Source organism: Peribacillus sp. Bi134 (genome assembly GCF_918698065.1).
GTDB lineage: Bacteria > Bacillota > Bacilli > Bacillales > DSM-1321 > Peribacillus.
The window spans coordinates 1-57,671 of the sequence record NZ_CAKKLN010000008.1 but is presented as its reverse complement, the minus strand read 5'-3'; the positions used below and the strand labels follow the sequence as shown (position 1 = coordinate 57,671).

Here is a 57,671-nt window from a genome sequence, read left to right as displayed (position 1 = left end):
CGATGGGGTGGTCACCACGGGTCTTGGTTATTGGGGAGGAAAGGGTTTTTATATCCAGGATGAAACGGCTGGGCTATATGTTTATGGTTCTTCGTGGCCTGCGGATGTAAAGCTAGGGGATAAGGTTACTTTAATCGGACAAGTATCCGCTTATAATAATGAATTACAAATTCAACCAACCTCCCTTAAAGTGGTTTCCTCCGGGAATGAACTTCCTGATATCCAAAAAATTGATGCTTCTGGCGTAAATGAGGAAACACAAGGTGAGCTGGTTACCATTGAGAAAGCAACCATTACAGAATTGGCAGCATCGGGAACATACGGAACATTCGAATTCAAGGCGGAAGATACTGAAGGGAAATCTGTTGTCGTTCGCCATGATAACCGGACCGGTTCAAGTTATGAAGATTTCGTGAAGAGCTTTAAAGCAGGGGATGTCATTTCCGTAACCGGAATCGGATCGAGGTTCAATGACACGTATCAGTTGAAGCCGCGTGGTATTGAAGATTATGAACTGGTGAACAAACCAGCCGTTTACACGGATATTTTCCCTGGTACGGTTAGTGAAAATACAAAAGTATCACTTGAATCTGGTTGGGAAGCAGCGAAAATCCATTATACGCTGGATGGATCCGCACCGACGTCTTCAAGTGCTGTGTACACAGAACCCATCATTTTAACGAAAGATACGGTCATCAAGGCAATCGCTGTCAATGACAAGACATCGGAAGTTTTCACATTTGCCTATACCGTTACCAAAACCAATGAAGTGAAGATTCGTGACATTCAAGGGATGAATCATTTTTCATCATATGAAACTCAACTCGTCTCAGGTGTGGAAGGTGTCGTCACGTATGTAAAAGATGCGAATAACTTTTACATGCAAGATCCCAACCCGGATAAGGACCTGAAGACATCCGAGGGAATACTTGTGTACAACAAAGCACATGGCCTGAAAGCGGGAGATCATGTCAAAGTGGCAGGTAAAGTTGCCGAATGGTATATCGAAGGATACGCTGAAATGAAAACGACGGATCTGCCAACAACTGAATTGACCAATACGATGATTGAAAAGCTTGGCACTGCAGCTATGCCAGAACCGATCATCATTGGAAAAGATGTCATTCCACCGTCTGAGAACATCGATGATGATAGATTGACAGACTTTAACCCAAGTGAAGACGGCATTGATTTCTACGAGAGTTTGGAAGGCATGCTCGTAGAAGTATATAACCCGAAAATGGTAGCTCCTCAAGACTATGGTGAATTGGTCGTGATTCCGGGGAATATGGAAACGACGACTGCAGTTGGAGGCGTCAAAATAACGGAAACGGATTTCAATCCTGAAAGAATTACCTTGGATATAAATGATGAGTCATTTACAGCTAAAACCGGTGATTACTTTGAAGGCTCGGTTAAGGGTGTCATCAGCTATGGATATAGCAACTATAGGGTACTGACGGATAAAGCTCAGCTGCCGGCATTAAAGGATGGCGGTACGGCTCGGGAAGTGACATCCTTAGAGAAGGATGCTGATAAGCTATCGATCGCTTCCTATAATATCGAGAATTTCTCGACTCAAACCGCTAATTCGAAAGTTGAAACGATCGCAACATCCATCATTACCAATCTAAAACAACCCGATATCATCGGCGTAACGGAAATGCAAGATAATGATGGGGCAACAGATAGCGGGACAACGGATTCTGCTCAAAGTGCCAAGAAGTTAACTGACAAAATAAAAGAGCTGGGCGGACCTCAATATCAATACATCGATATCGCTCCAGAAGATAAACTTGATGGCGGGGCACCCGGCGGAAATATCCGGGTAGGCTTTTTATATAATGTCGACCGTGTCAAACTAACTGAAGGAACGAAAGGAACGGCAATACAGTCCGTGGCCTTCAAAGATGGAAAACTTACCTTGAACCCTGGACGAATCGAACCTGCCGATCCCGCCTTCACTTCAAGCAGGAAGCCTTTGGCTGCTCAATTCGAATTTAAAGGTGAAAGCGTAGTGGTGGTAGCCAATCATTTTAATTCCAAGGGTGGTGACCAGCCGTTATTCGGCAAAAACCAGCCTCCTGTCCTTTCAAGTGAAACGCAAAGGCTTCAAATTGCCTCCATCGTCAATCGGTTTGTCAGTGATATCAAGTCACAGGATGCCAAAGCGAATATTGTCCTGCTTGGAGACTTTAATGATTTTGAATTTTCGGCTCCGCTTAAAACATTAAAGGGCAAAGACCTAACCAATATGATCGAAAAAGTTCCATTTGAAAAACGTTATTCTTACACATATCAAGGCAATTCACAAGTACTGGACCATATCCTTGTTTCGAATAATATGGCCGCGGCAACGAAAGTTGATATTGTCCATATTAACTCATCCTTCATGGAAGTTCATGGAAGGGCTAGCGATCATGACCCTGTATTGATTTCAACCTCTTTATCTGAATCTGGTGGAGTCGAAACTCCTGCACCAGAAAAAACGTATAATTTAACAAACGTTAAAACAAAAAGACTTACGATCGCTTCACCTAGTGTTTTGATCGATCTTGACGAAACATCGAACATTGAAGAAGGTATCTGGTTAAAAGGTTCATATGCTGTACTCAAAGGCCTTGGGCTGAAGAATGCTGCTGTGACGATAAAACCGGATAAGGAAGGCGCAATCATTGATTTTGGAGGCATGGCGGTGAAGGAAGTCATCATTGATAACGCTAATGTAAAAGAAATCAGGGGCGCTGAAAATGTTCAGAAATGGTCGGTAACAGATGGCGTAGACACATCGAATATCAAGTTTGTCGATTCGAAGGGGGAAGCGATTGCTTCCCCTTTTGACCCTAAAGAAAATCATGCGCCCGTCGTGACGAAAAACCTGGAAAATCTTGAAGTGAAAGCAGGCTCCAAGGTCACCATCGATTTGAGTGAGCACTTCTCAGATCCAGATGGAGATGAACTTACCTATTCATCGACTATCGGTACGGTCACCGGTCAAACATTAATCCTTCCTGCAAATGAAGCTGGAACATACCTTGTCGCAGTCAAGGCCGAGGACCAGCAATCGGAAGTTGTTGCACGTTTCACGTTGACCATATCGAATGATAAGCCGCTTGAAGTTTATTACGAAACGGCTGCAGGAAAAACGGGAACGGAATTGAAATCGGTTTTGCACTCGATTATTAAGGGTCACACGATGTTATCTTATGATCAAGTGTGGAATGCCCTTAAGGAAACGGATGAAGACCCTGTGAACAAACAGAATGTCATCTTGCTTTACTCTGGAAAATCCATCTCTGAGAACGCGAATGGGGGCAATGCCGGACAATGGAACCGTGAACATGTTTGGGCAAAGTCCCACGGTGATTTTGGGACAAGCAAAGGTCCCGGAACAGACCTTCATCACCTCCGTCCCGCTGATGTGACAGTGAATGGGAAAAGGGGCCACCTTGATTTCGACGAGGGCGGTCAAACATATAGTGGATGTGAATGTAAGTTTGATTCAGATTCATGGGAGCCGCCAGATCATGTTAAAGGCGATATAGCAAGGATGTTATTTTACATGGCCGTCCGATATGAAGGAGACGGCGAGTTGGATCTTGAATTATCCGATACAGTCAATACGTATCCGAAGCCGCTTCATGGAAAGCTATCGACACTATTGAAATGGAATGAACTCGATCCAGTAGACGATTTCGAGAGCCATCGCAATGATGTAATTCAGGACTGGCAAAATAACCGCAATCCATTCATCGATCATCCTGAATGGGCATCCGAAATTTGGGGTGCCGCTAAATCCATCGATGAGAAAAAGGCAAGTTAAAATCGGAGATAGAAGGGAAAGCAGCCTGATGGCTGCTTTTTTAGTTTGCTGACACAAGGGGGACGAAAGTGCAACCATGATGTTAAGCGGAGACTTGGTTTAACTGGCTAGCGGAGACCCTGTTAAATGAGTGCGTCGCTTGGCATTTAATGCGTGGACCGCAAAATAATGAAAAAAATTGTTAAAGGTCGAATAAAGTGGGTTTAGGTCGAATCGAGAGGGTGAAAGGTCGAATAAAGTAGGTGAACGGTCGAATCGAGAGGGTGGAAGGTCGAATAAAGTGGGTGAACGGTTGAATCGAGAGGGTGGAAGGTCGAATAAAGTGCGTGAACGGTCGAGGAAATGACCTTCTTATTCAATAAAGGGGCCCTTTAATGGATGAATTGAGTCGCTACTATTAGCTGGTTTACTTAAAAGGAAAAAGTCGTGACTATGCAAGTGCTCACGATTTTTTGTATACAAACTGAAAGTGGCCACAAGGCTGCTTTTTTCATGCTTTTATATAAAGTTAATCATTGATAGTTAATTATCTTAAAATACTGAAAAATCAAACGTTTATTTTGCATTAAATAATAAATATTTTGGTAGGTATGTTATGTAATATATGTTAATATGGGATATGCAATGAAAGGGTTTTCATTGCAGGAATGACAAAAATATTTTAATATAGTAATTATGCCGCTTTTTAATCTTCATTCATCCTTAAAAGTCGGTTAAAAAATATATTGCCAGAAATGGGGCATTTCACGATGAAATACAGATCTGCATTCGATATAATCGGTCCCGTCATGATTGGACCTTCAAGCTCACATACAGCAGGAGCTGCCAGAATTGGCAGAGTAGCAAGGACATTATTCGGAAAGCAACCGAAGAAAGCGATTATTTCTTTATATGGTTCTTTTGCAAAAACATATAGGGGACACGGTACGGATGTTGCTGTCGTAGGCGGGATCTTGGATTTCGATACGGATGATGAGCGAATTCCTGCCTCTTTAACGATAGCGGAAGAAGCCGGTATGGACGTTTCCTTTACAATCGAGGATACGGTGATGGATCATCCTAATACAGTCAAGATCAGACTGTTCGACGAAGATAAAGAATTGGAACTAGTTGGGATCTCAATTGGCGGCGGAACGATAGAAATAACGGAATTGAATACGTTCAAGCTTAAATTGTCGGGTGAAAACCCAGCCATTTTAGTCGTGCATAACGATGTATTTGGAATCATATCTTCCGTTTCGACAGTATTGGCGAATCATGAAATTAACATTGGCCATATGGAAGTTTCACGGAAAGAAAAAGGTCAAATGGCTCTCATGGTGATTGAAGTCGATCAGAAAATCAAGGGCGATGTGATGAAGGAAATTGAACGATTGGAAAACGTGTCGCAAGTCATAAGGATGGTTGAATGATAAGTGCTGGCATAGATATGGAGGTAAAAACATGTTCCGAAATGTAGCAGAGTTAGTAGAACTTGCTGAAAGTAAACAGGTAAAAATCGCGGAAATCATGATTTTACAAGAAATGGAGTTCTCAGGCCTGTCGAGAGAACAGATCATCGAAAAGATGGACAGGAATTTGACAGTGATGGAACAAGCGGTGGAAAGAGGTCTGAAAGGTGTGCAATCCGTGACAGGCCTAACGGGCGGAGACGCTGTTCTTTTGCAAAATTATATCAAGTCGGGCAAGGCACTGGCAGGTAATTTATTATTGGATGCCGTCAGTAAAGCTGTTGCGACGAACGAAGTGAACGCAGCAATGGGAATGATTTGTGCCACTCCGACTGCAGGTTCTGCGGGCGTTGTGCCCGGTACATTATTTGCCGTGAAAGAAAAATTAAACCCGACCCGGGCAGAGATGATTGAGTTTCTTTTCACTTCCGCTGCCTTCGGATTCGTGGTTGCAAACAACGCTTCCATTTCTGGAGCGGCTGGTGGCTGCCAAGCAGAAGTGGGTTCGGCAAGTGGAATGGCCGCAGCTGCGATAGTAGAACTGGCCGGCGGTACACCAAGCCAAGCTGCAGAAGCGATGGCGATCACATTGAAAAATATGCTTGGATTGGTTTGTGATCCAGTGGCAGGATTGGTTGAAGTTCCTTGCGTGAAACGTAACGCAATGGGTGCATCCAACGCGATAACGGCAGCTGATATGGCACTTGCAGGCATTACGAGCCGCATTCCATGTGACGAAGTTATCGATGCCATGTATAAAATAGGCTTGACCATGCCAGTTGCACTTCGTGAAACGGCAGAGGGCGGCCTGGCTGCGACTCCTACTGGGCGTAGATTGGCAAAGGAAATTTTCGGTTCATATAAATAAACATTTAGTCCCATTAACAACAGGTTTGTTAATGGGATTTTTAATTTGTCTTAAAAAAACAACTCCAATCCCTTAATCTGCTCAATAATAAGATTATCTTTTTGTGAATGAAAAAAGGAAATTAGAGGAAGATGGAGGAATTTGGCGTTTATGGACACGGAGATGGAAAGAATCGTTAAAAAATCTGAATTATCAGTGAATATGGAGCCGTAGCAACTTTGTTAGTTATCAATTTCAATGATAAGATGAGTACGAAATTCACTATGGGAAGGATTGATTCTTCATTAATTTTCTCGAATTAACGTACACGTCGGCAATGGAAAAAGCGATGTTTCAGGCTCATGGAATCGGCTATGCACTATATGCTCAAAAACTGGAGCAGCGCATGATGGTTGAACAAGAACGGGAACAGGATTATCTAAAAAGCAGGCGTATATCAGACGAGATGAGAGCCAATCTTTTTTTGGGTAGTTAATTTCGAAGATATCGAATAACATAAAACGAAAAAACATGAACAAGCGAAAGAGCAATCTTAAAGATTGCTCTTTTTGTCCTGCCCTAAAGGGGTATTTTCTATTAAAAAGGAGGTGACACCAATTTTAAATAGAATGTATGTTGATGAAGAGGAGGATTGATCTTAGTGGAGAGAAGAGCATTACTGGTATCAGCATTACCGGGATATGAAGAAGAAATTGGGCGGTGGCTATGGTGTTTAGAAGATGTTCGCCGTACGTTGATAACGAAATTGACTGGAATCAGCCAAAATATACTTGATACGAAAATCGATGAAAGGCAAACGATTGGCTCGATGTTGTATCACATAGCACTGATAGAGGCAGATTGGTTATACGAGGAGGTCCTTGTTTCGGAATGGGATTCGGAAATACGCGCGTTGTTTCCATTAGGATGTCGTGCCGAAGATGGCTCCCTAAACCACATTGAAGGACAAACATTAGAAGAACATTTCTACCGCCTCAATAATGTACGTGAAGTATTTCTTTCAAACTTTCGCACAATGGACCTAACGGATTGGCGTAAACCGAGGGTACTTGAACAATATGACGTCACGCCTGAATGGGTCGTTTACCATTTGGTTGAACATGAATCACATCATCGAGGACAGATTTTTCAGTTGCTGAAGAAATTACGGAATGAATAAGAAATTAAAGAATGTGTTTTTTTAATGGCCTGCTATCCATATCAGTTTGTCGACAAATCTGCCGAATAACTGCTTGGCAGACGATCGCTGAAACGTTTGTCAAAGAAAAAAACTGTAGGCAAACTCGCTTTTCTTCGAATTTGTCTACAGTCAATATTCCTGGTCTAATTTATATCATTAATCTATTTGGTGATTGAATTTCGACTTTAAGACGCTGCTGGCATACCCAATGAATCCTCCAACAATGGCAGGAATGACCCATCCTAGTCCTGCCTCATACATAGGAAGTATTGCAGTGAAGAAATCATTGATGAATGAAATGTGTACACCTGCTCCATTTAATCCATCAAATAAACTGACGATGAATGTTAAAAGTAAGCTGCCTTGATAAACTTCAGGTCTTCCTTTAAATAAAGAATGAAGAAATGTTAGGAAAATCAAAACAATGGCCAATGGATAAATGGCTGTCATAACAGGTACGGAAATGGCAATTAACTCGGTAAGTCCAATATTGGCAATAATTGCACTGAATATGGATAAACTTATGGCAATCGTTTTGTAAGGCAGATTTGGAAATAGCTTATGGAAGTATGTCGAGCAAGATGTAATGAGTCCTACGCTTGTCGTTATGCAAGCCACTGTGATCATTAATCCTAATAATAGCCCACCATATGCTCCAAAGTAATAATCCGAGACTTTCGCCAAGACAATGCCTCCATTATCCAAGCGTCCAAGTTCCCCAACGCTTGAAGCACCCATATAAGAAAGAGCTGTATAAATGGTGGCAAGAATAACAGCCGCAATGGCAGTCGCTTTCCCACAAACGATCATTATTTGTTTTTTTGTTTTAGCCCCTTTTTCTTTGATGGCATTAATGATGATGATTCCAAAAACAAAAGATGCAAGGGTATCCATGGTTAAATAACCTTCTCTGAACCCATTGAAAAATGGTTGAACCATATAGTGCTCTGCAGGTGCTTGAAAATCTCCAATTGGATTAACGAAAGCGACTACCACCAGGATTCCAATGAATGTCAACTTGATCGGTGTTAAAACTTTCCCCACAATTTCGACAATTTTCGCAGGATTGAGAGAAAGAAGGCACGAAACTGTAAAAAAGATGATGGTGAAAATAAGTAAAGGCAATGGACCTGAATCTTCAGGTAAAAAAGGTTTTACACCGATCTCAAAAGAAACGTTTCCTGTTCTAGGCATTGCGAATAATGGACCAATGGCTAAGTAAAGAACGGTTGTGAATACAATACCAAAGACTGGATGGACACGGCTCGCTAATGATTGTAAGTCATCTTTTCCAGAAAAACCGAGTGCCAGCACACCAAGTAACGGTAATCCTACTCCTGTGACCAAAAATCCTGCATTAGCTGACCAGATATTCATACCTGCTGATTGACCAAGCATTGGCGGGAAAATTAAATTCCCTGCCCCAAAGAAAAGGGCAAATAACATGAACCCAATCACTACTATAAATGAAGATGGTACCTTATTAGACAAAATAAACCCTCCGAAAAACCAAAATTTGCTATTTCAGAAAATTATTAAATTTTCTAAAAATTATATAAACAGTAATACTAAGACCGTACAGTATTATAACTAAATTAAATTGATATTTCAATATATTTTTTGTTTTTTATTAATTACCTTGATGTTAAGTGATCCGCCCTTATCTTATTTTGAACATCTAAAGGCTGCTCATACTCATGAAATTTGAAATGTTAAAGAAATGAGGGTGCGGAAAAAATGCTTAGCGTCGCGAACCTGCTTGAGCTCACGTAAAGATTGACGGTTTAGACGGCGGACTTTATTTTAATTTAGAGTGGAAAAATTAAGGGGTGTTTTAAATGGGAGTATTTTTTGAAAAAATACTGGGGTTGTTTTTTGAAAAACGGAAACAAAGCAAAAAAGATGTTTTATTACTAATTTTCATATTCGCGCTTCCTATAGCTAATATGGTTGGGTATATCACGGATATGGACTTATTTTGGTTAACTGACATTGTATTAATTGCAATCATTGTTCTTTCGGCATTCATATATTTTGAAGGAAAACGAAACAGGGAAAATGAACATTAAAATTTGTTTTTTTGGTGAGGGACGATAGGTTAAATGTTGTAGTAAAGTAAAATAGTGGTGTTAAAATAACACACATGTCCACTCATTGTGTTAAATAAGGAACAATTTTAGTTGTTAAAAGTGAGGTTATAATATCGTTCTGGTATTAATAACAAAGATTGCTAAAAATTTTAGTGGCCTTCGCTGTATAGTTTGCGCAGAAAATATTCCTGGCTAATAAAATTGGCACGTTAAATGCAAGGATAATTAATATGAATTGTCTTAATTAAACGGGGAGAGCGAACAAAAAACTGAGAAAAACTTAATTTTCAAAGAGTTTGTCTACAGTCTGGGCTAATTATGCAGCTCTTTTTTTATGGGGCCATAGGGGCAGCTATATTGCGCAGTATGCCGGAACCATAAAAAGTGAATCGAAGCTCTAAGTTATCTCCTAACAAGGGGAGTCAGGATTTATAAAACACATTATTTCTAATTTTTCAAACTGCCTGCGGCTTGAAGTGGCAAAAAAATAACTTGTATTCAGCAGGGTTTGTATATTCTTCTTCTGTCAATAATGGTTATGGAATCAGAATTTCTGCCTTTTGTATATAACTTTACCGTTTTGTCGTGAAAGGAACTTATGAAAATGCTCGAGAAGGGTAAAATCGGAAGCCGTCAACTGACGATATTAGTGATTTTATATACGCTTGGAGATTCTATATTAGTCATTCCCTCCATTGTCGCTTCTGAAGCTAAACAAGATGGTTGGATTTCGGGTATTATAAGCGTGGTGATAGCACCGTTATTGGTTGTTTTTATATATGACGCTTTAAGGAAATGCTATCCTGATTTAACATTAGTGGAATACAGCCAAAAAATTCTGGGTAAGTGGCTGGGAATAGCAATTTCTATTTTATTTATAAGCTACTTTTTTATAACCACAGCGACTTATCTGAGTGAAATTGGGGATTTTATGATAAGTCATATTATGCCTGATACTCCAAATCAAGTGATCATGATTCTATTTATGAGTGTCGTCCTCATGGCCGCACGTCTTGGTTTGGAACCTTTGGCCCGAAGCGCAGAAATATTTTTCCCATTTGTTGTATTACTTGTATCAACATTGATAATTCTTCTACTTCCTGAGATTAAATTTCAAAACCTGCAACCCATATGGGAGGGGGGATTGAAACCGGTTATACGGGGATCTATACCATTTATTGTTTTTCCGTTTATTGAACCGGTTGCGATTCTAATGATTCTCCCGTTCGTAAGTCAAAAAGACAGAATAAGAAAAAGCCTTTTTGTCGGTCAAGTGTTGGCTGGAAGTGTTTTGATCATTATAACCATGTTAGCACTTCTTGTACTTGGTCCAGAGTCAACAGCAAGACAAAATTATCCAATCTATATGTTGGCTAAGAAAATAAATATCGGTGATTTCATGATGCGGCTGGAAGCAATACTAGCCATAATATGGTTCATCACCATTTTTATTAGATTTAGTTTGTTTTTTTATGTGACCGTTTTAGGCTTGGCACAAACGTTTAAATTGCAAGATTATCGTCCTCTGATTTTTCCGTTTGGTATCCTTTTGATTGCCTTTACATTGATTATGACACCCAATATAGTCCATTATAGTAAATTCATTTCAGAAATCTGGCCGTTTTATGCAATGACATTCGGGTTTCTGCTTCCGGTGATATTACTAATAATCTCCAAAGTTCAGAAAAATGATGGACCAAACTAAGGGGTCTTATTTGTTAAGAAACTTGTGTAAATTTCTAGAAGGTTTTTATAGTTATATAGAAGCTCAGGTGTTATTCCATAAAAGTGCGCAATTCTTTACTTTATCTCAGTTTTTATGAGGGTTTATAAAACCCCTCGACGCGCTTTTCCCGCAGGAGTCTCGCACACCCGATCCAATCAACTGTACTAGATTATCCTTCATGTTTTTTTACAGTTATCCTTAATGGATGGAAGAAATTCGCGACACTCCTGCCGAATAACTGGCTAGCCGAGACCCCACAGACGCTTGCGTCGAGGAGGCTTGGCAGACAGTCGGCGGAAAGGGAGCGGATTTCTGAAATCAACTGTAGACAAATTCAAAGAAAATAACTGTAGGCAAACTGCTTTCTTCGAATCTGTCTACAGTCTGGGAGTTGCTTTTGCAGCTCTTTTTCTTATGGAGCTAAAGGGGCAGCTAGTATAACAAGAATAGGTGGATTTAATTTAATAGAGGAGGATTGAAAGAAAAGGCTAATTTGATCAAAAAGAGGATTTAATAGACAATAAAAAATAGTTTGACTTTTTTTACAACTATGTTTATATTTGGTTTAATACTAACTACCGTTAGTTAATAAAATTCTAAAAGTAGGTGTTAGAAATAAAAAGTAATCTAATGAATCATAGGTTGTAAGCGATTACACCTTGTGTCTGTAAATTTATATGAAAAGATTTTTATTTAAAACCAGGAGATGATACTTATGAAATATCCACTTACACCAGATGTAAAGCCAGAGTTTTGTACAACAGGAACCTTTATGCGTTTACCTTCTCAAAAGCATGATGCAAAGCTGGCAATTGTGGGTATGCCTTTTGATACAGCAGCTTCTTTTAGGGTGGGAGCCAGGTTTGCTCCTCAAGCCATTCGCCAAGCATCCATGACCCTGTTTCCTTATCATCCTATTCATAAGGTATATCCTTTTGAACAATTGAATGCCATTGATATAGGGGATATCCCTGTTATTCCCCATAATATTCATCGAAGTTATGATCTAATGAAGGAATCCATGTTTGAATTGATGTCCAAAGGGGTCATACCTATTGGATTAGGGGGAGATCATTCTGTCACTTTAGCTAGTTTACGAGCTGCGGCAAAGGTATATGGCCCGGTAGCCATGATTCATTTTGATTCCCATACAGATACTTGGGATACATATTATGAGGAAAAATATTGGCATGGATCTCCATTTATACGTGCACACGAAGAAGGTTTGCTGCAGGCAGATAAAGTATTTCAAGTAGGAATCCGAGGTACGCTAAACCACTCTGGAGATTTACAGGCAAGTCTTGATTTAGGTTATCATTTGATTACAACTGGTGAACTTTCCAATCGTGGATTTGAAGATGTTTTGAAAGAGATTAGAAAAACCATTGGTAACACACCTTGTTTCTTGACATTTGATATAGATTTCGTTGATCCTTCTTTTGCTCCAGGTACAGGTACACCTGAAGCAGGCGGTTTTAGCAGCTTTGAAACACTTAAAATGATTCGTGCCCTAACTGACTTTAACTTTATAGGATATGATGTGGTTGAAGTGCTGCCATCATATGATCCAAGTCAAATCACTTCACTTTTAGCAGCAACACTTGTACATGAGTTTGCTAGCCTAGCAGCATTAGGTACGAAAGAAGTCAATCAATAAAAAGCAGTCATTACATTAGATAAAGGGGGCAGCTCTTTGCGATGAAAGGATTACCCGAGCTTAAGCGTTCACTAAATACAAGATATGTTATTGTATTTGGACTTTCCTTTATGGCGCCTGTGACAGTCTTTAGCACATATGGTATCGCCATTGATCGTACCCAGGGAATGATTCCGACAGCATATATAATTGCTTTAATTGTCATGCTGTTCACTTCATATAGTTACGCAAAAATGGTTCAGGTGTATCCGACTACAGGTTCAGCTTATACCTTTGTGCAGAAAGGAATTAATTCACATCTTGGTTTTCTGGTAGGATGGGTAATTTTATTGGATTATCTTTTCAGTCCTATGATCAGTGCTTTACTTTTTGGGATTATGGTGAATGCTTACTTCCCTGGTATTCCTATCATTGCAGTTATTATTTCTTTTATTATAGGTGTGACTACCATTAATATTTTTGGGATTAAGGTTGCTGCAAATGTGAATACCTTTTTGGTGTTATTTCAATTTCTTTTTATCATTATCTTCAGCCTGCTTTGTATAAATGGACTTTTAGCAGGAAAAGGTACCGGAGAGTTGTTTTCGAAGGATCCGTTTTTTAGTCCTGACGTAAATTTTAATAATCTGCTCTCGATTGTACCTCTATTATGTTTTAGTTTTCTTGGGTTTGATGCGGTTACAACATTAGCTGAAGAAACCAAAAATCCGAAAAAAACACTTCCTAAAGCTATTTATGCTACGACATTGATCGGGGGGGTATTATTTGTTGCATCTACCTATTTTGCACAATCCATTTTCCCGAACTTCAATGCTTTTAAGAACCCTGATACAGCTATAGTGGATATCATGATTTATACCGGGGGTAATTTTCTGAATAGTTTGTTTATTTCCGTGGTAGTGACATCTGCTACTGCTTCTGCAATAGCTTCAGGAGGCAGCGGAGCTAGGATCTTATATGCAATGGGGAGAGATAATGTTCTGCCTAAGAGGGTTTTCGGATATGTTTCTCCAAAATTCCAAACGCCCATTTTCAATATCCTAATCATTGCTTGTGTTGCAATGAGTGCTGTATTTTTGGATATCGCAACAGCTACTTCTTTCATTAACTTTGGAGCCCTGTTTGCTTTTACATTCGTTAATCTTTCAGTGCTTATCCATTATTTTGTGAGGCAGAAGCAGAGATCGCCTAAAAGTATCGTTTTATATTTACTTCTTCCCTTAATAGGCACCGGTATAACTATATTGTTTATGACAAAGTTAGATATCCATTCTTTAGTATTAGGGATTACTTGGATGGCAGTAGGGTTCATATATTTATTGTACTTAACTAAAATGTTTAAGGAACGTCCTCCTGAACTGAATTTTGCAGAGCAAAAAGAAGAATTTGATGTAAAACTAGTGCAATGATCAGTTACTGTTTATTATTTTGAATGAAAAGAGGTAAACTCCATGGCTATTAAAAACGCGGATATTGTTCTTTCCAGTGATGCTATTTTTACAGGGCTTGCACAAGAGCCGACGTCTGGTGCAATTGCTATCTTAGGTGACAAAATTATGAGTGTAGGATCAAAAGCGGAGATTGAACCTTTTATAGGTAGTGAGACAAAAGTATTTAACTATGGAAATCAATTAATTATGCCTGGTTTTCATGATTTTCATCTCCACATCATGTTTAGTGCCCTAAGTTTAAATAGTGTAAATTTATTTGAAGCCAGGTCAGCTCATGAAGTAGCTGCAAAAGTACGGGAATTTTCTAAAGACTGTCCTGAGGAAGAATGGATTATTGGTATGCAATGGGACGCAGGTTATTGGCATGATAAACAAGAGCCCCATTATAAAATACTTGATGCTGTTATTCCAGATCGTCCTGTTGTTCTTTTTCATGCTGAGGGTCATTATACATGGGTGAACAGTAAGGCCATGGATTTAGCAGGAGTTACTGAGGATATACGTGATCCGGATTTTGGTCGCTATGAAAGAGATAAGAATGGTTTACTTACTGGGATTTTATATGAAGAAGCCCAGCAAATCGTTTTAAAAGAGGCATTACGGTTAACACAAGATAAAAAAGAAACGATACTAAAAAAGTATTTAAGATTGTTATCGCAATATGGGATTACTTCTGTAAACGATTTGTTTGCTCCAATAGATGACTTCCTTCAAGACTATGACCTTTTCGAGAAATTAGATAAGCAAGGAGGATTAACGACTAGATTTCATATCACTCCTGAATTAGATGGCAATTTGGATAAAGCCCAAAAGCTGAGAAATAAATATGAATCAAAGAAACTTCAATTTTCAGGATTAAAGCAATTTGTTGATGGAACAGTCACGGGTCATACCGCTTACTTCCTGAAACCTTACTCCGATCAAGTGGATATCTGTGGTCATCCAGCTCTAAATCCAGAAGTATTGATTGATCGAGTTGTTAAAGCAGATGAACTTGGATTTAGAATCCGGTTTCACGCTATTGGAGATGCGGCAATTCGTTTAGCTTTAGACGCTTTTGAAGAAGCAGTACGTAAGAATGGAAAAAGAGACTCAAGGCATACAATAGAACATATTGAAGTAATCGATTCGGATGATATTGAACGTTTTTCCAAACTAGGGGTCATTGCCTCGATGCAGCCTGATCACATGGCTGCTTCATCAAGAGAGGTATATTCTTCAATTATAGGTCCTGAAAGGGAAAAAAATGTTTTCCTGACGAAGTCGCTTTTAAATTCAGGTGCATCTTTAGCATTAGGAACAGACTTTCCGGTTTCCATCTCATTAAATCCAATGCGGCAAATATATACTGCCATTACAAGAGTTGATAGCAGTGGAGATCCAAAAAATACATGGCATCCTGAACAAAAGCTCACTTTGGCAGAGGCATTGCAAGCATATACATATGGCTCAGCCTATGGGAGTTTCAGGGAGGATGAGCTAGGTACAATAGAAGAGGGAAAACTTGCTGATCTTGTGGTTTTAGACAGAAATCTTTTCGATATTCCAGAAAGTGAAGTGCTCAAAGCTAAAGTGGAACTTACAATAAACGATGGGGAAATTGTGTATAAAAGTGAAGAAACATATTTATCCAGCATATTCTAATTCTCTAATCATTTAGAGAAACAGAGGTATCAAATATTTAGTTTAAAAAGGGAAATGAGTTTATAATGATATTAACTAACGTTAGATAGTTTGGGGGATCATTATGACAAAAAATGAAATTAAAAACATTTCCTTAACGCTTTTTACCAAGTATGGATACGAGGGAACCGCTTTATCGGAAATTGCCAAGAGGGTAGGAATACAAAAACCCTCAATCTATAACCATTTCAAAAATAAGGATGACCTTTTCTTGTGTCTGTTTGAAGAAATACTAGAAGAGCATATAAACCAGGTCGAACAATTTGTCGAAGAAATAAATACACTCTCTTCTGAAGAAAAGTTAAAGCATATCCTTCTTGATACTTGTAACTATTATAAAAACCATGAAGATAAAGCAACTTTTTTAAAGAGGGCAATGATTTTCCCGCCGGAGCATTTGAAGCACATATTAAATGATAAATTCCTTAGATCTGAAGAATCATTTTCCGCTATCTTACATGATATCTTTGTCGAAGGAATTGACAAAAAAGAAATACGCCAAGGGACAATCGAGAACTTAATCATGTCCTATCTCTGTTTGATTGATGGGATATTCATGGAATTTTCTTATTATGGAAAAGAGAATATGGAACCTAGAATTCAGAATATATGGGAAAATTTTTGGTATGGACTAAGTGGATGATACGTTCAAACAGTTCATGCTCTAAAAGCTATCTAATAGGAATACATTATTTGCTCATATAGAGTAAGTGAGTTTGTCGACAAAAGGGATTCCATCTAAACAAAGTTGATTGGATCGGGTGTTCGAGACCCCGCAGGCGCATAGGCGCCGGGGAGGCTCCCGGAACGCCCGCGGAAAGCGAGTGCCTGGAGTGGAAATCAACGTTCATATTCTAACACTCCCTCAAAAAAATGTAGGCAATCCTAATTAATATCAAATTTGTCTACAGTCTGCCTTGCTCATACCGAGTATGTTTTTTAAATATAATAAAAGCTATGTGAATATAAGGTTTCACATAGCTTTATTATTATTTTTGGTTATGTGATTAGCATGGTCGCCATCTACACGTAAATCTTATTTTTAATCTGAAGCTAGGAATACCTGCCAAAAATCCTGCTTTAAAGTAAACTTACAATTCCTTTGACTTAATCCTTTTAATTAACTCTTCAAACCAATATATTGTGTGATCAGTCCTGGTCGAAAAATAGCTACCCAAAAATTCACGAATATTCTCGTTGCCATTAGGTTCTGACTCGAAATTCCCTAGCTGCTCCCAAATAGCCTTGATGGACTTTACTTTTTTTTCTAGTATTTCCACTACTTTGTCCCGATCTACATACTTGATGTTGGCTAAACCTACAATCATATCCTTAATTTCATCCGCACTTTCAAATAATTTATAGATTTTCTTTGGTAGTTCTTCGCGACCCTTAGCTGTAATCGCAAATACTTGTTTATCAGGCCGATGTTCTTCTTTTATGACTTCAACTGGTTCGACTAAACCTTGTTTTACTAATGATTCAAAATGGTAGTACAGTTTACTTTCAGTTAACCCGCCCAGGCGATCCAACGGAATGGGTTCTGAAAGCTGTTTTTTTAATTTATAAGGATAGTTTTTATCCTCCATCAGCTTGCTCAATATAAAAATTTGAATAGACATTTACTACGCTCCTTTAAGAAGTATTATCTCCTTATTGTAGCAAAAACTAAGCTGAGATTTCTGCCGCTTTCTTTTCAACTTCTGTTTCAGAAACCTGTACTGGCATTGGTTTTTGTAAAAACGCGACAATAGCCATATTAATTAACATTGCAACGGCACCTACCGCAGCCATTGACCAAATATATGGACTTGGACTGATGCTGCCAAATAGGTTTGCAAAGTATGCTTGCACCGAGTAATACATCGGTGAAATGTGGCTCATCCATTCATACGGTAAATGCATCATATCACGTGTGATAGTGGCACCATTAGCTATTGTTTGCATTAATAAAATCGGTAAGTTTAAAATCATGCCGCCTTCACCAAATAAGAAGATTAAAATCGCGGTGAAATTAAAACATACCATATAGTTTAGTATTTGTTGACCTACTATACCGAAGAATAGGTCACCGCTCGGCTTGTCAATTAAATATGCTACACCTACAGCGATGATTGATGAAACCACTGCAATCAATAATGCAGCCATTTGCACATAAGTGAATAACCGTGTTTTGCTTGCTTTTCCCCGGCTGGCTCTAAATGCACCCACTAATTGCATCGCCCCGATCATCGCCCCTACATAACCGGCCATTGTTAAGAACATAGGCAGCATATTATGATTCATGCCATCCGGTATTTCGTTGATTGTAACGACATTTCCTACATAGGATTTCTCAATCTTTTCGGCTAATTCAGCGGCTTGCTTTTCTGGTACATTAAAGTTCATCAATACGCCCTGAGCTGTTTGTTGCGAGAATTGTGTGCTTAACTGACTGTTAATTTCAGTTACGATCGCATTCATGGTAGAAGAAACGACCGTTGCCCCTGCCTCATTGATTGTAAAATCGATGCTTGATGACGCTTCACCTTTTTGTATATTCTCAGAGAAGGTTTTTGGGATGTGAACGACTAATGCTAAATCATTGTGCTCCAAATCCTTTAAGGCTTGTTTATTGGTTATATCCGTCTCGATTTCTTTAAAGGGTAAATTTTCTTGTAAATTTTCGGCGATCATCGCTCCATTTTTACCAGCATCATCATTGATGATGGCGATCGGTAATTTATCGACATTTCCTGGAATGGCTGTATACCCAGGCAAGAAGATGCCTAGCATGGCAACTGCATAGAAAATCCCCATAAAGATTGCCGCTGTTGCACCTCTTGTTTTTAAGAATGCAGTAAATTTCATATGTTGAATCCATCCTTTTAATTTCAGTATTTTACTCAATTTTGAGTACTCTAATTAGAGTAGTTTAAATTGAAGTACTTTGAATTTTATTTTATTTTATATAAAAAGTCAATTGAAAAATTTTATGTATATGAAAAAACTCGCAACAAAGCAGAACGTCAAAACTTCTGCTTTGTTGCGAGTAACTATTAGGGAGGGAGGCATTTTGATTCCTTCGGCACTTCTCTGACTAGCATATATGACATCGTTTTAGATACTCATTTTCTCAGTGTCATTAAACCTGTTTAATACAACTTCAACAAATGCCTCTACTGCTGGAGACAGCCATTTCTTCTTTTTTATCAGCATATAGGAATAAATGGGATCGAGATTTTCTGAATGATTAAGTATTTTCAGCTTGCCGCTCTCCACTTCATCTTTCACTGTAATATAAGGCAATACCGAAAATCCAAGTCCGCTCATGACAATCTGTTTGATTGCTTCAATACTCCATAACTCCATGGTTTGAAAGATATCCATTTCATGCTTTATTAAATATTTTTCAAACATGGTCCGATAACTGCAGCCTTCTTCATTTGTGATGAAGAAATGGTTGGTATTTGTGCCGATATTTTTATATGCATCAAAATGATCAGGACCGTCAGGACTGCTCACAAGAACGATTCTCTCCTCAATTAAAGAATAATGAATGCATTTTTCCAGTTTAATTTCCGGATAGACCATTAAAGCGACATCAACCCGCCCACTTATTAAATCGATTTGGTTTTGGCCACATGGACCGTTGGTTAATATGATTTTGACATTGGGATGTTTCAAGGAAAAATCCCTTATGATTGGACCTAACCTGGAGATTGTTAAAGACTCTGGTGCTGCCACTTTTAAAACACCTTTAACTTCATTGGTGCAACGCATGTTCTTGATCTGTTCGTGAGTGGAAAGTAAATCTTCCGCTAACGGTATTAAGTCTCTGCCTAGAGTAGTAAGCTGCAAATTTCTATTTGTATAAGTGAAAATTTCCCCGCCAATCTCATGCTCGAGCGCCTGAATATGTGAAGTTATCGTGGATTGAGTGTAACCCAACTTAGAAGCTGCCCTTGTATAACTTCCTATTTCAACAATAGTCTGAAACGTTTTAAGGTGTCTAATTTCCATATCTTTCTCCTTAAGTTGGATCATGTATCGAAAAAAATGATAATGAATTTTTTAATTTCAATTTTATTTATAGTTATAGTCATCTTACAATAAAGACTGTTCGTTAGGAAATAATGAATGAAGGTGAGATTATGAGTATAGTAGCGTTTCTTTCATATGTGATGATTACTTCGATTACGCCGGGTCCAAGTAACATCTTATTGATGAATGAAGCAAGGAGGTTTGGCTTCTTTGGGTCTTGGAGGTTCACTAGCGGCATCATGGCAGGATTTGCAGTATTAGGGATCATGAGCGGAGTATTTACAACAAGCCTCTACAATTGGATACCTATCGTGGAGCCATATTTTAAAATGGCCGGTGCCGCATATCTTCTTTACTTAGCTTGGCAGATTAGTTTGCCCAAAGGTTCAAAGAAGGAATCCAGAGATGTGCAGTCTTCTTTTATATCAGGCTTCATTCTTCAAATCATCAATGTTAAAAGCATTTTGTTCTATTTAACCGTGTTGAGTGTGTTTATTTTACCGTTTAATGAGTCGCTTAAATTCGTTGCTATATATTTAGCTTTAACGATTTTTCTGGGATGGATGGCATTGCTTCTGTGGTCTGGATTCGGCTCGCTTTTTAAAGATTTTTTTGCTAAACATGATAAGTCCTTTCGGTTAATTATGTGTCTATTATTGATTTACTCTGCCGGTACAATTTATCTGTGATTAATCAAAAAGTAGCTGTCTTTAAGTTCTTAGCTTGCTTAAAAACGATAAGCTTTAAAAAAAATAAGCAATCTTAATTTATGAACAATGACATTAATGCGGTCTTTTTTTCATACGATATTTTTGGGGTGAAAAAATGGCAAGAGTAAGTTACCGGAGCTCAGATGTCGACTTAATGGCAAGGATGATGAGAGCAGAAGCCGAAGGTGAAGGAAAACAAGGGATGTTATATGTTGGAAATGTAATTGTTAATCGTCTTAAAGCGAATTGTATAGACTTTATAGATTTAAGAACAATTCCACAGGTCATTTATCAAGTACAAGGAGGAAATTATTCTTTTGAAGCAGTTCAAAAAGGTAATGTATTTTATCAAAGAGCAAGATCTGCTGAAAAAAGATTAGCAAAACAGAATTTGGATTATTGGAGGGAACACCCAGGGAAATATGCCCTTTGGTATTTTAATCCATATGCCCCGTGTCCTCCAACATGGTACGATCAACCTTTTGCTGGTCAATTTAAAAATCATTGTTATTATGAACCAAAACCTGGAACATGTGAAAGTGTTTATACCGGAGGTTGACTGGGAGCTATTATTTCATTTCAAGGAGCTGATCAGCAGCTCCTTTTTTTTATTCAACAATCGGGCATTTCAAAAAGGTAATATGGATTATATGGTAAAATATAGTAAAAAAACGGATTATTGTTTGGGGGACTTTTAGTGGAGGCTATAATATTTTTTGTTTATTATACTGTTGGGTTATTCATTCTCTATATAGTTATTGAAACAGCAGTAAGAAAAGGAATTAACAATTCAATTATCGGTCAATTTCTTGAAAAAAAATATGGGGTTAAAGAAGATAAAAAGTCTTTTCTTGATGATGATTTAGATAATGAAAATAAAACGGATCATTAAAATAAGGGAGGTTGCTACGGTAACCTTTTTTTAGTGGGAATCTTTTAAAAATAAATTCAAAAAGACAACAATGATCTTACTCAAAACAGACGCCAGTTTGTGGAAAAGCACACCTATTCAGTGTCTTTCCGAGGGCGACTAAATTCTCCGTAGTAGACCTTCCGCTTTTCTCGTTCGGATTCAATATTTTCGATGAAAGCCGTTTTTACTTCCTCCAGTAACAACCCCTTTAATTTCCGAAGCTTTATTGGTCCCACTCCTGGTAACTTATCAGGTATAAGAACTTCGAAATTCCCCTGCCGTTTATAAAAACGAATGCTGCCAAGCCCCGTCCTTTCGACTTTCCCCAAAGTATATGCGAATTCAAATCGTTGCTGAATGAATGAAGATAACTCAGGCAGCCCTAAACCTTCATAGAGGGGAGGGAATTCATGATAAACTGGAGGTTCTTTGAATGATATTGAAGAGATCTTCAAATTGATACCCCTCCTTTGGTGGAATAAAGACAGACATACGTTGCCTATATTATTGTGCTATGGGCCGTTTTTTTAAACATCCTTACAGTGATGGTGCTTTCCTGTAGCCAGGAAAAATGCAGATTTTTATTAATGAAAATATATTATAAGCTAGAAGAATTTCACAGGAATCTAGATAGTTATAAATCTTTTAAATTAATTGGGGCTAAAGTTCAATATGTAATGACAATAAATCTTCAGCAAACGTGAGCGATTCTTTAATAGGATCGCTTTTTTCATTGAACTAACGGGACACCTCAATAAGAAGTCTACGGTATTAAAAATAGATAAAACGATAAAACTTTAAATGGAAGGTTATTAGATGGTACATAAGTTGAAGGGGGCTAAATGATGACCGAATTAAACGGGAAAGTAATTATAGTAACAGGTGGGGGCAGCGGAATCGGAAAGGAGACTGCATTGCAGCTATCAACAAAAGGTGCATCCGTAGTAATTGCAGATTATAATGAAAATTCTGCCAATGAAGTGGTTGCTGAGATAGAAGCCGCATCTGGTATGGCAGCTTCCTATAAAGTTGATGTATCAAAAGGTGATGAAGTTAGTGCTCTTATTGATTGGACAGTAGAAAGATACAGTACTTTAAACGGGATCTTTAACAATGCTGGAATTGGTCTGGTAAAGCCTTTCTTGGAGATGGATCCAGAATCATATCATCGGGTCATTGATGTTGACCAACACAGTGTATATTATGGGATGTATTATGGAGCTAAAAAGATGGTTGAATTAAATGTAAAAGGAACTATCGTTAATACAGCATCAATTTATGGAACAATGGCAGCAGTTGGCAGCTTTAATTATAACGCAGCTAAGGCAGCTGTGGTCATGATGTCTAAATCCGGGGCATTAGAGTTAGCTGAACATGGTATCCGAGTCGTAGGAGTTGCTCCAGGATTCATCGATACGCCAATACTTGGTGACAATGAAGAAGTGAAAAATGCTCTAGCTGCACAGCATATGCGGGAAAAGCTCATCCAACCGAAGCAAGTAGCTAGCGTAGTTACGTTCTTGTTTAGTGAAGGGGCCAGTGCAATTAATGGTCAAACAATCCCTGTTGACGATGGTTTCCTAAGCTTCAAATCTAAATAAGAATTCTTAAAAAAAGACTTAACGGTGTAAATTTTTTACGCCGTATTTTTATGTGAATTAGCTTTTAACCTTCAATTGAGAAGCATACCTAAGATTTTTTAGATCTTAGAAGAGAAGGTTAAAGGAATGTAACCTTCCTTTAAGTTGTTGTTGAAATCCGAATAATTCTAGAGCAGTCGCGAGATTGTGATTCGGTACTTAACGTTTGTATCCTTTGAATAAATTACTCCTGTAAAAGCCAGATTATTAACATAGGAAATATAAGTGATATAAATGAGGGTCCTGTATGAACCAAGCTGGTGTGAATGAAAAGTATAAGGTATCGCCATTTTATGTGTTTTTTTTACTGCATTCCATGCAAACTGGGTTAGGTGTGTTAAATTTTCAAAGAGATTTAGCCAAGACGACGGGAACCGATGGCTGGATCTCCATACTCCTAGCCGGACTGATTGTTCATATATTAATTTGGCTTATATATAAGATTTTCAGTATTGTTCCCGGTGATATCATTTCTGCTAATAATCATGCATTTGGTAAATGGATCGGAAATATCTTTAGTCTCTTATTCATTCTGTACTTTTTCGCCCTTGGAATGACGGTCATAATCGGCTATATAAATGTAATTCATGTTTGGATGTTTGAAGAGATACCTTCTTGGGCATTTGCTTTGGTTTTCCTGATCCTGATTTATTATATATGTACGGGAGGTTTCCGAACCATTACGGGTATAGCCTTTTTAACCGTAATCGTTTCATACTGGCTATTATTTGTACCATTATATGGTTTTAAATACGCAGATTTCAATGGTTTTCTTCCTATTTTCGATCATACTTTAATGGAAATAATGAAAGGAACTAGAAGTACTTCATTATCAATGCTTGGTTTTGAAATGATCCTGATGTTTTATCCATTCATCAAAAATCCTGAAACATCACAAAAATATGCTCATGGAGGAGCCTTGGCCACTACGTTATTGATCCTATTACTTTATTTTGTTTCGACAGTCTTCTATTCACAGAAACAGTTGGTCCTTACCCTATGGCCAACACTCTCATTGACCAGTGTCATTGAATTCCCCTTTATTCAACGTTTCGAATACATAACTGTTTCTTGGTGGGCCATCGTCATCATTCCCAACATGGTCATTCCTTTGTGGGCTGCCAGCAGGGGTGTCAAGCGCTTATTCAACGTCCAGCAAATGTATCCCTTATGGGTAATGTCCATAATCATATTGCTTGTCAGTATATTTTTTTTCGATGTCGATTCCTTATATGTATTAAATAAAATAATCAATCCATACAGCGTGGGCTTCCTTGTTTTATACTTGCCGCTTCTTTTTGTTTTAATAAGCATAAAAAAATCGAGAAAACGTTTATGACAAATTATCATTTATATAAATATATTACTCGGACTGTAGACAAACTTGAAAAAAAGAGAGTTTGCCCGCAGTTTTTTATTTTAAAAACCGTTCCAGGTGATTTCAGAAATCCGCTCCCTTTCCGCCGACTGTCTGCCAAGCCGCATCAAAGCAAGCGTCTATTTTTAAATGAGCTATTACAGAACTTCTATCAGCTTAGTTTGGGGTTAAATTCACAATATCTTATGGAGTTAACGGCAGGTTAGTAACCCAGTATCTTCACATTTACATCCAATATTTATGGCACTATTCTGATCTTTTCAGAAAAAAGCAATTACTCATTTTTGTATATTAATTTGAAAGTATTTAATAAAAAAAGCCAGGAAACCCTGCCTATATATTTATCTTTTTATGAAATACTTCATATAGGAGAAGGCAGCATAAAAGGGTCATCTTTTTTAATTCGTTAATGATATCCCTTCTAAAACCTGATCCCAAATGGCATTATTACTGGGATCATTACGAGGAACTCGTACAAAGCATATCCCATCATGTGGCCAGTTCATGTCTGTAACTCCTTTTAAACCATCTACCGGCTGCATAAACAATAGGTTAAACTTACCCGTTGTAAGTTGAGATAAAATAGATTGTAATTCAATAATATCTTCATAGTTCGCCGTTGACCACTCATATCTGATGAATAAAGTATTTTTACTTTGTTCGATTTTTGTAAGGAAGTTTTGGATGCGATGATTCAGCTTATTTTTAAATGCTGGATATTGAACAATCCAATCTTGGTTTGGTTTCTTCGGAAAATCATGAACGGAATCAATCTTATATTGGCTATCATGAATAAAATGGGCTTTTGATGGTTGAGTACCCCCTGGTTCAAGAACAACATTTCCTTCATCAACAAAATGAGCGAGTATATTTTTCTCATGCATATTTTCTAACTCCATATATCCCTCGAATTTATTCTTTAATAATCTATTTACTTCAGGGAGAAAACCAGACTGAACCCAATCCAAGGGAAATGAATTCCTTCTTAAATCATGCCTCTTTGTATGGAGGGCAGGACCACACCAGCTGCCCAAACCAGCGATCAATTCATATGATCCTTTTATGTCCAATAAATTCAAATAATCACTCCTCTGCTTTTTAATATTCTATATCAGAGCAATTCTATTTGATTGGACAATTAAAAAATGTGTGTAAAAAAGATGTCAACATAAGAAAAGTTTATAACTTTAAATCTCTCTGTTTAAAAGGTTTCCACGGAAGCCTTTATTCATTGTTGAACCAGAGGAGTAAGATACCAAACTTTTCTTTTATCGAAAGCAAGTTCGTAAATTCTTGTACTTAAAGCATAGGGTGCGTTACTGAAGATCGGTGCTGTCTTTAAGGCAGCTTTTTCTTATGGCTCTAACGGGGCAGGATAGTTGAAGAGTGCTCTTTGACCTTTCTTCAACTATTGGGCCAGTTTGTTAAAGAAGGATATTTTCTGTTTTTAGAGAATTAAAATTTAAGAATACAGGATATTGCAAAATAACAGGAACATAGGAGGTATGAAATATGAAGATCCACAGAATAGATCATGTAGGTGTAATCGTAAATGATCTCTCTGCTGCTAAAGAGTTTTTTCTCGATTTTGGACTTGAAGTGCAAGGGGACTGGGAGATGGAAGGAGAATTGATGGATAAGATGAGTGGGCTTAATGACGTTAAAGTAGCATGTGTAGGATTGGGGAAGCCAGACGGTCAGGCATGGATAGAGCTAATTAAATTTCATACGCCGTCAGATGAAAAAGATATTCAGCAACCTTTTGCAAATACCCTGGGTATCCGGCATATTGCATTTGCTGTTGAAGATATTGAAGCACTTGTTGCCAAATTGAAAAAGAAAGGTACGGAAATCTTTAGTGAGATACAACAATATGAAGAAAGTTATAAGTTATGCTACTGTCGTGGACCAGAGGGAATTATTTTAGAGTTGGCGGAGCAAATCAAATGAATTAAGGGTTATTAATAGTTGTTGGGTCAATTGTGGATTTAGAATAAAGTCACGATGCTTTGCCCCTTTAGATGTTATCAAAAGGATTATTTTTATAGTGAAAGGAAAAGTACATCTGAATTAAAAGTGGATAGGTAATTGTTGAGTGACAATAGAGTTGTTCCGCAATCGGGCAATTATATTGAATAAGAGGTTAGATAAAACTCCACATTTTTATGCAGCAACCAGGCTTTTTCAGAAGCCAAAAACGTTGATGTGAAAAAATGTATAAAATCATGCATGAATGATAAAAAACGAACAGGTGCCAAACCCTTTAACTGTATGGGATTTACATTACTTTGTTTACTGGATATAAAAAAAGCCACCTTCAAAATGGTGGCTTGTGATATTTGTCATTCTTGTTTTATAAATAAAGAACCTGCTGTATCAAAGTCATTGATGGTATACCCTCTGTTAATTTTCATGAACAGCAATTCTTCCAATTACTTAGGAAACTTTATAAATAATAACACCACTAATCCTGAGATATATTAATAACAGCAATAATGCAACAATGCATATCGTTCCGATCAAAGCTAAAACATTAAGGATTTTATTTGCTTTTGTACTAAACAGCTTACAAAATACAATATAAACTCCAACTCCAATAATTCCACCTAATGTATTTCCCATAAAGTCAGTTATATCGCTAGCTCCTATAGCAAAGCTGAATTGCAATACTTCAAATAACAAACTAACTCCTGCTATTACTGCAATCTTATTCAAGAAAGACCAATTTGGTTTTAGCATACTGATATAAATTCCAAATGGGATAAATGCAAGTACATTATAGATTATTTCATTAAAATCTATTTGATTATTAACATTAGCTGACCCAGCAAAAGGGATTAAGTTGATTTCCCTAAAATCCGGCAAGCCTTGAAATGAAAATTGCATTTTAAAGACTATAATCCATGTTAATGCAAATAAATATACGGCCAACAAGCCAGCAGTTATTTTTTTGATTCTCCATTTGGAATTTAATGCATACGATTGGAACCAATGCCCATTTCAAACGTAAGTAATGTAAAAGACTTAAGGTTGGGAGGCATAAGTATGAGGCAGCTTTATATAAAGCAGAAGGTATTCAGTCTTAGCGGGAAATTTACAGTAAAGGATCAGCAGGAGAAGGATATATATTACGTGGAGGGAAGTTTTATGCAAGTTCCAAAGACTTTCTCCATTATGAATACAGCAAGGGATGAAGTAGCTCTCATTACGAAAAAGGTGTTCAGCTTTTTACCAAAGTTTTTGGTTGAGGTGAATGGTCGAGAGGTATTAACAATAAAGAAGGAATTTTCCTTCTTTAAAGCACGTTATACAATTGATGCGGCAGGCATTGAAGTACATGGTAATTGGTGGGGTATGGATTTTCAAATTTTACAGAATGGTAAAATCGTAGGCAAAGTGGGCAAGGAGTGGTTCACTTGGGGCGATAGCTACAAGGTTCAAATAATAGATGAAAAGATGGAAACCATTATTATCGCACTCGTTGTTGCTATTGATTGTGTGAGGGCTGATCAAGCAGCTGCTTCCTCAGCAGCGTCGATTTAAAGTGGGAAAATTATGGCTTGAATAGATTCGGTGAACCGTATCATAAATAAATGACAAGGCCATTTGGTACCAAGGTTTTATATTCGTTATTCAGTAATCGAGCGCGATTCTTGAATAAGGTTCGCTTTTCTTATAGAACTAACAGGCTGAAGATCGGAGCTGTCTTTAAGGCAGCTTTTTCTTTATGGAACTATTGGGGCAGGTTAGTGAAATAAGATATACTTGTAAAACTTAAGAATTCTTAAGATTTTTGTCGAGTTTTTCTTCAGGTTTGTTTTTTATGATTTGATTATGAATCACAAACCTAGAGGAGTAAGTACATGAAAAATGATTTTTCTTTTATATATCAATATATTGTCAATCCTAAAACTGTCGGAGCAATCCTGCCTAGTTCAAGATACCTTAGCAATAAAATGATAAAAGAAATTAACTTTAAGGATGCAAAATACATTGTGGAATATGGCCCAGGTACTGGAGTGTTTACAGAAAAGATCCTTGCACTAAGAAACCAAAGTACAATTGTTGTTTTAATTGAAAACAATAGGGAATTCTATTATTTACTTAAAAAAAAATTCTGGAATGAAAAGAACTTTATTGTTATACATGGTTCAGCTGAACATGTTCAACACTATTTAAATGAATATAAAATTCCTTATGCAGACTATATTATTTCTGGTTTGCCGTTTGCGAGTTTACCTCAGAATGTATCAAACAAGATATTATCAAGCACTTTGAACGTATTAAAAACAGGTGGGGAGTTTGTAACATTCCAATACACCAAGGTTAAAATACCATTATTGAAAAAGTACTTTTCAAAAATCACTTTAAAAAGAGAATATAGAAATATCCCTCCAGCTTATATTCTTAGGTGTGAACCACGAGAAAAAAACAAGGAGACATTAGATGCAATCTAACATACTTATAATTGATGATGATAAAGAGATAAGGAACCTTATTGGAATTTATTTAGAAAATGAAGGTATGGTAACGGAAAAGTTTGAAGACGCTATTGAAGCCATGAAATTTCTGCAAAAAAATGAAGTCGATTTGATCATTTTAGACATTATGCTGCCTAAAATGGATGGAATACAAGCTTGTATGAAAATTAGAGAAGAAAGAAACATGCCTATTATTATGCTTTCGGCAAAGTCTGAAGATATGGATAAAATACAAGGTCTTATGTCAGGAGCTGATGATTATTTATCAAAACCCTTTAATCCTTTGGAATTAATTGCTAGAGTAAAGTCTCAACTAAGAAGAACGAATAAATATAATACTGATTTAAGCGCTAGTAAAAATGTTATTGAAATAGCAGAACTAAAAATAAATGTGGATACGAGACAAGTTTATGTGCAAAACCAAGAGGTTAGGCTGACTCCTAAGGAATTTGACATTTTAGAGTTGCTTGCACGAAACAAAGGGATTGTACTTAGCGTACAAAAGATATATGAAGTGGTCTGGAAAGAGGAATTTCTAAAATCGGATAATAATGTGATGGTCCATATTACAAAAATAAGGGATAAAATTGAACAGGACCCTAAACGACCCATATATGTCAAAACAGTTTGGGGGGTAGGCTATAAAATATGAAGATTGTTAAGTTTCCAAATAAATTATCCTTTCAATTACTTGGTGCAATTACACTCAGTCTACTTGTATCTATACTCGTTTTAATTCCTGTTGCGCGTTTTATTGGCTACTTTTTGGAAAATAAGGCCCCTAATAATCTTAGTATATCTGTATATTACTCATTAGCCATCTTCATTTTTTTATTTTCAATTTTAACGTTTATAGGAACCTTTATAATTTTAATAAGAAAAAAATTAGGTTATCTTAAATTGATCTCACTAAGTATTCAAAAACTCGCAAATGGAGAAATGGGGCTAATAATTGATTTGAAAGGTAAAAATGAATTGACCCAGCTTGCGGATAACATAAATTACATGTCTAAAGAGTTACATGACAAATTTGAAAAAGAGAGACAATTAGAGCAAGAAAAGAACGAACTCATCACTAATGTATCTCATGATTTACGGACACCATTAACCTCCATTATTGGTTATTTAGATCTGTTAAAAAGGAAACAATACACAAACCAAAAGCAGTTACAGGAATACTTAGAAATAACATACCAAAAATCACATAGACTTAAATTATTAATTGATGAGTTATTTGAATATACTCGACTATCCAATCAGGAATTTAAGTTAAATAAAACCGTTGTGGATATTCGAGATTTAATAGAGCAAGTAATAGGTGAATATATTCCCATTTTAGAGAGAGAACAGTTAAGCATTAATAAATCAATCGAAGATACATATATTCCAGTATTAATGGACGTAGAGAGGTTGGTTCGGGTATTCGACAATCTTATTAGTAACGCCATAAAATATAGTGATAAACCTTCAGTAGTATATATTAGCCTTCACAAGGAAGAAAACTTCGCCTTTTTTGAAATCTTAAATAAAGTGGAAAATCCTCCGAGTCATGACATAAACAAGGTATTTGATCGGTTTTTTATGGGGGATAAAGCGAGAATGGGTAATGATGGTACTGGACTGGGACTTTCCATATCCAAAAGAATCGTTGAATTACACGATGGGATAATATCTGCCGACTACAAAGAAGATCACACGATTGTCTTTAAAGTGGAATTACCTTTATGTTATAACATTACAGTATCATCTTAAGAAATCTTAATATTTTTATGAAGTGTTTCTTTATTATTTTCTCTTACAATTACCCTAGTTAACATTCAGGGGAGTGAGGAAAACTGAAAAAAAATATGCTATTATTGCCATTTGGCTATTATCCTTTTTTGCTTTAGCATACTTTGATTTATTACCAACTGATATAAATACAATTAAACACTTTTTTTCTGAAAATCAAAAATATGCACTGGTTATATTTTTTGGATTTTGGATAATTCGCTTATTATTTCTTATACCTGGGACACCTTTAATGATTCTTGGTGGGGTATACTTTGGTCCAATAGAAGGGGCAATGTTATCTACAATTGGATTAGTAATGAGTGCAACCCTTATATATTTCTTTTCAAGTAAAGTTTCTGAGAAAAAAGTAAAAAACTTCATGGATAATAGGCATAAAGATTTAAGCATTCTTATAAAAACTTATAATTATAAGCTTCTGGGTTTGGGAATGATTTGTCCGATAGTTCCAGCAGACGTGTTATGTTTCTTATCGGTTGCTAATGGAATTAAATATTCTACTTATATTTTAACTATAGTAATTGCAAATGCACCTTTGAGACTTTTATATAGTTATATTGGTGTTAGTTTTACAAAATCTACTGTTGGGTTAATTTTAACTTTTGTATCAATAGCAATGATATTTATTGTATCGATAAAAATGTGGAACACTTTAAAAAAAACAAATACAGGCCTACCACTAAAATAAAAACTAATTTCTAAACAGTTGCTCTATAGGCAGCTGTTTTCTTGTTACTAACGGAGGAGCTTCACTGTAATATTTGAGCAGAAAATCAAGCTTGTGAAGTAACGTACTTAAACTAACGGGTGCGATCGGAGCTGTTTCTAAAGCAGCTTTTTCGTGTTTAATTGTTTTGTGATTTGAGCCATAGTTAATAATTGTTTTTCCAATTTGTAACCCTCCTATCTAGGGAATGGAATATTATATTAACTTCTCCGGCAGTTCTGCAATAACCTACCATCCTTAGGAACGTCTTTATGTACTGTTAATCATTTGGTAACAACTTTTGATTTGGATAGATCATCTTGTTCAATTAACCTGCTTCATCTATAGTAGATGGATATAAAAGGTGTAGAGGTGAAGAGATGGCATTGCGGCTATTACGGTATTTTATTTTTTTCTTGGATTAACTTTCTTTGGATTAGGGAATGCGATTGCGGTGAATGTTCAATCCTTGGGGCTGCATCCTTGGGAGGTTTTAAACGTCGCTCTGTTCGAGTGGTTCGGTTTCACAATTGGGGCGTGGAGTGTCATGTGTGGTTTAGTACTTGTGTTGATCGTCTTTGTCGTGGATAGGAAGTATATTAATATTGGTACGTTTCTAAATGCCTTGTCAATCGGCCCGATCATGGATTTCTTTTTGCATCTCAACATTCTTCCTCATGAAACGGAGCAATGGTGGTTGAATATACTCATATTGTTGACGGGTATCATCATAACCGGAATTGGCGGAGGAATTTATGTGGCTGCGGGAATTGGGGCAGGTCCCAGGGATGGTTTCATGCTTTCCGTTTCGTAAAAAACTGGGTTATCGGTCAGTTGGGCAAGAATCGTTGTCGAGAGCCTCATCTTGATTATCGGGTTCATCCTTGGAGGTCCAGTGTTTATTATGACGTTTGCATATACCTTTATTCAAAGCCCGATCTTTCAGTTTTCCATGAAGCTGATGCGTTCCTTTATCGCTAGTTTGGAGCAGAAGCGAAAGGAACAATTTGAGATTCCGTTATAATTGGAAGGAGGATGTCCTTTATTCACCTCCTTTTCGTGTTCTATTCCACTAATGGGTGCTTTACCTGAAAATCGGAGCTGTCTTTAAGGCAGCTTTTTCTTAATGAACTAACGGGGCAGGGTAGTTGAAGAAGAAACTATTATAATTTGGAGATAGGTAGTGGATGAAAGAATATGCGAGGAAATGGGAAACAATTTAGTGAATAAAAAAATGGGACTATTAGGATTATTGGGGTTATTATTTATGTTCGGTATTTACATTTCACAATGGAATCTTTTTGGCATGGTGATTGGTATTGGTGGAGGTTAAGTTATGGGGTTTAGTTCTTTCAAATTATTTAATTAGTTATTGAACAAACGGGTGCGTTAGCTGAAGATTGGAGTTGTCTTTAAGGCAGCGCTTTTTAAAAATTATATTATGTTTTACTGAGAGATAGAGGGAGGGGGAATTTTCAATGAGTAAAGCAATTATTTTTGATATGGATGGAACCTTATTTCAAACAAATTTAATTTTAGAACCTGCCCTAGAAGAAACATTTGATGTACTACGAAAAGAAAGTTTATGGGATACAATAACACCGATTGAGCAATATAGGGGAATTATGGGTGTCCCTCTACCAGTTGTATGGGAAACACTTTGCCCAAACCACTCACTAGAAATACGAGTAAAGAGCAATGAGATTTTTCATAAAAAGCTTATTGAACTAATCCAAGCACAAAAAGGTGCATTATATGCTGATGTGGAGAGAACATTAAATGAGTTATGTAAAAAGTATCCCTTATTTATTGCCAGCAATGGACAGATAGAATATTTACAAGCAATTGTAGAAACCTATAATTTGGATAGATTTATTCAAAATACATATAGTATCCAACTGATTAAATCTGGGCATAAGTCTGATTTAGTGCAAATGGTGAAAAGTAAAAATCAAATTGGAAAAGGTTACGTTGTCGGAGATCGTTCTTCAGATATAACTGCTGCTAAGGATAATGAACTTATTGCCGTTGGTGTGAACTTTGACTTTGCTCAAGAAGATGAATTAAAACAAGCTGATTTTGTAGTGAATAATTTCAAAGAAATCTTAGAGTTAGTTTAAACTTCAAAAGGCTGCCAATTGGCGGCCTTTTGAAAATACGATTCTTAGCATTATCATACATTCGCATTAAAGTGAAAAACTACCCTTAATGAACTATCGGGGCAGGTTAGTTGAAGAAGGAACTATTTTGAACTATCTAGAAGTAAAGACTATAAAGAAAAAGGATAATGAGGTGTTTGTATAGAAAAGGTACCTGTTAAAACGATTAAGAAGATAGAAGAGGACATTGAAAAAAATGATTTAGGGAAAGCAAGGGATAGACTACACGGGTTAATTTCAACCTATCCTAATGAGTTAGAACTTCGCAGAAAGTTGGGGGACATTTATTTTGGATTAAAATACCCTTCGATGGCCGGTCGATATTGGTATCTAGAAAAGAATAAGACACCTGAAATGGTAGATGCGTGTATTCAGTTTGAAAATTCTATGGGTAACGATCCTATTAGAATAGCAAGAGTTCTAAAATTTAAAGGAGATAGTGAAATTATAAAAAGACTGCAAGATCAAGCAATTTCTCCTATACAAAATAAAGTTAAAGAAAAATTAACGGAAGAACCTGATGAGACATTGGAGGATAAGTTATTTACTATTGGGTGTATCACGATATTAATATTAATCATTTTCTTTACATTAATCGGAATTTACACTCTCTTTAGCTGGTTTTTTTGATCCCTAGAATCTGCGAGGTATTTATAGTTGTTGTTCTCCCTAACGCGTGCGTTGGCAGGAAATCGGAGCTGTCTTTAAGGCAGCTTTTTCTTTATGCAACTATAGGGGCAGGTTGGGGAGAAGGAAATTTCGGTAAGATAGCGAATTATGCAATAAAATGAAGCTAAAGGTGATTAGCTATGACCACAAATGATGTGCAATATCTACGCTCAGGATTAAGAGTCAGGTGTGAGAAGGATGTAAATCAATCAGTAAGACGAACTTTGTTTAAGCTTTGCGGTTTGGTTACGTACATATATGGAATTTCCTATAAGGGTTGTTGTAACGGATTCTCAACTTAAAACCAGAGATACAAGAGAACTGGCAAGTGCTACTTTTTTTGCACCTTATGATAAAACTGTTGAACCTTACATAAGAATTGCAACAGGAGATTATGAAGAATTAGTTTCAGAAAGGAAAAAATGATGCTTTATGGGCAATTTTACGCAGCACGGCTCATGAAATAATCCATTATCAACAATGGCTAGAAAATAAGGAAATGGATGAGAAAGAAGCAGAAAACAGAAGCGAAGAATTATTAGATAGTTACTATGAATTTTTGTGATTTGATATTATTTTTTGAATAAACAGGTCCATTAGTTGAGATATAGAGTTGCCATGTGGTGGCTTTTTTCTTTATGCAACTAACGGGGCATGATAGTTGCACGAGGATTAATTATTTTCGTTGCAGAATATATGCTCATAAATAGTTCAGGTTGAGGAGATTAGAACTATAAAAGTTGTGAGTTGAGTTTAGCTGTAATTGCAATTAGTTCAGTAGTAATAGCTTTGAGATTGGGCAATGTAGCTAATTACTTGTATGACTTAGTTATCAGGAAATCGCTAATCTTTTCTCATCCTGCTAGGCCATTTTCTTTTTAACTAACAGGTGCTTTAGTTCGTAAAAAGATAAAAGGAGAGTACATATTATTCATGGTTAATATGTGCTCTCCTTTAATATTAAGGCTTTTATAATTTTGGTCTTGATAATTGAAGTTCAGTTATAAAATCTCCATCTTCGAAGGGTTGCTCTGTTTTGTGTAATAGCGTTGGGAAGATAAACAAAGTTACCATCATAAAAAATTGTCGCACTAAAAATCAATATTCTCTTAGGTAGATAATGTAAAATCAAAGGGAAGGTGTTATTGATTCGAAGCACAAAGGAACAGGTACCAATGGTGGTACCCTAGTGATATAGCTTATTTCATTTAACTTCTTACAATTGTATTTTCTTCTTTGCATGCTTTAATGACTTCTAACCAATGATTCGGCTTTTGTCCTTTAAACTTCTCTTTCAAATTGAATGTAGCTAATCTTTCTAATTTGTTTTTTGCTGCCTTAGACATGACTGAATTAAGATTAGAAGCTTCTAACATTTGGATAGAACCATCTAGTTCAATTGATCTTCTTAATGCATGAATAGACGTTCCCGTTACTAATCGATTCATGGTTTCTTTAAAGCTCTTGCTATCCATAGTTTCACTTATCGAATCTAAAACCAATTCTTCTATATTAAATTCATGGGCGGCCTCTAACAACTCTAAATAAAGCGCGGCTACTCCCTTCATATAAATACTACGGACTAGTTTTATAGCAGAAGCGTCGCCAGGATTCTCACTCACCTTAGTTATATCCATGCCGTATGGAGTCATTAAGGCGATAAGCCGATCTACTCCGTTACCACTTGCTGAAATAGGAACTTTATGTTTATAAACTGGTAAGGGTCCTAACATTGCTGCGTCGACAAAAAATGCTTTTTTTTCTTGTATGTTTTTGTTAATATTTTGTTTTACTACAGGAGTCGAAGCCGATACATCAACGTAAATACAATCTTTCTTCAGATGAAGTTTTAACACTTCGCTAACCTCGTAAGCTTTATCAGCTGGTACTGCTACCATGACTACATCAACTTCATTTAATACGCCCTCGGGATCGGAACGAAGCTCCACTTGCGCTTGTATAGCCCGTTCTTTTATTTGCGGACCGAAAGTAGGATGGTCTAACATGACATCATGAGCGAGGATCTTTTCTAAACCTTCTTGTTTTAATCCAACGGATAATTCAAAGGCTGCTTCTCCAAATCCAATAAAACCTAATTTCATTCTAAAGTTCTCCCTTCTTTTTATAGTCCATACGCTTTTATTTGTTCTCTCAACCAAGGAGGTTCAATGCTTCCTTCTGGTTTACCTTGCTTGCGGGTTGTTTCATAAGCTGTAATGGTTTCTATGCGCGTTTTCTCATAATCTAGTTTTTTCTCTGCCTTAGAAAGAGCCACTTCAATCTTGTCTCTTGGAACCACAATAACACCATCATCATCACCAATGATCAAATCTCCTGGAATTACAGATACCCCTCCACAAGAAATAGGTTTATGAAGCTCACCAGGACCATCTTTAAGAGGACCGTTTGGAATAAATCCTTTTGCAAAAATAGGGAATTTTAATTGGCTAAGTGTTTCTTTATCACGAACTAATCCATCAATGATGACTCCTTCAAGTCCAATGGCTTTCGCAGCTCCTGCCATCAATTCTCCAAGGTAGGCGTTTGAAGTATGTCCTTTTCCATCCGCAACTAATACATAACCTTCTTTCCCATCATAGATAGCTTGATGAAGGAACAAATTATCTCCAGGTCTTAAGCTTACTGTTAGAGCAGTACCAACTACTTTCATACCTGGTGCTACAGGCTTTATTTTATAATCCATAGAACCTGTACATCCCATCGCATCTGATATAAGTGTAGTGTTAAGACGTTTTGCTCTTTCGATAATTTCTTCCGACAATAACGGTGCTAAGTTACTCAATGACATGCACTCCTTTTACTTTTTTATGTTTCCAATAACTAAACAATTAGCTACTAAATGTAACTTGTTATCTTTGATGTACTATCAACTAAGATAACGCTTTCAAAAATTACATAATTTTTAGTGTATTTCCTGTCTCTTCAACACTTTGTCACGTTATTTTACTAAGTTTATTGACAAAAAAAGAGTTGTAGGTCATTGGAAAATCCACTATTTTTGTTAACTTCAGTTTCAAAGTAATAAATATTACTAAAACTTGTTTGGGGGTAATATTTATTACTAATAACTTAAATGTATACTAACAGCGTTATTTATTAAAGTAAACCCTTTTTTTTAATGACATTGAAAAGAAACTGAATTTTAAGAAGAAAAAGGGCTTAAGAACAAAGAAAGCGAATTAGATTGTTAACTTGAAAGGTTCAATCACCTTTATTAGCTCATTTATTCCGAAGCTCTAATAGAAATTAATTTTATTTACTACTTATGAAGTAATCATGCATAACGTTTATGGATACGTTCTAGAAGTTTCAGGTAAGGAAATTATTAATACTCTTATTTAAGGGACTCCTTTTTACATTAATAAATAAAAATGCTAAAATTCAATTAAATATCGTAATAAATACTTTATTGAAATAAAAAAATATAAAATTTACACTATAATATGTTCAATTGGAGCGAATCTTATGGAAAACCCAATAATAAAATTAAAAAACAAGATATCAGAATTAACAGAAACACAACAAAGAGTTGCGGACTATATTATTAAAAATCCTGTGGATGTCGCTTTTTTAACCGTTGATCAGTTGGCTGGAATTGTAGGAACTAGTACTACCACCATTATGAGATTGACTTTTAGTCTGAATTATTCGGGATATACTGAATTTCAAAAAGGACTTCAGGAACTTTTACGTAATAGAGCAGCTCCTCAAATTAGATTAGAGGCAAATTTGAAAGATTTAAATGAAAGTGATTTGTGGATTCGCTCTGCAGAAAGTCAACTCGATAATATTCAATCTACAGTAGAGATGATTTCCACGGAGAGTTTAAATAAAACGATGGAAATGATTGTGTCTGCAGATCGAATATTTTGTACCAGTGTGAGAAGTGGATTACCAGTGGCACAACATTTAACTTTTGGACTTAATCGTCTACTTGGAAACTGTGAATTGATTGTTGCTGATTTAAGCGATTGGGTTGACAAAGGAATTAATTTTACTTCGAAGGATTTAGTCATCGCAACCTCTTTTCCAAGATACGCTAGAAGAATTGTTGAATTCGCGATGGTAGCTAAAGACAATAAGGCACAAATTATTTCTATTACTGATAGTTATTCTTCTCCTCTAGTTAAGTATTCGGATTTAGTATTGCCATGTAATTCTAGTAGTATCGCTTTTCATAATTCACCAATAGCATCTATGCTTGTAGCAGATTATCTTGTAAGCGCCATAGCCATTAATTATCCTGAAAAAACAAAAAATCGTCTTGATGAAATTAATTCAATTCTTACCAAAATGAATTATCACTATAGTGATTAAATTTAAAAGATGACAGGAGCAAGGATTCAATTGAACCCTTGCTCCTATCATCTTTTTATTTCTTCTTAACCAGATATCCTACTCACCATCATCTACTCTCTGCTTGATAAAAAAAGGTTTACTTTCAATAAGCATCCATGATAGTATGCTTTTAATAGTTAAAAATATTACAACATAAACTATAAAGGTAAAAAATATTACTACGAAAAAGGACGTTAATTCTTAGAGATATAGTTAGTTTTCTCCAATTTATGGTTTTGTTAAAAATATCACCAGTATATGCCTGAATTTTTTTACAAAAGAAATTATTATAATATGCTGAATGACTATTGGAATCTAAGAATCATCGAATATTGCTTTAAATTAAAGGTTTTTGAAAACGTTATCTTTTTGAGTTTTTTGTTTACAGATAATAAATGATCTTTATGTTACTTTAACTATTAGAAAAATTTCTTACATGTAATGAGCACTCTTTAATTAAAGTGGTGATTCATAAAAAAATTTTAAATGAAAAAGAGGTGTAATTAAGTGAATAATTTAAAACTGTAAAAATCAGATCAGACTATTAAAAGAGCAAGATACCAGCGTATTGGTAATATTATCTTAACGGATCTAATGATCAATTGGATGTATAATTACTAGTACTTCAAGATATGGTTCATAGCAACAATTACAGGGGAATTCAATAATGTCAGTTTTGTAAACCCTTACAATGATGTGGTGTTAAGAGTCCATTAAGCAGTGCTAACTTATATTATAGAAAATTTTCATATATGATTCGAAATAACGTATTCAACATGTATTCTAAAAAGTCAGGGAAGATAAAGAGGGGGCATACTATGTTAACATTTCTTGGATTTGCCATGATTGTGGTCTTTATGTATTTAATCATGAGTAAGCGCTTATCAGCATTCAGTGCACTTACGGTTGTTCCAATAATTTTTGCGCTAATTGCAGGATTTACGGATTTAGGACCGATGATGTTAAAAGGTCTAGAGACTATAGCTCCTACTGCTATTATGATTATTTTTGCCATTCTTTATTTTGGTGTATTAATTGATACAGGATTATTTGATCCACTAGTATCAAAAATTTTAAAAATGGTAGGCGGTGACCCATTAAAAATTGTGCTGGGCACTGCGATTTTATCATTGGTAGTTGCTTTAGATGGTGATGGTACTATTACCTACCTTATTGTAGTAACAGCTTTTCTTCCTTTATATAATAAACTGGGTATGAATAAACTCATTTTGGCCTGCATTCCTGCGTTAGCGATGGGGGTTATGAACTTGTTACCGTGGGGTGGACCAGCTGCCCAAGCTACGGCGGCGGTAAAAGTGGATATAATAGACTTGCTTTTGCCAATCATTCCTTCTATGATTGCGGGTGTGTTATGGATTTTAGGAGTGGCATACTTCTTGGGTCGACGTGAGCGTAAGAGATTAGGAGTTATCAATATTGAAGCTAGCTTTAATGAAGAAGAACTTGCTGCTGCACTTGAGGTAGGAATGGACTCATCAATAAAACGACCTAAATTATTTTGGTTTAACCTAGGCCTTACGATTTTAGTATTGGCAGCTTTACTTACGGGCTTCCTACCGTTGCCTGCGTTATTCATGCTCGGCTTTGCCATCGTTATGATTGTAAATTATCCAAACTTGCAGGACCAGAAGGATCGCTTACACGCACATGCAGGTAATATATTAACTGTTGTCTCCATGATATTTGCAGCAGGTGTATTTACTGGGATTATAGATGGTACTGGCATGGTTAGCGCGATGGCAGATACCCTAATAGCAGTTATTCCAGACTCTCTCGGACCAAAATTAACAGTCATTGTTGCACTTATAAGCATGCCATTTACATTTTTCATGGCGAATGCTCCCTTTTATTTCGGGATTATTCCGATTATGGCAGAAACAGCTGCCAACTTCGGTATCCATCCGATGGAAGTTGGACAAGCTTCTTTATTAGGACAACCCTTGCACTTGTTAAGTCCACTCCAAGGTTCTATCTATATATTAATGGGGCTTCTTGGTATAGAAATAGGTGATCATATTCGCTTTACAGCCAAGTATGCGGTAGGTACAGCATTAGTTATGATAATTGTTGGTGTTTTATTCGGAGTACTATCCATTTAATCATATAAACATAATAAATTGCAGAGAGCTAGTAATTCAGAATAGCTCTCTCTTTTATTGGTCTAGAATTACTTATTATTGTAACTATTTTATTTCACTCTTATTTATAAAGTACTAAAGTTGATTTTACTTTTTAATTAACTTCTAATGCACCAGGATTAAGCAGCGTACAAAAGCTTTAAAAGAAGTCCAGGATGCTTAGTAGGCCTTGGTATAGCATTGGGTAATGCAGATGAATAATTAATTTTTTTTGCTGATCTTTACAAAAAAAACAGTGAATACGGTATAGCTTTTATATAGAAAAAGTAATTGAAATTTTGTACTTAAATTAACGGGTGCCTAAGTTCATTAACAGGGGTTGTTTCGGCAGCCTTTTTCTTATGGAACTAACGGGGCAGGTTAGTTGAATTAAAGGGGAAAAAAGAATGCAATAGTTTTCATTTTACTTAAAAGCTGTAAGTTATTATAACTAAGCATTTATATTACATAAATAATGACATGACTGTAGGCTATTTTTCATACAATATTTTTGGGGTGAAAAAATGACAAGAGCAAAATACACAAGTTCAGACGTTGACTTAATGGCAAGGATGATGAGAGCAGAAGCCGAAGGTGAAGGAAAACAAGGAATGTTGTATGTTGGAAATGTAATTGTGAATCGTCTTGTAGCTAATTGTTTAGACTTTAAAGGTTTAAGAACAATTCCACAAGTCATTTATCAAGTACAAGGAGGAAATTATTCTTTTGAAGCTGTTCAAAAAGGGAATGTATTTTATCAAAGAGCGAGAGGTATTGAAAGAAGATTAGCAGAACAGAATTTGAAGCACTGGAGACAGCATCCGGCTAGATATGCACTTTGGTATTTTAATCCATATGCTCCATGCCCTCCAACATGGTATGATCAGCCACATACTGGTCAATTTAAAGACCATTGTTTTTATGAACCAAAACCTGGAACATGTGATAGTGTTTATAGAGGTTAAGCTTACTCTTTGAGTAAGCTTTTTTACATATTTAAAATATTTATACAATATAAAACTTTTAGTAATAGTTTTTATCTAAAAAAGTAAGATTGTGAATTATTGTACTTCAGCTAACGGGTGCGTTAGCTGAAGATCGGAGTTTTCTTAAGGCAGTTCCTTTTCTATGCAACAAACGGGGCAGGTTAGTTCCATAAGCGTTGTGTACTCGAAATACGAAGGCTTAGTTTATTTATTTTTACCCAACTTCTCGTTACCCGTTTAAAGTTACCCGTAATTTTAGCTAACAATAACTGTAGTTCTGTTATATTATTTTCAACTTCATTGATTCTTTCTATTAGACGAAGAGCCTCCCTATCCTTTAAAAATTTAATTTGTTTACCTTTGTAATAGATTACTACTGTTCTTTTTTTCGTTATTCGATAAGTAAATGGTTCTTCACTTAATCTGTTTCGTTTGTCTATATCGCTCACTACACCGTCTCCCTACTTATTATAGTTCAAAGATTATATTCAAAAAAGGCAGTTAATTCTCCTGTTTTCTTTAAATATTTTTATTCACAGTCTGTGTCAAATCTGTGATAAGTCTTATAGAACTAACGGGTGTGTTCGTTAATTAGTGAGCTGTGGAGATTGGCCTTTTTCTTATGGAGCTAATGTAAGCAGGGTAGTTTTAATTAGCTATAAAAAATGTCATTAATATTTCAAAATAGATGCATATCCGTTTCGGATCTATTCATTAGTTCATATCCTATTAATACTAGGGAGGAGATGAATAGATTGGCATCTAATGATGAATTGATTTGTCAAAAGTTTGCTAGGATTATCGGCGGCCAAGAAGGATTTGCGGGTGGCAAATGTGTGGCAACCATAAATCGAAATGAAATAAAAGTAAAAATTTTAGGGGAACGTTTTAGTGTAACCTCTTCTTTCTCATATGAATCCAGAGATAATCAGACCGGACGAGCATTGTGCCTAGGCAGGGTAGCACTCTTGCAAAAAGAAGTCGGGAATTTTGTTGCTTCCATTCTTAAACAAGGAATAATAGTTTCATCCGTACACAATGAGTGGCTATTCGATAATCCGAATTTGGTTTACGTTAATATCGAAGCTGTTGATGATCCATTAGTTTTTGCAAGGAAAGTCAGAAAAGCATTAAGGAACTAAAGGATTTCCCACTAATGGTAAAACGGAGCTGTCATAAAAGCAGCTATAAACTGATCACGGTAAAAACCGAGTTTTGTTGAACTAAAGGTGCGTTAACTGAAGATCGGAGCTGTCTTTAAGGCAGCTTTTTCTTATGCAACCATCGGGCAGATTAGTGGAAGAAGGTATTTATTGTTCAGCTAAAGAATAGTATTCGGTAAAGGTTGATTTTAAGGAATAAACTAACTTAATACAGGAGGGAAAAATGGTTGATAATAGTTATGAGAAACAACATCTCAAAAAACTTAGGACTTTTACTTATATCACGATAGCATTAATATTTTCAATGATATTTCTATTTATTAGCATTTTTCTTTTGTATTTTCCTATGATAGGCATTTTAGACCTTGTGTACTTTACACCAAAAATAGCAATTTTCGCATTCTTGATTTCTTGTGTATTTTCTGTTTTAGCTATAAAAAATCTCTTTGGTAAGATATTGTTAGTATTAAACATATTTCTAATGCTATTTATGATTTTTTATGGACCATAACTAGATACAATTAAATGAGGACTACACATTTTAGATATCTAATATGTGTAGTCCTTTTCCTATCAATTGTGGAAAATGTTTGTTTTTTGAAGGTGATTCTCTTATTTTGTTGTATTTTTATTAATTGATGGATTAATAAAAATACAACAAACGGAGGGAAATCACATGTTTAACAATTGGAAAAAAACACTGATGGCTGGAGTGATCAGCTTATCCTTGCTAGGTACTGGGTACGCCAGTCACGACCTGATCTCCTCGCAAAACGTCTCGGCTGAACCGGCAGCTAAAAATGCACCAGGGCATTTGAAAAAAGTGGAGTCTTCCCAGCTTGATGAAATTATCAAACGTGGATACATCAGGGTAGGAATGACCGGGGACTACAAACCCTTTACCTATTTGAACCCGGAAACAAATGAGTATGAAGGCTTTGACGTGGACACTGCCAAAGAGCTTGGCAAAGACCTTGGTGTGGAGGTGAAATTTGTCGCTACCACATGGCCTGCGATGATGAAAGACTTGCAAGCGGACAAATTTGATATTGCTGTGGGCGGTGTGACTCGCAACACAGCCAGACAAAAAAGCGCTTATGTATCCCAAGGTTACCTTTCATTCGGTAAGGTGCCTTTGGTTCGCAAGGAAGATAAAGACAAGTATCTTACCATTGAAGATATTAACAAGCCTTCTGTACGCATTGGCGTAAATCCAGGCGGAACAAACGAAGAATTTGTCCGTCAGTATCTAAGCAATGCTAACGTAACGGTTGTAGAAAACAATCTTGATATCCCACATCTTGTTGCAGAAGGTACGTATGATGTTATGATCACAGACACAGTAGAAGCAATGCTGTATGCAAAAGATGATCCAAGATTGTATGCGGCTCAAACTGACAAGCCTTTCACAAACAGTGAAAAAGGTTATATGATCCCAAGAAGCGATTTCATTTATGCAAGCTACTTGGAAATGTGGATGGATGAAATGAAGCTCCAAGGGAAATTTGATGCTCTCTACAAAAAGTGGATGGAATAGAATCTGCCCTTAAAACTGCCGTGTAGGGAAGCATTTTTTCGCTAACAGGTGTGCTATAGTTTGGTTAGAAGTGAATTAGAAGTTTTTTACGGTTTATAAAACTATAAGCTTGTCTCAGTATTACTCTGTGGACATTACGCCCGGTCACCCCAATTTCCATAGCACATTAGAAATAATGTCACAAAAGTCTTAAATAGGTTAACATTCTTTAATTCCCACCGGTGTTTGTACCTTAAAAAAAGGCCATCATTTGATGGCCTTTTAAATGTAAAAAACATCCTTAATTAACTAAAGGGGCAGGCTAACTCATTAATTTTCAAGCAGAAAAATAAAAAACCACTCAGAGTGTTTTTTAATCGCGCATTGCTCCTGCCTCTCGGGAAGTCATTGCACCTTGTCCTTCGCTTACATCTTTTTGAATTTGTTGTTTTACTTTTTGTGCATCAGATCCGGCAAATTCCGGTTTCATAATTGAACCCAAGTTTCCTTTAGCTGGTTGATTTTGTTGCATACAAGTCCTCCTCAATTTATTGTTTGACAATCTTATTATTTACAAAAAAGTTCAAGAGTACTATTTTAAATTTGTTTAACAATTGGGCCCGATTGTTGAAGAAACAGAAGCAAATTACTTTTGCAAAAATAGCCCTGAAAACGAGTAACATCTCTCGGAAACTCAAGTGATGCTCTACATACTTCATCGTATTATTTTGTGGAATTGAAGGGAATAGCAGTTCCTTTTCTTATGCAGCTAAAGGGGCAGTGACTTCAAACAATTAAGTTATTCAAATAGGTATTTTTTTGTTGAAAAACAATACTTTTAGTGTAAAATTACACTAAAAGGAGAATTTAGTATATATGGAAAAAGAAGACTTCATCAATTTAATATCAGAAAAAATGAAACTTGTTCGAACTGAACAAAGTTTTTCTCAGGATAAGATGTCTGAAATTCTAGGGATTTCAAAAAAAACACTAGTTCAAATTGAAAAAAGAAGAACAGAAGCCAATTGGACCACCGTTGTTGCCTTTTGTGCTTTGTTTAATCATAGCCAATTATTGATATCATCAATTGGTGACAATCCAGTTGATTTTGTTCAGTTAATTGCTAGCAAAAATGGTGGTACGCCTAAAGAAAAAACAATGGGTGGTAAGATATGGTGGAAAGAAATCGAGTCTAGAGGGGATTTTCGTTTGCAACAAAATTTGATTAGTAACCATTACCGTATATTGGATCAATATGATTATCGTTGGCATAGTTCTTTTGATAAAGAAGAGAGTTTAAGTCGTTTAAATGAATTACAGGATATGGGGAATATCGAGATAGACAAAGGTATAGGGATATATGAAGAATAAGATTTTGCTTGTTCTATTGATAATAAGTTTAGGAGTGAATTTTTATATATTCGGAAAATGGTTTCTGACTGAACAAAGGTATGAACCTTCCTCTGAAGAAAAGGTTATTTTAAGTGAAATGGTTCAAAAAACGGTTGAGAGTGAAGAGTATAAAAAGATAGCAGAAAAAGAGAATATCATTGCTATTGATGCAAACATGGATAAAAATAAAGGTGGAGTATTCCCCTACTATTTTGAGGTAAGTGTTCGTACTGACATACAAACCTATCTGTTTGCTTGCAGTAATGAACAATGCTCAGAAATGGAAAGCGCAGGAACGACTTATTCTCGATATAAAGAAGAAGTACCCAGAATTCCATTTAAAAAATAGAGAAAAGCCAAAAAATAACTGAAATAAAAGAAAGCCTACATCCTTTAATAGCAAGGGTCGTAGGCTTATTTTATTCTTATAGTTGTTTAATTTACAATAAAGTCGTACCGATTTAAAAAAAGTTTAACCGTTTTTCTTAATAGGGGCAGGTTAGTTCAAGAAACAAAAAGGGGTTCTACCTAAATTTTAAAACAAACAAGACTTGATTATACTTAATGTTTTTTTTACTATAATCCTTATTGGATTGAAGAAATTTGCGACACTCTGCCGAATTACTGGCTAGCCGAGACACCGCAGCGCTCGTGGCGAGGAGGCTTGGCAGGCAGTCGGCGGAAAGGGAGCGATTTCTGAAATCAACTGGAACGTTTTTTAAATAAAAAACTTCAGTCAATCTCGCTTTTCTTCGAATTTGTCTACAGTCTGAAACCATTCTATAATGAATGGTTTTTATCTTTATCATATTTTGGTGATGTACTGGAGTGTGTTAATATGCGGTCTAATACTTTTTTAGTAAATGGCATAAAGAAATTAAGTATTAGCCCCCCTAAACAAACGGTTAATAAAGTTCCAACGCCAATTGGTCCATTTGAAATCATTGCCAATATCAAGAATAGGAGGTAAATGAATGTTCTCGAAAGGAATATATTTGTTCTAGTTAATTCTTGTATGATTAATGTTAATCGGTCAACTGGGATCGGTGCAAAATTTGTGTGTAAATATGTTGCAGTTCCTAATCCTATAACAACTAAGCCGATTCCAAAACAAACAACTTTGCTGTACCAAAGTTCAGGTGTTATCAAATTGTGGAATAAAAAAAGCCACATATCAATACCGATACCAGTTATAAATGCTGTTAACAATCCCAATACTTCAGGTCTTTGTCTTTTTAAAAATGAATTACTGCATATCAATATTAAAGCTATTATTATTTCCCAACTTCCCACAGTAAGCCCCACATTTATGGACAGTCCCACCAAAAGTGCATCAAAAGGTGAAGTTCCAAGGTCTGATTGTATAGTGAAAGAAATACCAAGGGTTAATATTATAATTCCCAATACATAAAAAACATATTTCACTTTACTAGGCCCCTCCATCATATTTTTTTGTTGCAAACGCAACAAAGCTAAGTTAAATTAAATATATGGTATTTTTATTGCATTTGCAACAAAAATACACACTAAGGGGTTAATTATGAAGGAAATTCTTCGTGGAATTGGAATGATAGCAAGAGCATTAGATTCCATAAGTAATATTGAATTTAAAGAATATGACCTTACAAAAGGGCAGTATTTGTACCTTGTTCGGATATGTGAAAACCCAGGCGTCATTCAAGAAAAGTTAGCTGAGATGATAAAAGTAGATCGAACAACAGCAGCTCGTGCTATAAAAAAACTTGAAATCAATGGCTTTATTGTAAAGAAAGAAGATAAACATAACAAAAAAATTAAAAAACTCTTTCCAACAGAGAAAGGGAATAAAGTTTATCCTTTCATAAAAAGCGAAAATGATTATTCCAATATCGTTGCATTAGAGGTATTTTCCAAAAGAGAAGTAGAAACCATTTTCAATCTTCTTCAAAGAGTTAGAAGAAATAAAGGAGCGATATATTTAAATGACTATAAAAAAGTGTACCCTTGAAGATACACGCAAACTTCAAGAAATTAGTTATGAAACATTTAATGAGACGTTTAAGCATCAGAATTCTCCCGAGAATATGAATGCCTATTTGGAAAGGGCATTTAATTTAAAACAATTAGAAAAAGAATTATCCAATATTTCTTCACAATTCTTTTTTGTTTATTTTGATAATGAGGTCGCTGGATATTTAAAGGTCAATACCAATGATGCTCAGACTGAAGGAATGGGTGATGAATCACTTGAAATCGAGCGGATTTATATAAAGAACAAATTTCAAAAACTTGGGCTTGGTAAATATCTGTTAAATAAAGCTATGGAAATCGCAATGGAACGTAATAAAAAGAAAATCTGGCTGGGCGTATGGGAAAAAAATGAAAATGCTATTGGCTTTTATCAGAAAATTGGGTTTGTACAAACTGGAGCCCATTCTTTTTATATGGGTGATGAAGAACAAACGGACTTTATAATGACCAAAACACTCATATAACGAAATAAAGAACGGTAAAGGCAAAGCCCATAAAATAACCTTGAATGTTACTGCATGAACGGGTGAGTTAGCTGAAATAACCGAACTGGATCTTATTATTCACTTTGTTTTTTTACCCGAAATACATGGCAGATTTTCATGTTACTATCGGTTTTAATTCGGGGTATATTTCTCCTTTCTGATCTCATACTAAAGTTAAGAAGGAGGGGTATACATGGCAAAACGAACAAAGAAAAATGATGCAGATCAAAAAAACAAACAAGGGTTTGATTCAAGCAAAACTGATTCTGAATTCTCTAAGGAATTCGGCAGTGCAAATGCTAATCAAGCACATAAAAATAAAGCAAAAAAAGAAAAAGCATCTAAAAATCAAGGTGAGTGGAAAGGCATGCATTGATGCCTGCTCGAGTACGCTTATCGTGCTTCAAACTTTTTACTTAACTTTATGTAAAGGAGCTTATTTAGATGACTCAATCCAAGCGACAGCAAGAACGCCAATGGAAAGATCGTAAACAATCTCAGAATCCACATGGTAAGGTCCCTTCATTTGAACAATTAGCTGAAGATACGGGCAAAAATGAATCTGAAACTAAGTAAAACGGTTCTCTTTTCGTTACCTAAAAGGCCATAATCATCGATGATTATGGTCTTTTTAGGTTTATATATACGAGCTGGCTTTTTTTTAGGTAATAGAATGATTCGTATGTCATCCCCTTAAGTAGATACTGTAAAAGACAAAGACTACATAAAAATGCGGATTATTACAAAACCTTTTAGTAAGGAGTTTTTTGGAAGGGGGGAAAGATCAGATATATGTTTTCGTTACGTGGAGATGCTCATAAAATTTATCTTCAATTAAAAAAAGCCTCATACAAAGACCGATCTTTCAAAGGGATGAAGAAACTGATTGAAGTGGAAGAAATTCAAAATTTTTATAGTTCGATTGATAGCGATACGTTAAAAAAAGTTTATTATTGTATGATAAAAGAGAAAAACGGATCGGGGATCATTCCTATTATAATATCCTCTGGACCTTGGCTTTTTCTTCTGTTTTCAAATCAATTGCAAGATTTCCTTTTTAAAGATGGGAGTTTGCTTTGGGTCGTCTTTAGTATAATATATATTTCGATTCTTTCCATAAGTGTGTTTCTTCACTTTCATGAAAGATCATGGTCTTTTGTTCATATTGAAATCATTCAAGAAATTTTACATGATCGAAAAGGGATAAGGGAAAAGGCATGAGGTTCCCTCAATGGGAGTTTTGCGGGAAAAACATATACTTTCTCACTGTTTTCTGGTGTATTATTAGCACGAAATATTATAGCAAAAATGAGGCATCGAAACCTTTTATGAATAGTGATTATTTTTCTGCATATTCAATCTTAATCCCATTTACTCTTTCATCCAACTCGTAAGTTCGGATGTTTTTTTTATACAGGGGCTTGTACAATTTGATCGTTGATTGGTACGTAGGGCACCCGCTCCAATCAACTTTGTTTTAACTTTTAGAAAGAACCCTTTTGTCTACAAACTGCGCGATTCTTAAAGAAGAATCGCTTTTCTTATTGAGCTTACGGGGCAGATTACTTTAACAAAAGTAATGTAATATATAATAAAAAAAGCGTGTAGTAGAGGAGTCAGAAAATAATATGGAATGTCATTGTGAACAAAAAGAAACAAGTGAGTTAAAAGTTGAAGGTGATGTTGGGGCGGACCCTATATGGTGCAATCAATGTGGTTGTAACTTGGAAATAGAGGACATTCCGATTTCAAATAAGTTAAGTAGAGAATTGATTGAATGGGCAAATATGTATGGTGAATGGATTGATTGGGATGAAGATAAATTGCTTCCTAATGGGATAGAACTTGAAGAAGAACACAATAAACAAGGATTAAATATAACAGAGAAAGTTAAGAAAGAACTTGAAGGGAAATATAGAATTAAATTTTCACCTTCGACAATGGCAAGAATGTATGCCAATAAAAATCATTAATCCTCATTCCACTAACGTTAGATGAATATCGGAGCTGTCTTAAGGCAGCTTTTTTTTATGCAACTATCGCTGGTTAGTTCATGAAGGACAAATGAAAGTTTATATCGAAATTAATTAAGTAAGAGATTAATTAAATGTAAAAGAGGTAGAACAATGGCTGTTTCAATCAACCCCATTTCCAAAGATGAAAAGCATATTCTTCAGAATTTATATTCCCTTTATTTACATGACCTTTCGGAGTTTACCGAGGGTTTAGACATATCAACAGATGGTTCATTTGAATTTGATTCATTTGAATTAATTTGGAAGAAGGAAGGATTAACACCATATTTTTTGAAAAAAGATATGAAAATTGTCGGGTTTCTATTACTGTTAGAAAGGCCGTTTTTAAATAAGGACTATGATTACAGCATTAATGATATTTTTATTTTAAAAAAATATAGAAGAAAAGGTGCTGCAATTTCATTATTAAAGGAATTGTTTAAGCAAAAAAAAGGTAGTTACTTTGTTGTTCAATTAGCCAAGAATATCCCTGCTGTTATATTTTGGAGAAAGATTTTTAGTGAGCTAAATATAGATTTTGAAGAAAAAAAGCAAATTGTCGATAATGAAGAATGTTTGGTTCAATCCTTTCAAATTTAAACAGATATTAAACAACGGGTGCATTAGCTTAAAATCGGAGCTGTCTTTAAGGCAGCCTTTTCTTTAGGGAACTAAGATTAAAAAGCGATCTTAAGATCTTAATATATTCAATTGATTATAAAAAAGGTTCAGGTTAGCACAACCTGAACCCAAAATATTATTGAAGCGTATTTAGATTTTGTGCCCTTAAGTAACTTACAACTACAACTCCAATTTGTCTGCCTAACCTTAAGCCTTCATTGTTATCCACGTTAAAATGTACGCCAGCGTACAAACGAGATTGAGCACTTTCTTCCATTATTTTTTTTATTTCTGAAGACTCTTGAGGGAAGAAATAACTTAATACTGTCTCTGCACATCCCGCCACAGTTGCGTGTGCAGAAGGGTAAGCGGGAAAACGAGGGGTAAACAACACAGTAGACAGATTTCTGCCATATTGATTTGGACGTGCAACATCCCAATGATATTTAAGAAACCACGTGATAACAAAGGTATCATTCATAGCCGCGTGGAAATAACTCTGAACCCTTGCAACACTCGGTGATCCCAGCATATACTTTTCAGCTAAATTGAAAATTAGAGTGGTAATTTTCGCCGTTAATTCACCTGTTCCCCAATATTGTGCGATGCTTATTTGCTGGGAAGTCAATGACTTTAATGTATCTTCTACAATGAATAACTCTGTTACCCAATCAATATCTAGAGGATTTTTAATTCGCCAAAGGATTCGTTGATGAAAGGGGTCCAGGAACTCATTGTCTCTTCCTCTTGAAATAAAAAACATTGGCCAATTTCCTGCCTCTGGAGAACCTTTAGGTGGGTTACTTTCCCCTGGGTAAGGAAATTCTGTCCATCTTCTATAACTTGTTCTCATAAAGACCACCCCCTAATAAATGTTCTCCTTGTTCCTTATGATTAAGAGTAATGAAATATGACCGTATAACTTTTTGATCCCTTATCAGAGAGAAATATCAGGGGGGTGAGCCAATTTATGCCTTTATAGCTGATTCTCCCAGCTTTACAACATAAATTAAGATTTCAAAGTTTTATTTGAAAAACTTCCAAATATTCGAAGGTATTTTAATGATCATATCCTGAAATAATAAAAAAAAAGCAGGAGAAATAATATGAACAGCAAAAAAAGTTATAAAGGATTTATCGCTATTTTTATGTCTGTCTTAATGTTGAGTCACTCGGTCTATGCGAATGAATGGGAAGATAAAGAAGTACCTATAAACTTTAAAACTGAGATATTACCTTGGGAGATAGTAAACAACACTATTCCTAATAAAACAACTTTCACCATTATAGACATTGAAACGGGATTATCATTTAAGGTTCAACGAAGAGCAGGTAGTCATCATGTCGATGCTCAGCCACTAACCAAGGATGATACTCAGATTATGAAGAAAATTTATCATAATCAATGGAGCTGGAAAAGAAGAGCGATTATTGTATTAATTAATAATCAAATGATCGCTGCCTCTATGAATGGAATGCCACATGGTGCCGGTTCTCTTCAAAATGGTTTTCCAGGCCACTTCTGTGTTCATTTCTATGGAAGTTTAACGCATCGTTTAAAAAACGAAGATTCCGCTCATAAATTGATGATACTGAAAGCGGCCGGTAAGCTTGATGAATATTTAGGCACGATAAGTCCCTACGAACTTATCCATATTTTTACCATTGCCATAAATCAAGGAGATCGAAAATTATTATCAATGACCTTATCAAATTCGGATCATTCCAAACGTTTCATTAAACTTGCTGAAAATATTACATATTTTGGGGTTGAAGATTTTTCAAGACAACCACTTGAAGACGCAAACGGGTTAATATTCGTGGATGTACCGGTTCAAGTGAAGGTTTATAAAGAGAAAAAAGGGAGTGAAAGCAAAATCATCCATTTTATGATCCGAAGGGAGAGTTTGACTGATCGTTGGTTCATTGATCAAGTGGCGATCTATGAAGCCTTAAAATGAGATTTGTGAAAATACGAAAAAATAAATTCCAATCCATTGTGGGGGTGCATTCTATGCGATTAACATGGATTGCCGGACTTTTACTATTCGTTCAACCTGTGAATATTTCTGAAAGCTTATCGGTAACCCACCAAGGACAAACGATTGCCAGTGTCAACCATGCTGATATTACATTGCCCTTACTGGATGTTCCTATCATGGACGTGGATAAATACAATCATTTTGTCGAAAAAATAGATCGACAAGTGTACCAAAAACCTGTAGATGCCACAATAGACAAACAAGGTAATATTCTTCCTGGGCGGGTAGGTTATAAGCTATACCATCAAGCATTTAAAGAGCAATTTTATTCCTTTTTGTACAGTAGTAAAGCATATAAACTAGAAGTACCTTTGCTTGCTATTCATCCAAAAGTTGACAGCGAATTACTTGCAGAGATTCGTGAAAAAAAGATAGGTGAATATAGAACTTATTTTAATGTGAACAACAGAAATCGTACAAATAATATCTCGCTTGCTACAGAAGCCATTAATAATTATGTCGTGTTTCCCGGAGAGGTGTTTTCTTTTAATCAAGCCGTTGGCAAGAGATCAGTAAATAAAGGATATATGCTCGCTCGAGTTATCGTTAAAGGAGAGTTTTCTGAAGGGATTGGTGGAGGGATATGTCAGGTGTCATCCACCCTGTTTAATGCTATCGACAATGCAGGATTGCAAACTATTCAACGCTATTCCCATACTAGGAGCGTTCCGTATGTTCCATCTGGCCGCGATGCTACAGTAAGCTGGTATGGTCCTGATTTTAGTTTTAAAAACACATACAATCAACCTATTCTAATCCGAGCTACAACCCAAGGAGGAATGGTAAGTATCATGGTTTACTCTTCAGATATGATAAATTATAAGACACGAAAAGTTCCCGCTGCTTCAAATCAGAAATCAAAAGAACAGATTTACCGTTCCTAAAAGTACACTTTTACGAACGGTTACTTTTTTATAAAATCATCTACTAAAATATTTCTGAAAAATTTCATTTTCAATCCAACAATATGGACGGAATACGCAATAGCCTTTCCGTTGTATAATTTCTGAGCCTTCCCCTTGCAGCTAATCTTCGGAGCTATAAATGAATTTCACCAACAATTATATCCTGATACTAGCTATAGAATTGTTTCCTGTCTGCAGGAGTGACAAACTCCATTATGCCGGCTGGCTTTATCCGGTTATTTTCTTCAATTCCTTGAAGCAAACCAAATTTGTCTATTCTTAATCCGGTTATTAATGCATTGGTATATTGATAATTAATAACCTTATCAAGACCTAAATTATAAAAAAACTAAATAAATAAAGGAGAGCACATATTAGCCATGTATAATATGTACTCTCCTTTTCTTTTTTATTAAACTAGCTTTTGTAGAGTTGACACAAACTGTACGGTGAACATTAATACTCCTTAAGAATAGTAATAAAATAAATGAATGTGGTATCCTATTGACTAGTAATATTATCCAAATGAGGATTAAAGAGGATGAACGACGACCAATGCCCTAACTGTAACTCAAACAATATTAAGAAAGGAGCTCTTGGAACCGGGTTTAAATTTGTTCAGATGTTTTCCTATGATAATTTAAGGAATAAACCTTCCAAGATTATTTCTCATCGGTAACTAGAGAGTGGAGGCCCGTTCATATGGGTGAATTATTATCGTTAGTATTAGATTTTTATTCGTTGCATCAATGTCATTGCATAATAGTAAGAAATATACGGACAAACACATAAAATTTTAAAAGAATACGATTGGTTTACGGCTTTGTATTACAATCCTAAATACACTAGGCTTTTTAATTACGACAAACAAATTAGAGGTAAATAACAACCAAGGGAGAGATAAGTATTTTTTTATACGTTTATGAAGCAGGAATAATTCTAGCAATGATTGTATTCGGACTCGCTTATGTATTTGTAAAAGGGATAGAGGATAGAACGCAACTCTTACTTCAATTTTCGCTAGGCATATTGATTTTAGTGTTTTCCTTATCTGTGATTGGTGGGTTTGAGGGAATGCCGTATGCTGTGTTGAGCCTTGGAGTATTCACACTGGCGATTCTATACTTTTTCTTAAAGAAATATGTTATAGGAAAGAAAATACTCTTTATAGGGGTTCCACTCATCGTCGTTATTCATATATTCATTGGGTTCATCAATCAAGTGGACTACTGGGTAGTGGATAAAGAAAGACTGACGGATGATGAAACCGGGGATTATATTGAAAAAATCGAGAAAGATACATCGATTGTCGGTTACAAAAAGTTTAATGGAGGTGAAGGGGAGGACTTTTTACTAATATCATTGGGTGGTGAAAGAAAGGGAAATACCATTGAAGTGTTGGAAGTGAAAGACGATAGTGAGAAGACTATCATTCGCATTCGGACATCTTATAATAAAAATCCTGAGCCTAATCCGTATATAGCTGTAGCACTTACTCGTATTAAATCAAAGGTAGTCATTTTGGATACGGATGGAACAAATTATGGGGATGGTATATTTGATTAAACCTTTATAATTTGTTCATACTTGGATGGTTCCTTTTTCTTATGGAACTAACGGGGCAGGTTAGTTCCATAAAGGGTTTTATAGTAAAATATACCTATTCTGATATAGAGAGAGGTACATTAGAAAATGATTATTATGAAATTTAAGGAAACTGATACTGAAGAAATTGTTTCTTTATTTTACAAAACAGTTCATTCAGTTAATTTGAAGGATTATTCGCAAGAACAATTAGATGTTTGGGCAACAAAAGAGGAAAAAGAATCGAAAATCAATTCGTGGAAAATTTCATTAGGTCAAAATATATCATTTGTTGCAAAAATTAATCATAAAGTAGTGGGCTTTAGTGACTTGACCTATGACGGGTACTTAGATAGACTGTTTGTTCATAAAGATTTTCAAGGTCAAGGTATAGCTTCAGCATTAGTTGATATGCTTGAAAGTGAAGCGAAAAAGCTAAATCTTTTAGAAATTTATACAGATTCAAGCATTACAGCTAAACCATTTTTTAAACATAAAGGTTACAATATTGTTCGTTCACAAACTGTTGAACGTAAAGGTGTCAAATTGACTAATTTTAAAATGAGAAAAAAATTAAAATCCTAATCTTTTTAAAGCTAACGGGTGCAATAGCAATAGATCAAGACTGTCTTTCGACGGTCTTTCTTATGCAAAAAATGGAGCAGGTTAGTGATATAAGTAAAATCAACTTTTATACATTATTAAGTTTTAATCTTAAAATAATTGGAGGAGTTAGGATGTCAATAATAGATCATTTTATATAACGTTGTTTATTACTAATCAGAGGACCTCCTAATAGAAATACGTATTAAGAAATTAAATATTTAGGAGGAGAAAATATGCGTTCAGAAAAAGAAATGATGGAATTGATATTACGAGTTGCCGATAAAGATGAGAGAGTACGAGCTGTTGCATTGAATGGTTCTCGAACGAATTTTAATGTACCTAAAGATACTTTCAGAGATTATGATATTGTTTATCTTGTATCTGACCTTCAATCGTTTCTAATTAATCCTGATTGGGTAAATGTTTTTGGGAAAAGAATAATAATGCAAACACCAGAAGATATGGCAATGTTTCCACCTGAATTGGGTGGGAGATTCACCTATCTAATGTTATTTGAGGATGGTAATAGAATTGATTTAATGCTGATTCCGATTGAGGAAAAAGATACTTATTGTTCTGAAGATGGATTAACAGTAATTTTATTAGATAAAGATGGGAATATGCCTAAGCTTTCTGAACCAATAGATAAAGATTACTGGGTAAAAAAGCCTTCTGCTGAATTTTTTGCTGATTGTTGTAATGAATTTTGGTGGGTTTCAACTTATGTAGCAAAAGGGTTATGGAGACAAGAAATACTTTACGCTTATGACCATTTAAGTAGTGTAAGAGAAATGTTACTAACAATGCTTGAGTGGAAAGTTGGTATAGAAACCAATTTTTCATTGAGTGTAGGAAAAAACAGCAAGTACCTAAAGTGCTACCTTGATAACGACATTTGGGAAAGATTGATGAAAACATATCCTAATGGAGATTACGAACAAGTTTGGAATTCGTTGTTTGAAACAATTGACTTGTTTGAGCAAGTAGCTATTGAAGTAGCTAGTATTCTCGAATATCAATACCCTTCTGAAGACGCGAATAAAGTTAAACAATACCTTACTAATCATTAAACTCAATATTTGTGAAGGTATACACTTAAACTAACGGGTGCGTTCGTATTATAAGGTCGACCAGTAAAAATTACTGGTTGACCTTTTTTTAATAGAATCTATTATATCAGTAGCCAGAGTAGGACGTACGGGTGCGTGGGACTTGATCCCGTGAACTAAACTGTCCGCCCCCTACTTGTAGAAACATGTTTGAGGCTGGTTGGGACGCAGATCTCGAATAACAAGCGAAGCTATGACACTACATGGAGGACTTGGGGTACTGGTTAGTAAGTAGAGGAGGAAAAAACAATGAATCCAGTTGTTGGTCTGGATGTGGCAAAAGGAGAGAGCCAAGTTCAGGCATTTTTAGATCAATCTAAACCGTATGGGAAGAGCTTTTC

The 57,671-nt window shown here is 35.9% G+C and carries 58 protein-coding genes and 1 pseudogene (1 of these 59 running past the window's edge); 46 read left to right on the top strand and 13 right to left on the bottom strand.

Going from position 1 to position 57,671, the window contains the following annotated elements; translation table 11 throughout:
• The 5 genes from LQ188_RS18660 to LQ188_RS18640 all read left to right on the top strand — a co-directional run.
• Positions 1 to 3,823 carry the 3' portion of an endonuclease gene (locus tag LQ188_RS18660; protein WP_230177761.1) on the top strand. Its footprint begins 509 nt before the window's first position, so 3,823 of the gene's 4,332 nt are visible here — the last part of the coding sequence; the start codon falls outside the window, past its left edge; it ends in the stop codon at positions 3,821 to 3,823.
• Positions 3,824 to 4,572: 749 nt separating this feature from the next.
• Positions 4,573 to 5,235, top strand: a complete 663-nt coding sequence (sdaAB, locus tag LQ188_RS18655) for an L-serine ammonia-lyase, iron-sulfur-dependent subunit beta (RefSeq protein WP_101224774.1) — start codon at positions 4,573 to 4,575, stop codon at positions 5,233 to 5,235.
• A 31-nt stretch (positions 5,236 to 5,266) separates the two neighbouring features.
• Positions 5,267 to 6,142, top strand: a complete 876-nt coding sequence (sdaAA, locus tag LQ188_RS18650; RefSeq protein ID WP_230177759.1) for an L-serine ammonia-lyase, iron-sulfur-dependent, subunit alpha — start codon at positions 5,267 to 5,269, stop codon at positions 6,140 to 6,142.
• Between the two features lie 316 nt (positions 6,143 to 6,458).
• Positions 6,459 to 6,617 (top strand): hypothetical protein, encoded by a 159-nt coding sequence (locus tag LQ188_RS18645; RefSeq protein ID WP_230177757.1) that lies wholly within the window; start codon positions 6,459 to 6,461, stop codon positions 6,615 to 6,617.
• 165 nt (positions 6,618 to 6,782) lie between these two features.
• Positions 6,783 to 7,301, top strand: coding sequence for a DinB family protein (locus tag LQ188_RS18640; protein ID WP_230177755.1), 519 nt, complete (start codon positions 6,783 to 6,785; stop codon positions 7,299 to 7,301).
• A gap of 177 nt (positions 7,302 to 7,478) precedes the next feature.
• Here the strand turns inward: LQ188_RS18640 and brnQ are convergent, their stop codons facing one another.
• On the bottom strand, positions 7,479 to 8,813 hold the full coding sequence (brnQ, locus tag LQ188_RS18635; protein WP_101224771.1) for a branched-chain amino acid transport system II carrier protein: 1,335 nt from the start codon (positions 8,811 to 8,813) through the stop codon (positions 7,479 to 7,481).
• A 347-nt stretch (positions 8,814 to 9,160) separates the two neighbouring features.
• On the opposite strand from brnQ, the gene LQ188_RS18630 reads away from it, so the two are divergent.
• The 6 genes from LQ188_RS18630 (at position 9,161) to LQ188_RS18605 (ending at position 16,572) form a co-directional block, all read left to right on the top strand.
• Positions 9,161 to 9,391, top strand: coding sequence for a hypothetical protein (locus LQ188_RS18630; protein WP_101224770.1), 231 nt, complete (start codon positions 9,161 to 9,163; stop codon positions 9,389 to 9,391).
• 625 nt (positions 9,392 to 10,016) lie between these two features.
• On the top strand, positions 10,017 to 11,117 hold the full coding sequence (locus LQ188_RS18625; RefSeq protein WP_101224769.1) for an endospore germination permease: 1,101 nt from the start codon (positions 10,017 to 10,019) through the stop codon (positions 11,115 to 11,117).
• Positions 11,118 to 11,853: 736 nt separating this feature from the next.
• On the top strand, positions 11,854 to 12,795 hold the full coding sequence (speB, locus tag LQ188_RS18620) for an agmatinase (protein ID WP_101224768.1): 942 nt from the start codon (positions 11,854 to 11,856) through the stop codon (positions 12,793 to 12,795).
• 41 nt (positions 12,796 to 12,836) lie between these two features.
• The gene (locus LQ188_RS18615; protein WP_230177753.1) at positions 12,837 to 14,204 is read left to right on the top strand and encodes an APC family permease; all 1,368 of its coding nucleotides are present in this window, start codon (positions 12,837 to 12,839) and stop codon (positions 14,202 to 14,204) included.
• A 42-nt stretch (positions 14,205 to 14,246) separates the two neighbouring features.
• The gene (locus LQ188_RS18610; protein WP_230177751.1) at positions 14,247 to 15,890 is read left to right on the top strand and encodes an amidohydrolase; all 1,644 of its coding nucleotides are present in this window, start codon (positions 14,247 to 14,249) and stop codon (positions 15,888 to 15,890) included.
• A 103-nt stretch (positions 15,891 to 15,993) separates the two neighbouring features.
• The gene (locus LQ188_RS18605) at positions 15,994 to 16,572 is read left to right on the top strand and encodes a TetR/AcrR family transcriptional regulator (protein ID WP_101224765.1); all 579 of its coding nucleotides are present in this window, start codon (positions 15,994 to 15,996) and stop codon (positions 16,570 to 16,572) included.
• A 448-nt stretch (positions 16,573 to 17,020) separates the two neighbouring features.
• On the opposite strand, the gene LQ188_RS18600 is transcribed toward LQ188_RS18605, so the two are convergent.
• From LQ188_RS18600 to LQ188_RS18590, 3 genes are all read right to left on the bottom strand, one after another.
• Positions 17,021 to 17,551 (bottom strand): helix-turn-helix transcriptional regulator, encoded by a 531-nt coding sequence (locus tag LQ188_RS18600; protein ID WP_230177750.1) that lies wholly within the window; start codon positions 17,549 to 17,551, stop codon positions 17,021 to 17,023.
• 46 nt (positions 17,552 to 17,597) lie between these two features.
• Positions 17,598 to 18,779, bottom strand: coding sequence for an ABC transporter permease (locus LQ188_RS18595; RefSeq protein ID WP_230177749.1), 1,182 nt, complete (start codon positions 18,777 to 18,779; stop codon positions 17,598 to 17,600).
• 249 nt (positions 18,780 to 19,028) lie between these two features.
• Positions 19,029 to 19,931 carry a LysR family transcriptional regulator gene (locus LQ188_RS18590; RefSeq protein ID WP_230177748.1) on the bottom strand — a complete coding sequence of 301 codons (903 nt, stop codon included), beginning with the start codon at positions 19,929 to 19,931 and terminating at the stop codon, positions 19,029 to 19,031.
• Between the two features lie 131 nt (positions 19,932 to 20,062).
• Here LQ188_RS18590 and LQ188_RS18585 point away from each other — a divergent pair, with 131 nt between their 5' ends.
• The 3 genes from LQ188_RS18585 to LQ188_RS18575 all read left to right on the top strand — a co-directional run bounded on the left by LQ188_RS18585 (position 20,063) and on the right by LQ188_RS18575 (position 21,554).
• Entirely contained in the window at positions 20,063 to 20,641 is a 579-nt protein-coding gene (locus tag LQ188_RS18585; protein WP_230177747.1) for a LysE family transporter, read from the top strand.
• A 136-nt stretch (positions 20,642 to 20,777) separates the two neighbouring features.
• On the top strand, positions 20,778 to 21,221 hold the full coding sequence (locus LQ188_RS18580) for a cell wall hydrolase (protein ID WP_101224760.1): 444 nt from the start codon (positions 20,778 to 20,780) through the stop codon (positions 21,219 to 21,221).
• 138 nt (positions 21,222 to 21,359) lie between these two features.
• On the top strand, positions 21,360 to 21,554 hold the full coding sequence (locus tag LQ188_RS18575; protein WP_230177746.1) for a hypothetical protein: 195 nt from the start codon (positions 21,360 to 21,362) through the stop codon (positions 21,552 to 21,554).
• A gap of 113 nt (positions 21,555 to 21,667) precedes the next feature.
• Here LQ188_RS18575 and LQ188_RS18570 read toward each other — a convergent pair whose 3' ends face one another.
• Positions 21,668 to 22,030 carry a hypothetical protein gene (locus tag LQ188_RS18570; RefSeq protein ID WP_230177745.1) on the bottom strand — a complete coding sequence of 121 codons (363 nt, stop codon included), beginning with the start codon at positions 22,028 to 22,030 and terminating at the stop codon, positions 21,668 to 21,670.
• A gap of 387 nt (positions 22,031 to 22,417) precedes the next feature.
• Here LQ188_RS18570 and LQ188_RS18565 point away from each other — a divergent pair, with 387 nt between their 5' ends.
• Positions 22,418 to 23,176 (top strand): SDR family NAD(P)-dependent oxidoreductase, encoded by a 759-nt coding sequence (locus tag LQ188_RS18565; RefSeq protein WP_230177744.1) that lies wholly within the window; start codon positions 22,418 to 22,420, stop codon positions 23,174 to 23,176.
• Positions 23,177 to 23,462: 286 nt separating this feature from the next.
• Positions 23,463 to 24,554, top strand: coding sequence for a GerAB/ArcD/ProY family transporter (locus tag LQ188_RS18560; RefSeq protein WP_230177742.1), 1,092 nt, complete (start codon positions 23,463 to 23,465; stop codon positions 24,552 to 24,554).
• 437 nt (positions 24,555 to 24,991) lie between these two features.
• Here LQ188_RS18560 and LQ188_RS18555 read toward each other — a convergent pair whose 3' ends face one another.
• Positions 24,992 to 25,627 carry a DUF1796 family putative cysteine peptidase gene (locus LQ188_RS18555; protein WP_230177957.1) on the bottom strand — a complete coding sequence of 212 codons (636 nt, stop codon included), beginning with the start codon at positions 25,625 to 25,627 and terminating at the stop codon, positions 24,992 to 24,994.
• Between the two features lie 478 nt (positions 25,628 to 26,105).
• Here LQ188_RS18555 and LQ188_RS18550 point away from each other — a divergent pair, with 478 nt between their 5' ends.
• Complete coding sequence (locus LQ188_RS18550; RefSeq protein ID WP_230177740.1) at positions 26,106 to 26,543, top strand: VOC family protein; 438 nt, start codon at positions 26,106 to 26,108, stop codon at positions 26,541 to 26,543.
• 486 nt (positions 26,544 to 27,029) lie between these two features.
• Here the strand turns inward: LQ188_RS18550 and LQ188_RS18545 are convergent, their stop codons facing one another.
• A complete protein-coding gene (locus tag LQ188_RS18545; RefSeq protein ID WP_290370126.1) occupies positions 27,030 to 27,524 on the bottom strand; it encodes a VanZ family protein in 495 nt (164 codons plus the stop codon).
• A gap of 114 nt (positions 27,525 to 27,638) precedes the next feature.
• On the opposite strand from LQ188_RS18545, the gene LQ188_RS18540 reads away from it, so the two are divergent.
• The 10 genes and pseudogenes from LQ188_RS18540 to LQ188_RS18495 all read left to right on the top strand — a co-directional run bounded on the left by LQ188_RS18540 (position 27,639) and on the right by LQ188_RS18495 (position 34,825).
• Positions 27,639 to 28,136 carry an LURP-one-related family protein gene (locus tag LQ188_RS18540; RefSeq protein ID WP_230177736.1) on the top strand — a complete coding sequence of 166 codons (498 nt, stop codon included), beginning with the start codon at positions 27,639 to 27,641 and terminating at the stop codon, positions 28,134 to 28,136.
• Between the two features lie 320 nt (positions 28,137 to 28,456).
• Positions 28,457 to 29,050, top strand: a complete 594-nt coding sequence (locus LQ188_RS18535) for an rRNA adenine N-6-methyltransferase family protein (RefSeq protein WP_230177734.1) — start codon at positions 28,457 to 28,459, stop codon at positions 29,048 to 29,050.
• Positions 29,040 to 29,726: a response regulator transcription factor gene (locus LQ188_RS18530; RefSeq protein WP_230177733.1), complete on the top strand. Its 687-nt coding sequence runs from the start codon at positions 29,040 to 29,042 to the stop codon at positions 29,724 to 29,726. Before LQ188_RS18535 ends, LQ188_RS18530 begins: the two co-directional genes overlap by 11 nt.
• Complete coding sequence (locus LQ188_RS18525) at positions 29,723 to 30,826, top strand: HAMP domain-containing sensor histidine kinase (RefSeq protein WP_230177731.1); 1,104 nt, start codon at positions 29,723 to 29,725, stop codon at positions 30,824 to 30,826. The genes LQ188_RS18530 and LQ188_RS18525 overlap by 4 nt, the downstream gene beginning before the upstream one ends.
• Before the next feature lie 73 nt (positions 30,827 to 30,899).
• Positions 30,900 to 31,553, top strand: coding sequence for a VTT domain-containing protein (locus LQ188_RS18520; protein WP_230177729.1), 654 nt, complete (start codon positions 30,900 to 30,902; stop codon positions 31,551 to 31,553).
• A gap of 403 nt (positions 31,554 to 31,956) precedes the next feature.
• Positions 31,957 to 32,595, top strand: a pseudogene (locus LQ188_RS18515) (hypothetical protein).
• Positions 32,596 to 32,754: 159 nt separating this feature from the next.
• Positions 32,755 to 32,904, top strand: coding sequence for a hypothetical protein (locus LQ188_RS18510; protein WP_157831117.1), 150 nt, complete (start codon positions 32,755 to 32,757; stop codon positions 32,902 to 32,904).
• Between the two features lie 145 nt (positions 32,905 to 33,049).
• Positions 33,050 to 33,691 (top strand): HAD hydrolase-like protein, encoded by a 642-nt coding sequence (locus LQ188_RS18505; protein ID WP_230177728.1) that lies wholly within the window; start codon positions 33,050 to 33,052, stop codon positions 33,689 to 33,691.
• Positions 33,692 to 33,871: 180 nt separating this feature from the next.
• Complete coding sequence (locus LQ188_RS18500) at positions 33,872 to 34,360, top strand: DUF6584 family protein (RefSeq protein ID WP_101224750.1); 489 nt, start codon at positions 33,872 to 33,874, stop codon at positions 34,358 to 34,360.
• 297 nt (positions 34,361 to 34,657) lie between these two features.
• Positions 34,658 to 34,825 carry a hypothetical protein gene (locus LQ188_RS18495; RefSeq protein WP_157831116.1) on the top strand — a complete coding sequence of 56 codons (168 nt, stop codon included), beginning with the start codon at positions 34,658 to 34,660 and terminating at the stop codon, positions 34,823 to 34,825.
• 782 nt (positions 34,826 to 35,607) lie between these two features.
• On the opposite strand, the gene LQ188_RS18490 is transcribed toward LQ188_RS18495, so the two are convergent.
• Positions 35,608 to 36,501, bottom strand: coding sequence for a prephenate dehydrogenase/arogenate dehydrogenase family protein (locus LQ188_RS18490; protein WP_101224749.1), 894 nt, complete (start codon positions 36,499 to 36,501; stop codon positions 35,608 to 35,610).
• A 20-nt stretch (positions 36,502 to 36,521) separates the two neighbouring features.
• Complete coding sequence (locus LQ188_RS18485) at positions 36,522 to 37,202, bottom strand: S-adenosylmethionine--2-demethylmenaquinone methyltransferase (protein WP_101224748.1); 681 nt, start codon at positions 37,200 to 37,202, stop codon at positions 36,522 to 36,524.
• 683 nt (positions 37,203 to 37,885) lie between these two features.
• Here LQ188_RS18485 and LQ188_RS18480 point away from each other — a divergent pair.
• From LQ188_RS18480 to LQ188_RS18470, 3 genes are all read left to right on the top strand, one after another.
• A complete protein-coding gene (locus LQ188_RS18480) occupies positions 37,886 to 38,737 on the top strand; it encodes a MurR/RpiR family transcriptional regulator (protein WP_101225846.1) in 852 nt (283 codons plus the stop codon).
• An 839-nt stretch (positions 38,738 to 39,576) separates the two neighbouring features.
• Positions 39,577 to 40,878, top strand: a complete 1,302-nt coding sequence (locus LQ188_RS18475) for a citrate:proton symporter (protein ID WP_101225785.1) — start codon at positions 39,577 to 39,579, stop codon at positions 40,876 to 40,878.
• Between the two features lie 542 nt (positions 40,879 to 41,420).
• Positions 41,421 to 41,861 (top strand): cell wall hydrolase, encoded by a 441-nt coding sequence (locus tag LQ188_RS18470; protein ID WP_034310898.1) that lies wholly within the window; start codon positions 41,421 to 41,423, stop codon positions 41,859 to 41,861.
• Between the two features lie 182 nt (positions 41,862 to 42,043).
• Here LQ188_RS18470 and LQ188_RS18465 read toward each other — a convergent pair whose 3' ends face one another.
• Positions 42,044 to 42,331, bottom strand: a complete 288-nt coding sequence (locus LQ188_RS18465; RefSeq protein ID WP_230177724.1) for a hypothetical protein — start codon at positions 42,329 to 42,331, stop codon at positions 42,044 to 42,046.
• Between the two features lie 306 nt (positions 42,332 to 42,637).
• On the opposite strand from LQ188_RS18465, the gene LQ188_RS18460 reads away from it, so the two are divergent.
• Together LQ188_RS18460 and LQ188_RS18455 are read left to right on the top strand one after the other, a co-directional pair.
• Complete coding sequence (locus tag LQ188_RS18460; protein WP_101225786.1) at positions 42,638 to 43,024, top strand: DUF1259 domain-containing protein; 387 nt, start codon at positions 42,638 to 42,640, stop codon at positions 43,022 to 43,024.
• 697 nt (positions 43,025 to 43,721) lie between these two features.
• Positions 43,722 to 44,582 carry a transporter substrate-binding domain-containing protein gene (locus tag LQ188_RS18455; RefSeq protein ID WP_101225788.1) on the top strand — a complete coding sequence of 287 codons (861 nt, stop codon included), beginning with the start codon at positions 43,722 to 43,724 and terminating at the stop codon, positions 44,580 to 44,582.
• Positions 44,583 to 44,934: 352 nt separating this feature from the next.
• Here the strand turns inward: LQ188_RS18455 and LQ188_RS18450 are convergent, their stop codons facing one another.
• Entirely contained in the window at positions 44,935 to 45,093 is a 159-nt protein-coding gene (locus LQ188_RS18450) for a hypothetical protein (RefSeq protein ID WP_202190661.1), read from the bottom strand.
• 344 nt (positions 45,094 to 45,437) lie between these two features.
• Between LQ188_RS18450 and LQ188_RS18445 the strand changes: the two genes are divergently transcribed.
• Both LQ188_RS18445 and LQ188_RS18440 read left to right on the top strand, forming a co-directional pair.
• A complete protein-coding gene (locus LQ188_RS18445) occupies positions 45,438 to 45,932 on the top strand; it encodes a transcriptional regulator (protein WP_101225789.1) in 495 nt (164 codons plus the stop codon).
• Positions 45,922 to 46,302 carry a hypothetical protein gene (locus LQ188_RS18440; protein WP_230177722.1) on the top strand — a complete coding sequence of 127 codons (381 nt, stop codon included), beginning with the start codon at positions 45,922 to 45,924 and terminating at the stop codon, positions 46,300 to 46,302. The genes LQ188_RS18445 and LQ188_RS18440 overlap by 11 nt, the downstream gene beginning before the upstream one ends.
• Positions 46,303 to 46,733: 431 nt before the next feature.
• Here the strand turns inward: LQ188_RS18440 and LQ188_RS18435 are convergent, their stop codons facing one another.
• Entirely contained in the window at positions 46,734 to 47,378 is a 645-nt protein-coding gene (locus LQ188_RS18435) for a YitT family protein (RefSeq protein ID WP_101225791.1), read from the bottom strand.
• A gap of 115 nt (positions 47,379 to 47,493) precedes the next feature.
• Between LQ188_RS18435 and LQ188_RS18430 the strand changes: the two genes are divergently transcribed.
• The 7 genes from LQ188_RS18430 (at position 47,494) to LQ188_RS18400 (ending at position 51,063) form a co-directional block, all read left to right on the top strand.
• Complete coding sequence (locus tag LQ188_RS18430) at positions 47,494 to 47,940, top strand: MarR family transcriptional regulator (protein WP_230177721.1); 447 nt, start codon at positions 47,494 to 47,496, stop codon at positions 47,938 to 47,940.
• On the top strand, positions 47,915 to 48,427 hold the full coding sequence (locus LQ188_RS18425; RefSeq protein WP_101225793.1) for a GNAT family N-acetyltransferase: 513 nt from the start codon (positions 47,915 to 47,917) through the stop codon (positions 48,425 to 48,427). Before LQ188_RS18430 ends, LQ188_RS18425 begins: the two co-directional genes overlap by 26 nt.
• A 214-nt stretch (positions 48,428 to 48,641) precedes the next feature.
• Entirely contained in the window at positions 48,642 to 48,824 is a 183-nt protein-coding gene (locus LQ188_RS18420; RefSeq protein ID WP_034310968.1) for a hypothetical protein, read from the top strand.
• 68 nt (positions 48,825 to 48,892) lie between these two features.
• A complete protein-coding gene (locus tag LQ188_RS18415; RefSeq protein WP_221408526.1) occupies positions 48,893 to 49,024 on the top strand; it encodes a DUF6254 family protein in 132 nt (43 codons plus the stop codon).
• A 216-nt stretch (positions 49,025 to 49,240) separates the two neighbouring features.
• Positions 49,241 to 49,669, top strand: a complete 429-nt coding sequence (locus LQ188_RS18410) for a hypothetical protein (protein WP_053536455.1) — start codon at positions 49,241 to 49,243, stop codon at positions 49,667 to 49,669.
• Positions 49,670 to 50,076: 407 nt separating this feature from the next.
• Positions 50,077 to 50,421, top strand: a complete 345-nt coding sequence (locus LQ188_RS18405) for a hypothetical protein (protein WP_230177719.1) — start codon at positions 50,077 to 50,079, stop codon at positions 50,419 to 50,421.
• A 153-nt stretch (positions 50,422 to 50,574) separates the two neighbouring features.
• A complete protein-coding gene (locus LQ188_RS18400) occupies positions 50,575 to 51,063 on the top strand; it encodes a GNAT family N-acetyltransferase (RefSeq protein ID WP_230177717.1) in 489 nt (162 codons plus the stop codon).
• Positions 51,064 to 51,220: 157 nt separating this feature from the next.
• On the opposite strand, the gene LQ188_RS18395 is transcribed toward LQ188_RS18400, so the two are convergent.
• Positions 51,221 to 51,937, bottom strand: a complete 717-nt coding sequence (locus LQ188_RS18395; protein ID WP_230177716.1) for a vanadium-dependent haloperoxidase — start codon at positions 51,935 to 51,937, stop codon at positions 51,221 to 51,223.
• Between the two features lie 253 nt (positions 51,938 to 52,190).
• Between LQ188_RS18395 and LQ188_RS18390 the strand changes: the two genes are divergently transcribed.
• From LQ188_RS18390 to LQ188_RS18370, 5 genes are all read left to right on the top strand, one after another.
• Positions 52,191 to 53,045 (top strand): hypothetical protein, encoded by an 855-nt coding sequence (locus tag LQ188_RS18390; RefSeq protein ID WP_230177715.1) that lies wholly within the window; start codon positions 52,191 to 52,193, stop codon positions 53,043 to 53,045.
• Positions 53,046 to 53,098: 53 nt separating this feature from the next.
• A complete protein-coding gene (locus LQ188_RS18385) occupies positions 53,099 to 54,010 on the top strand; it encodes a VanW family protein (protein WP_230177714.1) in 912 nt (303 codons plus the stop codon).
• 903 nt (positions 54,011 to 54,913) lie between these two features.
• Positions 54,914 to 55,597 (top strand): YesK family protein, encoded by a 684-nt coding sequence (locus LQ188_RS18380; RefSeq protein WP_363320602.1) that lies wholly within the window; start codon positions 54,914 to 54,916, stop codon positions 55,595 to 55,597.
• A gap of 126 nt (positions 55,598 to 55,723) precedes the next feature.
• Complete coding sequence (locus LQ188_RS18375; protein ID WP_230177712.1) at positions 55,724 to 56,200, top strand: GNAT family N-acetyltransferase; 477 nt, start codon at positions 55,724 to 55,726, stop codon at positions 56,198 to 56,200.
• Positions 56,201 to 56,454: 254 nt separating this feature from the next.
• Positions 56,455 to 57,291 (top strand): aminoglycoside 6-adenylyltransferase, encoded by an 837-nt coding sequence (locus tag LQ188_RS18370; RefSeq protein WP_230177710.1) that lies wholly within the window; start codon positions 56,455 to 56,457, stop codon positions 57,289 to 57,291.
• The last annotated feature ends 380 nt before the right edge of the window (positions 57,292 to 57,671 follow it).

Bases quoted from the DNA above. Each gene is read 5' to 3' on its own strand.
- sdaAB (WP_101224774.1), top strand. From the start codon at position 4,573: ATGAAATACAGATCTGCATTCGATATAATCGGTCCCGTCATGATTGGA.
- sdaAA (WP_230177759.1), top strand. From the start codon at position 5,267: ATGTTCCGAAATGTAGCAGAGTTAGTAGAACTTGCTGAAAGTAAACAG.
- LQ188_RS18645 (WP_230177757.1), top strand. From the start codon at position 6,459: ATGGAAAAAGCGATGTTTCAGGCTCATGGAATCGGCTATGCACTATAT.
- LQ188_RS18630 (WP_101224770.1), top strand. From the start codon at position 9,161: ATGGGAGTATTTTTTGAAAAAATACTGGGGTTGTTTTTTGAAAAACGG.
- LQ188_RS18625 (WP_101224769.1), top strand. From the start codon at position 10,017: ATGCTCGAGAAGGGTAAAATCGGAAGCCGTCAACTGACGATATTAGTG.
- speB (WP_101224768.1), top strand. From the start codon at position 11,854: ATGAAATATCCACTTACACCAGATGTAAAGCCAGAGTTTTGTACAACA.
- LQ188_RS18615 (WP_230177753.1), top strand. From the start codon at position 12,837: ATGAAAGGATTACCCGAGCTTAAGCGTTCACTAAATACAAGATATGTT.
- LQ188_RS18610 (WP_230177751.1), top strand. From the start codon at position 14,247: ATGGCTATTAAAAACGCGGATATTGTTCTTTCCAGTGATGCTATTTTT.
- LQ188_RS18605 (WP_101224765.1), top strand. From the start codon at position 15,994: ATGACAAAAAATGAAATTAAAAACATTTCCTTAACGCTTTTTACCAAG.
- LQ188_RS18600 (WP_230177750.1), bottom strand. From the start codon at position 17,551: ATGTCTATTCAAATTTTTATATTGAGCAAGCTGATGGAGGATAAAAAC.
- LQ188_RS18595 (WP_230177749.1), bottom strand. From the start codon at position 18,779: ATGAAATTTACTGCATTCTTAAAAACAAGAGGTGCAACAGCGGCAATC.
- LQ188_RS18590 (WP_230177748.1), bottom strand. From the start codon at position 19,931: ATGGAAATTAGACACCTTAAAACGTTTCAGACTATTGTTGAAATAGGA.
- LQ188_RS18585 (WP_230177747.1), top strand. From the start codon at position 20,063: ATGAGTATAGTAGCGTTTCTTTCATATGTGATGATTACTTCGATTACG.
- LQ188_RS18580 (WP_101224760.1), top strand. From the start codon at position 20,778: ATGGCAAGAGTAAGTTACCGGAGCTCAGATGTCGACTTAATGGCAAGG.
- LQ188_RS18565 (WP_230177744.1), top strand. From the start codon at position 22,418: ATGATGACCGAATTAAACGGGAAAGTAATTATAGTAACAGGTGGGGGC.
- LQ188_RS18560 (WP_230177742.1), top strand. From the start codon at position 23,463: ATGAACCAAGCTGGTGTGAATGAAAAGTATAAGGTATCGCCATTTTAT.
- LQ188_RS18550 (WP_230177740.1), top strand. From the start codon at position 26,106: ATGAAGATCCACAGAATAGATCATGTAGGTGTAATCGTAAATGATCTC.
- LQ188_RS18540 (WP_230177736.1), top strand. From the start codon at position 27,639: ATGAGGCAGCTTTATATAAAGCAGAAGGTATTCAGTCTTAGCGGGAAA.
- LQ188_RS18535 (WP_230177734.1), top strand. From the start codon at position 28,457: ATGAAAAATGATTTTTCTTTTATATATCAATATATTGTCAATCCTAAA.
- LQ188_RS18530 (WP_230177733.1), top strand. From the start codon at position 29,040: ATGCAATCTAACATACTTATAATTGATGATGATAAAGAGATAAGGAAC.
- LQ188_RS18525 (WP_230177731.1), top strand. From the start codon at position 29,723: ATGAAGATTGTTAAGTTTCCAAATAAATTATCCTTTCAATTACTTGGT.
- LQ188_RS18505 (WP_230177728.1), top strand. From the start codon at position 33,050: ATGAGTAAAGCAATTATTTTTGATATGGATGGAACCTTATTTCAAACA.
- LQ188_RS18495 (WP_157831116.1), top strand. From the start codon at position 34,658: ATGGAATTTCCTATAAGGGTTGTTGTAACGGATTCTCAACTTAAAACC.
- LQ188_RS18490 (WP_101224749.1), bottom strand. From the start codon at position 36,501: ATGAAATTAGGTTTTATTGGATTTGGAGAAGCAGCCTTTGAATTATCC.
- LQ188_RS18480 (WP_101225846.1), top strand. From the start codon at position 37,886: ATGGAAAACCCAATAATAAAATTAAAAAACAAGATATCAGAATTAACA.
- LQ188_RS18475 (WP_101225785.1), top strand. From the start codon at position 39,577: ATGTTAACATTTCTTGGATTTGCCATGATTGTGGTCTTTATGTATTTA.
- LQ188_RS18470 (WP_034310898.1), top strand. From the start codon at position 41,421: ATGACAAGAGCAAAATACACAAGTTCAGACGTTGACTTAATGGCAAGG.
- LQ188_RS18455 (WP_101225788.1), top strand. From the start codon at position 43,722: ATGTTTAACAATTGGAAAAAAACACTGATGGCTGGAGTGATCAGCTTA.
- LQ188_RS18450 (WP_202190661.1), bottom strand. From the start codon at position 45,093: ATGCAACAAAATCAACCAGCTAAAGGAAACTTGGGTTCAATTATGAAA.
- LQ188_RS18445 (WP_101225789.1), top strand. From the start codon at position 45,438: ATGGAAAAAGAAGACTTCATCAATTTAATATCAGAAAAAATGAAACTT.
- LQ188_RS18440 (WP_230177722.1), top strand. From the start codon at position 45,922: ATGAAGAATAAGATTTTGCTTGTTCTATTGATAATAAGTTTAGGAGTG.
- LQ188_RS18430 (WP_230177721.1), top strand. From the start codon at position 47,494: ATGAAGGAAATTCTTCGTGGAATTGGAATGATAGCAAGAGCATTAGAT.
- LQ188_RS18425 (WP_101225793.1), top strand. From the start codon at position 47,915: ATGACTATAAAAAAGTGTACCCTTGAAGATACACGCAAACTTCAAGAA.
- LQ188_RS18420 (WP_034310968.1), top strand. From the start codon at position 48,642: ATGGCAAAACGAACAAAGAAAAATGATGCAGATCAAAAAAACAAACAA.
- LQ188_RS18415 (WP_221408526.1), top strand. From the start codon at position 48,893: ATGACTCAATCCAAGCGACAGCAAGAACGCCAATGGAAAGATCGTAAA.
- LQ188_RS18410 (WP_053536455.1), top strand. From the start codon at position 49,241: ATGTTTTCGTTACGTGGAGATGCTCATAAAATTTATCTTCAATTAAAA.
- LQ188_RS18405 (WP_230177719.1), top strand. From the start codon at position 50,077: ATGGAATGTCATTGTGAACAAAAAGAAACAAGTGAGTTAAAAGTTGAA.
- LQ188_RS18400 (WP_230177717.1), top strand. From the start codon at position 50,575: ATGGCTGTTTCAATCAACCCCATTTCCAAAGATGAAAAGCATATTCTT.
- LQ188_RS18395 (WP_230177716.1), bottom strand. From the start codon at position 51,937: ATGAGAACAAGTTATAGAAGATGGACAGAATTTCCTTACCCAGGGGAA.
- LQ188_RS18390 (WP_230177715.1), top strand. From the start codon at position 52,191: ATGAACAGCAAAAAAAGTTATAAAGGATTTATCGCTATTTTTATGTCT.
- LQ188_RS18385 (WP_230177714.1), top strand. From the start codon at position 53,099: ATGCGATTAACATGGATTGCCGGACTTTTACTATTCGTTCAACCTGTG.
- LQ188_RS18375 (WP_230177712.1), top strand. From the start codon at position 55,724: ATGATTATTATGAAATTTAAGGAAACTGATACTGAAGAAATTGTTTCT.
- LQ188_RS18370 (WP_230177710.1), top strand. From the start codon at position 56,455: ATGCGTTCAGAAAAAGAAATGATGGAATTGATATTACGAGTTGCCGAT.